Source organism: Campylobacter sp. JH32, assembly GCF_017846535.1.
GTDB classification, from domain to species: Bacteria; Campylobacterota; Campylobacteria; order Campylobacterales; family Campylobacteraceae; genus Campylobacter_D; species Campylobacter_D coli.
The window spans coordinates 1-57,252 of record NZ_JAEQBS010000005.1 but is presented as its reverse complement, the minus strand read 5'-3'; the positions used below and the strand labels follow the sequence as shown (position 1 = coordinate 57,252).

Annotated in this window: 59 protein-coding genes and 2 pseudogenes; 31 read left to right on the top strand and 30 right to left on the bottom strand. The window is 31.7% G+C overall.

Annotated features, from left to right (window positions below; translation table 11 throughout):
- The first annotated feature begins 10 nt into the window (after positions 1 to 10).
- Positions 11 to 868: an SPASM domain-containing protein gene (locus KAR67_RS04855; protein WP_002781398.1), complete on the top strand. Its 858-nt coding sequence runs from the start codon at positions 11 to 13 to the stop codon at positions 866 to 868.
- On the opposite strand, the gene KAR67_RS04850 is transcribed toward KAR67_RS04855, so the two are convergent.
- The 4 genes from KAR67_RS04850 to KAR67_RS04835 are packed head-to-tail and all read right to left on the bottom strand — an operon-like array spanning position 865 to position 5,519.
- Positions 865 to 1,671: an ABC transporter substrate-binding protein gene (locus tag KAR67_RS04850; RefSeq protein WP_002781400.1), complete on the bottom strand. Its 807-nt coding sequence runs from the start codon at positions 1,669 to 1,671 to the stop codon at positions 865 to 867. The genes KAR67_RS04855 and KAR67_RS04850 overlap by 4 nt on opposite strands.
- Positions 1,668 to 2,444, bottom strand: coding sequence for an ABC transporter ATP-binding protein (locus tag KAR67_RS04845; RefSeq protein WP_072216330.1), 777 nt, complete (start codon positions 2,442 to 2,444; stop codon positions 1,668 to 1,670). The genes KAR67_RS04850 and KAR67_RS04845 overlap by 4 nt, the downstream gene beginning before the upstream one ends.
- Positions 2,444 to 3,430, bottom strand: a complete 987-nt coding sequence (locus KAR67_RS04840) for an iron ABC transporter permease (RefSeq protein WP_002779522.1) — start codon at positions 3,428 to 3,430, stop codon at positions 2,444 to 2,446. The genes KAR67_RS04845 and KAR67_RS04840 overlap by 1 nt, the downstream gene beginning before the upstream one ends.
- Positions 3,405 to 5,519, bottom strand: a complete 2,115-nt coding sequence (locus KAR67_RS04835) for a TonB-dependent receptor (RefSeq protein WP_162284581.1) — start codon at positions 5,517 to 5,519, stop codon at positions 3,405 to 3,407. Before KAR67_RS04835 ends, KAR67_RS04840 begins: the two co-directional genes overlap by 26 nt.
- A gap of 203 nt (positions 5,520 to 5,722) precedes the next feature.
- On the opposite strand from KAR67_RS04835, the gene KAR67_RS04830 reads away from it, so the two are divergent.
- Positions 5,723 to 6,478, top strand: a complete 756-nt coding sequence (locus KAR67_RS04830) for a HugZ family heme oxygenase (protein ID WP_002779524.1) — start codon at positions 5,723 to 5,725, stop codon at positions 6,476 to 6,478.
- Positions 6,479 to 6,508: 30 nt separating this feature from the next.
- Here KAR67_RS04830 and prfA read toward each other — a convergent pair whose 3' ends face one another.
- The 6 genes from prfA to KAR67_RS04800 all read right to left on the bottom strand — a co-directional run bounded on the left by prfA (position 6,509) and on the right by KAR67_RS04800 (position 11,580).
- Complete coding sequence (gene prfA, locus KAR67_RS04825) at positions 6,509 to 7,576, bottom strand: peptide chain release factor 1 (RefSeq protein WP_170876399.1); 1,068 nt, start codon at positions 7,574 to 7,576, stop codon at positions 6,509 to 6,511.
- Positions 7,577 to 7,592: 16 nt separating this feature from the next.
- Complete coding sequence (rpsT, locus tag KAR67_RS04820; protein ID WP_002779526.1) at positions 7,593 to 7,856, bottom strand: 30S ribosomal protein S20; 264 nt, start codon at positions 7,854 to 7,856, stop codon at positions 7,593 to 7,595.
- A 76-nt stretch (positions 7,857 to 7,932) separates the two neighbouring features.
- Positions 7,933 to 8,433, bottom strand: a complete 501-nt coding sequence (locus KAR67_RS04815) for a phosphatidylglycerophosphatase A (protein WP_002788587.1) — start codon at positions 8,431 to 8,433, stop codon at positions 7,933 to 7,935.
- Positions 8,434 to 8,442: 9 nt separating this feature from the next.
- Complete coding sequence (locus tag KAR67_RS04810) at positions 8,443 to 9,603, bottom strand: sulfate adenylyltransferase (RefSeq protein ID WP_002781410.1); 1,161 nt, start codon at positions 9,601 to 9,603, stop codon at positions 8,443 to 8,445.
- Positions 9,581 to 10,468 (bottom strand): response regulator, encoded by an 888-nt coding sequence (locus tag KAR67_RS04805; RefSeq protein WP_002779529.1) that lies wholly within the window; start codon positions 10,466 to 10,468, stop codon positions 9,581 to 9,583. Before KAR67_RS04805 ends, KAR67_RS04810 begins: the two co-directional genes overlap by 23 nt.
- Positions 10,465 to 11,580: a bifunctional 2-C-methyl-D-erythritol 4-phosphate cytidylyltransferase/2-C-methyl-D-erythritol 2,4-cyclodiphosphate synthase gene (locus KAR67_RS04800; protein WP_002779530.1), complete on the bottom strand. Its 1,116-nt coding sequence runs from the start codon at positions 11,578 to 11,580 to the stop codon at positions 10,465 to 10,467. Before KAR67_RS04800 ends, KAR67_RS04805 begins: the two co-directional genes overlap by 4 nt.
- 119 nt (positions 11,581 to 11,699) lie before the next feature.
- Here KAR67_RS04800 and KAR67_RS04795 point away from each other — a divergent pair, with 119 nt between their 5' ends.
- Complete coding sequence (locus KAR67_RS04795; RefSeq protein WP_002779531.1) at positions 11,700 to 12,806, top strand: Mrp/NBP35 family ATP-binding protein; 1,107 nt, start codon at positions 11,700 to 11,702, stop codon at positions 12,804 to 12,806.
- 21 nt (positions 12,807 to 12,827) lie between these two features.
- On the top strand, positions 12,828 to 13,988 hold the full coding sequence (locus tag KAR67_RS04790) for a 2,3,4,5-tetrahydropyridine-2,6-carboxylate N-succinyltransferase (RefSeq protein WP_025443272.1): 1,161 nt from the start codon (positions 12,828 to 12,830) through the stop codon (positions 13,986 to 13,988).
- Positions 13,989 to 14,045: 57 nt separating this feature from the next.
- Here KAR67_RS04790 and KAR67_RS04785 read toward each other — a convergent pair whose 3' ends face one another.
- From KAR67_RS04785 to KAR67_RS09635, 16 genes and pseudogenes are all read right to left on the bottom strand, one after another.
- The gene (locus tag KAR67_RS04785; protein WP_002789753.1) at positions 14,046 to 14,612 is read right to left on the bottom strand and encodes a hypothetical protein; all 567 of its coding nucleotides are present in this window, start codon (positions 14,610 to 14,612) and stop codon (positions 14,046 to 14,048) included.
- A 1-nt stretch (position 14,613) separates the two neighbouring features.
- On the bottom strand, positions 14,614 to 15,237 hold the full coding sequence (gene hisIE / locus KAR67_RS04780) for a bifunctional phosphoribosyl-AMP cyclohydrolase/phosphoribosyl-ATP diphosphatase HisIE (protein ID WP_002779534.1): 624 nt from the start codon (positions 15,235 to 15,237) through the stop codon (positions 14,614 to 14,616).
- 2 nt (positions 15,238 to 15,239) lie between these two features.
- Positions 15,240 to 16,007 carry an imidazole glycerol phosphate synthase subunit HisF gene (hisF, locus tag KAR67_RS04775; protein WP_002779535.1) on the bottom strand — a complete coding sequence of 256 codons (768 nt, stop codon included), beginning with the start codon at positions 16,005 to 16,007 and terminating at the stop codon, positions 15,240 to 15,242.
- Positions 15,989 to 16,717 carry a 1-(5-phosphoribosyl)-5-[(5-phosphoribosylamino)methylideneamino]imidazole-4-carboxamide isomerase gene (gene hisA, locus KAR67_RS04770; protein WP_002779536.1) on the bottom strand — a complete coding sequence of 243 codons (729 nt, stop codon included), beginning with the start codon at positions 16,715 to 16,717 and terminating at the stop codon, positions 15,989 to 15,991. Before hisA ends, hisF begins: the two co-directional genes overlap by 19 nt.
- Positions 16,714 to 17,301 carry an imidazole glycerol phosphate synthase subunit HisH gene (gene hisH / locus KAR67_RS04765; RefSeq protein ID WP_002830994.1) on the bottom strand — a complete coding sequence of 196 codons (588 nt, stop codon included), beginning with the start codon at positions 17,299 to 17,301 and terminating at the stop codon, positions 16,714 to 16,716. Before hisH ends, hisA begins: the two co-directional genes overlap by 4 nt.
- The gene (gene hisB, locus KAR67_RS04760) at positions 17,298 to 18,359 is read right to left on the bottom strand and encodes a bifunctional histidinol-phosphatase/imidazoleglycerol-phosphate dehydratase HisB (RefSeq protein WP_002781423.1); all 1,062 of its coding nucleotides are present in this window, start codon (positions 18,357 to 18,359) and stop codon (positions 17,298 to 17,300) included. Before hisB ends, hisH begins: the two co-directional genes overlap by 4 nt.
- Positions 18,356 to 19,642: a histidinol dehydrogenase gene (gene hisD, locus KAR67_RS04755; protein ID WP_002779539.1), complete on the bottom strand. Its 1,287-nt coding sequence runs from the start codon at positions 19,640 to 19,642 to the stop codon at positions 18,356 to 18,358. The genes hisB and hisD overlap by 4 nt, the downstream gene beginning before the upstream one ends.
- A 7-nt stretch (positions 19,643 to 19,649) precedes the next feature.
- A complete protein-coding gene (gene hisG, locus KAR67_RS04750; protein ID WP_002779540.1) occupies positions 19,650 to 20,549 on the bottom strand; it encodes an ATP phosphoribosyltransferase in 900 nt (299 codons plus the stop codon).
- Positions 20,550 to 20,766: 217 nt separating this feature from the next.
- Entirely contained in the window at positions 20,767 to 21,120 is a 354-nt protein-coding gene (gene rplQ, locus KAR67_RS04745) for a 50S ribosomal protein L17 (RefSeq protein ID WP_002789748.1), read from the bottom strand.
- A 3-nt stretch (positions 21,121 to 21,123) separates the two neighbouring features.
- Entirely contained in the window at positions 21,124 to 22,137 is a 1,014-nt protein-coding gene (locus KAR67_RS04740) for a DNA-directed RNA polymerase subunit alpha (RefSeq protein WP_002781428.1), read from the bottom strand.
- A gap of 13 nt (positions 22,138 to 22,150) precedes the next feature.
- Positions 22,151 to 22,777 carry a 30S ribosomal protein S4 gene (gene rpsD, locus KAR67_RS04735; protein WP_002779543.1) on the bottom strand — a complete coding sequence of 209 codons (627 nt, stop codon included), beginning with the start codon at positions 22,775 to 22,777 and terminating at the stop codon, positions 22,151 to 22,153.
- Positions 22,778 to 22,804: 27 nt separating this feature from the next.
- Positions 22,805 to 23,197: a 30S ribosomal protein S11 gene (gene rpsK, locus KAR67_RS04730; protein ID WP_002779544.1), complete on the bottom strand. Its 393-nt coding sequence runs from the start codon at positions 23,195 to 23,197 to the stop codon at positions 22,805 to 22,807.
- A gap of 9 nt (positions 23,198 to 23,206) precedes the next feature.
- A complete protein-coding gene (gene rpsM, locus KAR67_RS04725) occupies positions 23,207 to 23,572 on the bottom strand; it encodes a 30S ribosomal protein S13 (protein WP_002800121.1) in 366 nt (121 codons plus the stop codon).
- A 2-nt stretch (positions 23,573 to 23,574) separates the two neighbouring features.
- Complete coding sequence (gene rpmJ, locus KAR67_RS04720) at positions 23,575 to 23,688, bottom strand: 50S ribosomal protein L36 (RefSeq protein WP_002781429.1); 114 nt, start codon at positions 23,686 to 23,688, stop codon at positions 23,575 to 23,577.
- 171 nt (positions 23,689 to 23,859) lie between these two features.
- Positions 23,860 to 24,078, bottom strand: coding sequence for a translation initiation factor IF-1 (gene infA / locus KAR67_RS04715; protein WP_002781436.1), 219 nt, complete (start codon positions 24,076 to 24,078; stop codon positions 23,860 to 23,862).
- Between the two features lie 87 nt (positions 24,079 to 24,165).
- Positions 24,166 to 24,962: pseudogene (locus KAR67_RS09635) on the bottom strand (MBL fold metallo-hydrolase).
- A 396-nt stretch (positions 24,963 to 25,358) separates the two neighbouring features.
- Between KAR67_RS09635 and istB the strand changes: the two are divergent.
- The 3 genes from istB (at position 25,359) to KAR67_RS04685 (ending at position 27,380) form a co-directional block, all read left to right on the top strand.
- A complete protein-coding gene (istB, locus tag KAR67_RS04700) occupies positions 25,359 to 26,117 on the top strand; it encodes an IS21-like element helper ATPase IstB (RefSeq protein ID WP_032491274.1) in 759 nt (252 codons plus the stop codon).
- 121 nt (positions 26,118 to 26,238) lie between these two features.
- Complete coding sequence (locus KAR67_RS04695; RefSeq protein WP_057030684.1) at positions 26,239 to 26,640, top strand: pyridoxamine 5'-phosphate oxidase family protein; 402 nt, start codon at positions 26,239 to 26,241, stop codon at positions 26,638 to 26,640.
- 377 nt (positions 26,641 to 27,017) lie between these two features.
- Entirely contained in the window at positions 27,018 to 27,380 is a 363-nt protein-coding gene (locus KAR67_RS04685; protein ID WP_057030683.1) for a hypothetical protein, read from the top strand.
- Positions 27,381 to 27,464: 84 nt separating this feature from the next.
- Here the strand turns inward: KAR67_RS04685 and KAR67_RS04680 are convergent, their stop codons facing one another.
- Both KAR67_RS04680 and KAR67_RS04675 read right to left on the bottom strand, forming a co-directional pair.
- Positions 27,465 to 27,893: a DUF4829 domain-containing protein gene (locus KAR67_RS04680; RefSeq protein WP_079354410.1), complete on the bottom strand. Its 429-nt coding sequence runs from the start codon at positions 27,891 to 27,893 to the stop codon at positions 27,465 to 27,467.
- 97 nt (positions 27,894 to 27,990) lie between these two features.
- Positions 27,991 to 29,025 carry an IS1595-like element ISCaje6 family transposase gene (locus KAR67_RS04675; RefSeq protein WP_032592430.1) on the bottom strand — a complete coding sequence of 345 codons (1,035 nt, stop codon included), beginning with the start codon at positions 29,023 to 29,025 and terminating at the stop codon, positions 27,991 to 27,993.
- A 50-nt stretch (positions 29,026 to 29,075) separates the two neighbouring features.
- Here KAR67_RS04675 and KAR67_RS04670 point away from each other — a divergent pair, with 50 nt between their 5' ends.
- Genes KAR67_RS04670 through KAR67_RS04660 form a run of 3 tightly spaced genes read left to right on the top strand, consistent with a single transcriptional unit; the run spans position 29,076 to position 32,493 of the window.
- The gene (locus KAR67_RS04670; protein ID WP_225899386.1) at positions 29,076 to 30,338 is read left to right on the top strand and encodes an MFS transporter; all 1,263 of its coding nucleotides are present in this window, start codon (positions 29,076 to 29,078) and stop codon (positions 30,336 to 30,338) included.
- Between the two features lie 46 nt (positions 30,339 to 30,384).
- A complete protein-coding gene (locus KAR67_RS04665) occupies positions 30,385 to 32,010 on the top strand; it encodes a multidrug ABC transporter permease/ATP-binding protein (RefSeq protein ID WP_162284580.1) in 1,626 nt (541 codons plus the stop codon).
- A gap of 9 nt (positions 32,011 to 32,019) precedes the next feature.
- Entirely contained in the window at positions 32,020 to 32,493 is a 474-nt protein-coding gene (locus KAR67_RS04660; RefSeq protein WP_002783438.1) for a DUF336 domain-containing protein, read from the top strand.
- A 23-nt stretch (positions 32,494 to 32,516) separates the two neighbouring features.
- On the opposite strand, the gene cgb is transcribed toward KAR67_RS04660, so the two are convergent.
- Positions 32,517 to 32,945 (bottom strand): single-domain globin Cgb, encoded by a 429-nt coding sequence (gene cgb / locus KAR67_RS04655; RefSeq protein WP_002794417.1) that lies wholly within the window; start codon positions 32,943 to 32,945, stop codon positions 32,517 to 32,519.
- A gap of 163 nt (positions 32,946 to 33,108) precedes the next feature.
- Between cgb and KAR67_RS04650 the strand changes: the two genes are divergently transcribed.
- The 21 genes from KAR67_RS04650 (at position 33,109) to KAR67_RS04550 (ending at position 56,500) form a co-directional block, all read left to right on the top strand.
- Complete coding sequence (locus KAR67_RS04650; protein ID WP_002844560.1) at positions 33,109 to 35,886, top strand: FAD-binding and (Fe-S)-binding domain-containing protein; 2,778 nt, start codon at positions 33,109 to 33,111, stop codon at positions 35,884 to 35,886.
- Between the two features lie 103 nt (positions 35,887 to 35,989).
- A complete protein-coding gene (locus tag KAR67_RS04645) occupies positions 35,990 to 37,528 on the top strand; it encodes an ABC transporter substrate-binding protein (protein ID WP_002806917.1) in 1,539 nt (512 codons plus the stop codon).
- Positions 37,529 to 38,473: an ABC transporter permease gene (locus KAR67_RS04640; protein ID WP_002783424.1), complete on the top strand. Its 945-nt coding sequence runs from the start codon at positions 37,529 to 37,531 to the stop codon at positions 38,471 to 38,473.
- 25 nt (positions 38,474 to 38,498) lie between these two features.
- On the top strand, positions 38,499 to 39,254 hold the full coding sequence (locus tag KAR67_RS04635; RefSeq protein ID WP_072213563.1) for an ABC transporter permease: 756 nt from the start codon (positions 38,499 to 38,501) through the stop codon (positions 39,252 to 39,254).
- On the top strand, positions 39,251 to 39,961 hold the full coding sequence (locus KAR67_RS04630; protein ID WP_002781477.1) for an ATP-binding cassette domain-containing protein: 711 nt from the start codon (positions 39,251 to 39,253) through the stop codon (positions 39,959 to 39,961). The genes KAR67_RS04635 and KAR67_RS04630 overlap by 4 nt, the downstream gene beginning before the upstream one ends.
- Entirely contained in the window at positions 39,954 to 40,619 is a 666-nt protein-coding gene (locus KAR67_RS04625; RefSeq protein ID WP_002781479.1) for an ATP-binding cassette domain-containing protein, read from the top strand. The genes KAR67_RS04630 and KAR67_RS04625 overlap by 8 nt, the downstream gene beginning before the upstream one ends.
- 117 nt (positions 40,620 to 40,736) lie before the next feature.
- Positions 40,737 to 41,126, top strand: a complete 390-nt coding sequence (locus KAR67_RS04620; protein WP_002777882.1) for an NAD(P)H-quinone oxidoreductase subunit 3 — start codon at positions 40,737 to 40,739, stop codon at positions 41,124 to 41,126.
- Positions 41,108 to 41,611 carry an NADH-quinone oxidoreductase subunit B gene (locus KAR67_RS04615; protein WP_002777888.1) on the top strand — a complete coding sequence of 168 codons (504 nt, stop codon included), beginning with the start codon at positions 41,108 to 41,110 and terminating at the stop codon, positions 41,609 to 41,611. Before KAR67_RS04620 ends, KAR67_RS04615 begins: the two co-directional genes overlap by 19 nt.
- Positions 41,608 to 42,402 carry an NADH-quinone oxidoreductase subunit C gene (locus KAR67_RS04610; RefSeq protein WP_072212047.1) on the top strand — a complete coding sequence of 265 codons (795 nt, stop codon included), beginning with the start codon at positions 41,608 to 41,610 and terminating at the stop codon, positions 42,400 to 42,402. The genes KAR67_RS04615 and KAR67_RS04610 overlap by 4 nt, the downstream gene beginning before the upstream one ends.
- 1 nt (position 42,403) lies before the next feature.
- The gene (nuoD, locus tag KAR67_RS04605; protein ID WP_002783417.1) at positions 42,404 to 43,630 is read left to right on the top strand and encodes an NADH dehydrogenase (quinone) subunit D; all 1,227 of its coding nucleotides are present in this window, start codon (positions 42,404 to 42,406) and stop codon (positions 43,628 to 43,630) included.
- Entirely contained in the window at positions 43,627 to 43,854 is a 228-nt protein-coding gene (locus KAR67_RS04600) for an NADH-ubiquinone oxidoreductase subunit E family protein (RefSeq protein ID WP_002777895.1), read from the top strand. The genes nuoD and KAR67_RS04600 overlap by 4 nt, the downstream gene beginning before the upstream one ends.
- Entirely contained in the window at positions 43,851 to 44,543 is a 693-nt protein-coding gene (locus tag KAR67_RS04595) for a hypothetical protein (protein WP_002777897.1), read from the top strand. The genes KAR67_RS04600 and KAR67_RS04595 overlap by 4 nt, the downstream gene beginning before the upstream one ends.
- Complete coding sequence (locus tag KAR67_RS04590) at positions 44,540 to 47,002, top strand: NADH-quinone oxidoreductase subunit G (RefSeq protein WP_070263219.1); 2,463 nt, start codon at positions 44,540 to 44,542, stop codon at positions 47,000 to 47,002. Before KAR67_RS04595 ends, KAR67_RS04590 begins: the two co-directional genes overlap by 4 nt.
- Positions 46,995 to 47,993 (top strand): NADH-quinone oxidoreductase subunit NuoH, encoded by a 999-nt coding sequence (gene nuoH / locus KAR67_RS04585; protein WP_002777899.1) that lies wholly within the window; start codon positions 46,995 to 46,997, stop codon positions 47,991 to 47,993. The genes KAR67_RS04590 and nuoH overlap by 8 nt, the downstream gene beginning before the upstream one ends.
- Before the next feature lie 9 nt (positions 47,994 to 48,002).
- The gene (gene nuoI / locus KAR67_RS04580) at positions 48,003 to 48,668 is read left to right on the top strand and encodes an NADH-quinone oxidoreductase subunit NuoI (RefSeq protein WP_002777900.1); all 666 of its coding nucleotides are present in this window, start codon (positions 48,003 to 48,005) and stop codon (positions 48,666 to 48,668) included.
- Positions 48,665 to 49,180 carry an NADH-quinone oxidoreductase subunit J gene (locus KAR67_RS04575; protein ID WP_002799155.1) on the top strand — a complete coding sequence of 172 codons (516 nt, stop codon included), beginning with the start codon at positions 48,665 to 48,667 and terminating at the stop codon, positions 49,178 to 49,180. The genes nuoI and KAR67_RS04575 overlap by 4 nt, the downstream gene beginning before the upstream one ends.
- Complete coding sequence (gene nuoK, locus KAR67_RS04570; protein WP_002777902.1) at positions 49,180 to 49,473, top strand: NADH-quinone oxidoreductase subunit NuoK; 294 nt, start codon at positions 49,180 to 49,182, stop codon at positions 49,471 to 49,473. The genes KAR67_RS04575 and nuoK overlap by 1 nt, the downstream gene beginning before the upstream one ends.
- 2 nt (positions 49,474 to 49,475) lie before the next feature.
- A complete protein-coding gene (nuoL, locus tag KAR67_RS04565) occupies positions 49,476 to 51,266 on the top strand; it encodes an NADH-quinone oxidoreductase subunit L (RefSeq protein WP_002777903.1) in 1,791 nt (596 codons plus the stop codon).
- 1 nt (position 51,267) lies between these two features.
- Entirely contained in the window at positions 51,268 to 52,758 is a 1,491-nt protein-coding gene (locus KAR67_RS04560; RefSeq protein ID WP_002781489.1) for an NADH-quinone oxidoreductase subunit M, read from the top strand.
- Complete coding sequence (locus KAR67_RS04555; RefSeq protein ID WP_002792083.1) at positions 52,748 to 54,121, top strand: NADH-quinone oxidoreductase subunit N; 1,374 nt, start codon at positions 52,748 to 52,750, stop codon at positions 54,119 to 54,121. The genes KAR67_RS04560 and KAR67_RS04555 overlap by 11 nt, the downstream gene beginning before the upstream one ends.
- Before the next feature lie 12 nt (positions 54,122 to 54,133).
- On the top strand, positions 54,134 to 56,500 hold the full coding sequence (locus KAR67_RS04550; RefSeq protein WP_170876402.1) for a flagellar protein: 2,367 nt from the start codon (positions 54,134 to 54,136) through the stop codon (positions 56,498 to 56,500).
- Between the two features lie 549 nt (positions 56,501 to 57,049).
- Here KAR67_RS04550 and KAR67_RS04545 read toward each other — a convergent pair.
- Positions 57,050 to 57,252, bottom strand: a pseudogene (locus KAR67_RS04545) (methyl-accepting chemotaxis protein); the annotation flags it as partial.

Below are 57,252 nucleotides of genomic sequence, written 5' to 3'. Positions count from 1 at the left end.
TGGATACATAATGAAATTTAAAAAATTATACATAGAATTAAGCGATATTTGCGGTTTAAAATGTGATTTTTGTCCCTCAAAAAAAGCCTTGCGTGGAGTGATGAGTGTAGAAAATTTTTCCAAACTTGCAAGGCAAATTTGGGATAAAAGCGAAATTTTTACCTTTCATCTTTTGGGAGATCCTTTGCTTTTAAATAATTTAGAAGAATATCTACAAATTGCTAAAAATCATCAAATGAAATTAGAAATTACCACAAGTGGTTTTTATTTTAGTCCTAAAAATTCTAAATTGTTATTAAAATACGACAATATCCATCAAATCAATATCTCTTTAATGGCCTTTTTAAGTCAAAGCAAACTTTCTTTAGAGCAATATTTTAAGCCTATTTTAGAGTTTTGCAAAGAGCATTTAGAGTATAAAAAATCAAGCTTTATCAATCTTAGACTTTGGAATTTAGATACTAACTTTAAAGCCCCTAGCGAAAATTTGCCCATTTATGAATTTTTAAGTAAAGAATTTGGGGTTCGAATTCTTACACACTTGGCTAAAAATCGTCTTCAAAGGCATATTTTGCTTCATCAAAACAAGCTTTTTAAATGGCCAAGTTTAAAAGATAAGCCCCTTTATACTCAAGGAAAATGCCATGCTTTAAAAGAGCAAATAGGCATTTTAAGTGATGGCACGCTCGTGCCTTGTTGTTTGGATACTAAAGGCGATATATCTTTGGGTAATGTTTTTAATGCTGAATTTAAGAGCCTTCTTGAGTCCAAACGCATTCAAGAAATCAAAAAGGCCTTTGAAGAAAATAAGCGTATAGAAAAGCTTTGTCAAAGCTGTGAATTTTTTAAAACAAGATTGAGCGATTAAAAATTTTGATTTTCTAATCTTGTTTTAAATTCTTTAATTCTATCTATGATTTTTGGGCTTAAGCGTAACAATATATGAGTGTTTTCATTGTGATAAATTTGTCCCATTTGAGCTGCCTTTGTATTTTTTAACAAAGCATTAGCATTTAAAATGTTGCCATCTGCATTAATGCCTAAGATCAACAAATCAGGATTTTGTTTTAGGATGTATTCTGCTGAGATTATAGGGCGTGCTATTTCACTTTGAGGACTTAGGTTTTTAATGCCTATGAGTCTTAATATATCCGCTATTAAAGAATTATCATTAAAGGCCATGAGTGGATTACTAGAATAAAGGTAAATTCCGCTTTTATTTAAGGGATTTTTTTGCAATTCTTGTAATCCTTGTTCAAATTCTTCTAAAAGTTTTTTGCCTTGCTCTTCTTTGTCTGTGAGTTTTGCAAGAATTTGGATATTGCTTTTGATTTCATCAAGGCGTTGGGCTTTTAAATTGATACTTTTGATTCCAAAGTTTTTAAGCCCTTCTTCTAAATTTAAAGAATACGAGCTTAATATCACTAAGCTTGGCTTTAGGGCAACTATTTTTTCAAGAGAAGGGTGTGAAAAAGTTCCTACGCTAGTTATTTTTGAAGTTTTTTCTTCAGGGTAGATATTTGAGTGTTGCAAATTTGCAATACCTACGATTTGATCTTGTGCATTTAGCATAAAAAGTGTTTCTATACTTGCAGGATCAAGCACTACAATGCGTTCTTTGGCATTAAGTAGGGTTAAAAATAAACTCATAATGATTAAAATTTTTTTCATATTTTTTCCTTTAAGGCTAAGATATAAGGTTTTAAGTCTTTATAGACAATCTCGCAATTTAAATTATAAATTTCTTTTAGAATTTCTTTGGTAAAAAGCTCTTTTGTACTTCCAAAATACTTTATTTCTCCTTCTTTTAAAAACAATACCTTATCACAAAACATAGAGGCTAAATTTAAATCATGCAAAATCGCTACAACTGCGATATTGTTCTGCTTTATCAATCTTTCGCAAAGGCTTAAAAGCTCGATAGCATGGTTTAAATCAAGTGCTGAAGTGGGTTCATCTAAAAAAAGAATTTTGGGTTTTTTAAGCAAGGCTCTTGCTAAAAGCACTCTTTGAAATTCTCCACCACTTAAAGAAAGCATATTTCTTTCTAAAAAGTTTTCCAATTTTAAAGTTTTTGCAAATTTTTCAACTTCTAAAATATCTTCTTTAGAATAATCACAAAAAGCATGTTTTAAATTTGTAAATTTGCTCATTAAAAGCACATCAATAACTTTTAAGGGCGTATTTAAACCCGAATTTTGAGGCACAAAACCGCAAAGTTGTGCAAATTCTTTAAGGGCAAAGTTTTTTATATTGGTATTAAAAAGCGATATTTCGCCCTTACTTATATTTAAATTTTTTAGTATAAGCTTTAAAAGTGTGCTTTTACCCGAGCCATTAGGCCCTAAAATACCTATAAAAGCTTTATTTTGAAGCTCTAAATTGATATTTTTTAACAATTCTTTTTTATGATAGCTAAAACTTAAATTTTGTATCTTTAATATCATAAAAATCTCCTAGCACTTAAAGCCAAATATAAAAATACAGGAGCTCCAAAGAATGCGGTTAAAACCCCTATAGGAATTTGCACAGGGGCTATTAGAGTCCTTGCTAGAGTATCACAAATGAGTAAAAAAAGCCCTCCAAAAGCGGTACAAAAAGGAATAACCAAAGCATTGTCATAATTTCTAAGCAAGAGTCTTACGGTATGAGGGATTATAAGTCCTACAAAGGCTATGAGTCCTGTAAAAGCTACCGCAAAAGAAACTGCCAAAGAAGAAACTATCAAAAGATTGATTTTTAATTTTTGGGCATCAACTCCTAAATTTCTTGCCTCATCATCCCCGCTTAAAATGATATTTAATTCATTTTTATGCGCGTAAAAATACATAAGACAAAAAATCAAAGGCAAAATCAAAATTCCTATACGAAACCAAGAAGCTGAACCTATATTTCCCATAAGCCAAGCAACTATTTTAAAAGAATCTTCCCCTATAAGATAGGTAAAAAACGAGGTAAAAGCTCCTAGAAAAGATGAGGCAGCAATGCCTATGATGAGTAAAGTAGCTATGGAAGCTTTTGAAGATACTTTAAAGATCGCTAATGAAAAAATAGCAGAACAAATAAAGCCTAAAATTCCATAATAATAATCAGGCAGTTTTAACAAATACGCTAAAACAGATCCAAAGGTTGCTGCTGAAGCTATACCTATGATATAAGGATCTGCTATGGGGTTTGAAAATACATTTTGCGTTACTGCTCCACTGCTAGCTAAAAGCATACCGATTAAAATAGCCATTATAATACGAGGCAAACGCCCATCGATGATGATTTGACGCAAAATTTCATTTTCACCAAAAGCATAGGAGAGAAGTTCTTTAGGGCTTAAATTTTCATCTCCTAAGCAAAGTGCGATGATACAGGTGATTATATAGGCTAAAAAAAGCCCTATAATCACTAGATTTTTAGAACGCATATTTAAATTCAACATAGTAATTTCTACCATTTCCGGCTAGATATTGATCATTTGTGCTGTCTTGATAAGTGTAATATTGCTTATCAAAAAGATTGCGAATGCCTGCTAGAATTTGTAAATTTCTATAATTATAATTTACACCAATATCAGTTAAAAAATAATCCTTAATCCAAGAATTTCTAGACATCTTTCCTGTATTTTCGTCAACAACCCCGCCATCTTTTGCTCTTGAAAAATAGCTTAGATCTATATAGCTTGATAAATTTTTATTCCAAGCGTATTCTACTCCGGCTGTGGCTTTGATTTTTGAAACATAAGGAATTCTAAGTCCGTCATTAACACCTTTAGAAATTTGAGCATCAAGATAGCTTAGGCTTTCTTTGAGGATTAAGCTATCATTGAATAAAAATTGATGAAGGTTTAATTCCGCTCCTAAACGACGCGTTTGGTCGATATTATAATATTTCCAAAATGCTCCTCCTGTGGAGTGTGGATTTCCAAGATAAGAAATTTCATCCTTGCTTAGAGTGTAAAATAAAGTCAAATTAAAGCCATAAAAATCCCACCAAAAATCATTAATCCCAAGTTCGAAAGTATCAAAAATTTCAGGATCTAAATTGGCAGTGTAATATTTTTGAGTTGCTTGATCTTTGTTAACAAGTTGTGCAGGAGTTGGAGAGATGAAACCTCTTTCGTATTTAGCATATATATTTCCAGTATCAGAATATTTGAAATTTGGAGTGATTTCAAAGGCAAAGTTATTGCTTGTATCATCAGCGTCAAAAAGCTCTGGATTACTTGGTCGTTGTGTACCGCCCATTATCATTTTACTTGTGTAACTTCTGTGGGTATCATAAAGACTGTATTCGTATCTTGCACCACCTGAAATACTAAAAATATCATTAAATTGATGAGAGTCTAGAGCAAAAACAGAATGGCTTTGTTTATTCATATCCATTAGAGTTGTCATGGTATGACTCATTTGAAATGTTGGAGTGTTTACATTATAATGAACTATGCTTGTTCTTTTGGCATCATGATTTGCAAACTCATAGCCAAAGATAAAATAAGAATCATCTTTGTAATTGATTTTATTTTTTAAATTTATACCCGTAAGCGTATCTTCAAAACCGCTACCGGTTTGATAAGCTATGGTGCCCATCATTGGAATTTCATCTTTTAGATATCTTATTTTTTGATTTTGCCAAAATGCTCCGAGTTGAATTTCGTATAAATCACTAAAATAATGATGATAATCTAAAGCAATTTCAGGTCTATTGATTTGAGTGATATTATCACCACTTCCTTTTTGGGTCGGATCACTTTGAATTTGTGCTTTTGTAAGATAGCCACTGCTTGTATTTTTGCTTTCAAAATAATTATAATTTAGGGATAAATCACTATTATCGCTAGTATTTAGATAGGCTTTTGTATTGACAAAATAGCCTTTTTCATTATAACCCTCTTGATAGCCATCGCGGTTAAAGCCTTGTATATCAAAACCAAATGTTAGATAATTATTGATTTTTTTAGCCCCATAAACGCCTAAATTTCCACCTAAATTTCCATGATCGTAACTACTGCCTTTAAGACTTAGAGCAAAAGCATCGGATTTTTCTTTTTTTGTAATGATATTAATCACACCCCCTCTAGTGCCACTTCCATAAAGCACAGAGCCTCCCCCTGGTATGATTTCTATGCGTTCTATATTGTTTAAATTGACACTTTCTAAAGGAGTTACGCCATGAGAATTATCAAGCACATTAATAGCATTTCCATTTACCATAACTTTCACAGCTATATTGGACTTGCTTCCTTGTCCACGCATATCGATATTGCGTCCTAGTCCAAAATTTACAAAACTAATGCCTGAAATTCTTTCTAAGGCTTGTTCTAAGGTATTAAATCCTCTTTTTTCTAAGTCTTTACCATCGATAACAATTACATTACGCAAGTTATTGTCTGCATCTTGTTCAAATCCTGTTGCACTTACAACAACTTTTTGCATTTGAATGGCTTTATCATTCAATTCTTGTGCATTGATACCAGTGCTTAGTAAAAATACTAGTAAAGATAGCTTTAAAACTCTTTTGCTTGGATTCAAATTTTTACTCCTTTTAAATAAAATAAATAATGATAATATATATCATAATATTTGAAGAGAAAATTTATCTTTTATAAGCTTAAATTAGAATAAATTTTTGAAAATTAAACGATTTTAATCTTTTTAAGTAATTTTTAATTTGATAATTGATACCATTTTTAACTTATATTTTGTTCTATAAATTTAAAGAAAGGATAAAGATAATGAGTTTTGAAAGTATTATTTCTCATATGAACGATCATCATCAATCCAATTTGATCGATCTTTGTAAAAAATTTGGGGCAGTGAAGGATCCTAAGGGAGTAAGATTGGTCGGAGTTGATTTTGAGGGCTTGGATATAGCTTATAATGATAAAGAAAATTTACGCATAGAATTTCCTAAAAAAGCAAACGAAGAAACCCTTAAAGATGCTATTATCGAACTTTGTATGAGTGCAAAGACTAAAAAAGATCTTAGCGGAGTGGCAAGAGAAGCAAAAGAGTTTATGTTGAGTTTTAATTCGGTTTCTTTAGCGACTTTAAGTGCAGATAAAGAGGTGGTTTGTTCTTATGCACCGTTTGTAAATACTCCATGGGGAAATTATATTTATATCAGTGAAGTAAGCGAGCATTTTAATAATATCAAAGAAAATCCAAACAATATAGAAATAATGTTTTTAGAGGATGAAAGCAAGGCAGCTTCTGTTATACTTCGTAAAAGATTGCGTTATAAGGTTAAGGCTAGTTTTATCGAGCGTGGGGAAGTGTTTGATAAAATTTATGATGAATTTGAAAAACAAACAGGCGGCGAAGGCGGAATAAAAACCATACGCAATATGCTTGATTTCCATCTTGTAAAACTTGAATTTCAAAAGGGTCGTTTTGTAAAAGGTTTTGGACAAGCTTATGATATAGAAAATGAAAATGTAACCCATGTTGGTGCAAATAGCAGCCCGCACAAATTCCCGCATAAACACTAATCATTAGTCTTGTTTTCAAGACTAATGAAACTATAAATTTTGCTCTTGTAATGATTCTGCTTGATAATGTGCTATCAAAGGTTCGATAACTTCATCAAAAAGCCCATCTTGTAAAATAGCATCTAAACGATATAGGGTAAGATTGATGCGATGGTCGCTGATACGATTTTGTGGAAAATTATAAGTGCGTACGCGCTCACTTCTATCGCCGCTTCCTACTTGGGATTTTCTTGCTTCGCTTTCTTGAGCCAAACGCTCGCTTTCTTGCATTTCGTAAAGTCTTGCTTTTAAGACTTTCATAGCACTTTCTTTATTTTTATGCTGGCTTTTTCCATCTTGATTGACTACAACTATACCTGTAGGAAGGTGAGTGATCCTCACAGCAGAATCTGTAGTATTTACACTTTGCCCCCCGTGTCCTGAAGAGCGCATAACATCTATTTTAAGATCATTGGGATTGATTTCTATCTCTATATCGTCTACTTCAGGCATAACCGCTATAGTTATAGCAGAAGTGTGTATGCGTCCTTGAGATTCGGTTTGTGGAACGCGTTGAACGCGATGTGTTCCACCCTCATATTTAAGTCTTGAGAAAGCTCCTGCACCTTTAACTAGCATGATAATTTCTTTAAAACCGCCCACACTTCCTTCGCTAGAACTAACGATTTCAAGTTTATAGCCACGATTTTCAGCATATCTTGTATAGGCTTTAACAAGATCGCCTACAAATAAAGAAGCTTCATCTCCGCCTGTTCCTGCACGAATTTCAAGAAAAATATTTCTTTCATCATTCGGATCTTTGGGTAATAGCAAAATTTTAAGCTCTTCTTCGAGTTTGGGTTTTAATTCTTCTAAATTTTTTAACTCTTCTTTTGCAAGTTCTCCAAGCTCAGCATCATTAAGCAAAGTTTTGTTTTCTTCTATGCTATCTAGAGTTTTTAGGTATTCTTTAGCTTTTAAGACGATGGGTTCTAAATTCTTTTGCTCTTTAGAAAGCGCAGTCATTTTACTGATATCACTGATGATATCAGAACTACTAAGAAGAGAATTTAACTCTTCAAAGCGTTTTAAAAAAGGATCTAGTTTACTAGCTAACATTAAAAATTATGAAAGATTATGCAATTTTATTTACTAGAAGAGCTAGGCGACTTACACGACGAGACGCTGTTTGTTTTTTAAGAAAGCCACGACTTACCATAGCGTGAATGCTTTTGTTTGCAATTTTTAAAGCTTCATTAGCAGCGTTTTTATCGTTTTTAGCAGCAGCTTCTCTTACGGCTTTAGTGATGTTTTTAAGTCTTGTTCTATAAAATCTATTTCTTTCTGTTTTTTTGATAGTTTGTCTTGCTCTTTTTTCAGCAGATTTGTGGTTTGCCATTTATTTTCCTTTTTTGAAATTAAAGACTAAATTATATAAGAATAAAATTTAAAAATATATTAATTTAAGCAAAATTTCAAAATAAATTTATCAAGCCTTTATCCCAAAAGACTAAATCAAATTTAAGCAAAAAACCATAAATCACTGCACTTAAAAGCCCTGCAAACAATCCTGCTAGCATATCATCTAGCATAACACCCAATCCACCTTTGGTTTTTTTATCGATTTTTCCTATGATAGAAGGCTTTGTGATATCAAAGATGCGAAAAAACACGAAGGCCATAAAAAAATTCAGTAAAGAATTAGCGCCGCTTGCAGCGATGGCACACGCTAGAAAAACTCCTGCAACTTCATCAATTACTATATGTTTATCATCGTGAATCCCTGTTTTTCTTTCATAATCATCAATCACTCTTATACTAGCAATAAAAATTAAAATGCTGAGTAAAAATAAGGTAGTGATTCCTAGATATTTTAATATAAAAAAAGCAGGAATTAAAGCTGCTAAAGTTCCAAAAGTCCCCGGTGCTTTTTTTGCACACCCTGAATAAAAAAAAGTTAAAAAAAGTTTTTGCATTGTTTCCTTTCAAACCATATAAGACATTTGATGAGTTTCTAAAAGCTTTTGATAAAATTCTTCATCGCTTTTGTATTCTAAAATTCCATCTGTTGCAAAAAGATCATTATAGATTTTTTGCAAATTCTTAAATCGATTAGGAAAAATAGAAGATAAGATAATACTTGAAACTTCTTTTCGCATAAAAACAGCAGGAGGCACAATACCTGCTCTTAACAATTCTTTTAAGGATTGAGAATTATAATGTAAATGATGATGGCATCCATGAGGGCAAGATCGAGTACTTACTATCATACGACATGCATCGCAAAATACAAATTCAGGCAAAACAATCACTTCTATATCATAATCTTTAGAAAAATCATCCAGTATGGTTTTAGGCTGATTATCATCATAAAACATTCCAAGTCCTGTGTGATTTTGCCCTACGACAAGTTTGGTACATCCAAGACTCTTAGCCAAAATGCTTTCTAAGCTAGGATTTAAATGAGCATGGAAAAGATTGATATCTTTAAGTGGGAAGATAAAAATTCTATCCGGTGGCAAATAATTTTGAATAAATTTTTTCAAATAATTTTGCTTCAAATCAAAATCAAAGCCATTGGCATCAAAAGATTCTACAAGAAAAACAACAACCAAATCCGCCTTATCTATAGTCCAGCGAAACATTCTTTCATGCGCTCTATGCAAAGGATCAAAGCTTGAAACTATAGCGGTAATTTTATGAGCATTAAGATTTTCTTTGGTTTTATGAAATTCTTCTTTGATTTTTTGGATTGTGGAATTATAAATTTCTATCTCTCCACCGATACAAATTTCACCCATATCATCTAAAGAGCAGGTGTGTGGGCTAAAGATATTGGAAAAATTTTTATCATTTTTAAATTTACTTTTAAGCGTGATATTTCCTACTATTTCATCATCAAGAATGAGGTCGATTTTACTTCCTATGCGAATATCTTTAATAAATTCTTCTGAAACTTTTGGAGCAAAGGATAGAGGATAAGGAAAGCTTTCGTTGTTGGATTTGCCCGTTTTAAAAATTTGTTTTGTCTCATGTTCATCCATTAAATGAGTACAACTGCCAAGCAAACCCTCTTTGATAAGAGAAAGAATGCCTAGTTCGTTTTTGTCTATGATAATGCTTTTATTTTTTTTTGCTGATTTCATATTTTTTCCTTTTCTCCCATAAAGACTTACGAGAAATTCCTAATTTCTTTGAAAGATCTGTATCAGGAAAGACATTTTGATAATTTAAAATAATATATTTAACATATTCATCTATGGTTAAAATTTGATTACTATCGATATTTTTTTCATTATCACTAAGATTGATGCACGGAAGCTCTAAATCTTCTATATTTGAATTAGTATGTAAAATAACTGATTTGTTTTTGATAAATTCAAGCAATTTTTCACGCTCTAGTGGTTTTAAAACTTGAAAATTACTCAAGAATAAAAGATTGTTTTCCGTTGGAAGTTTCATCGCTTTTTCTACTGAATTACTCACAGATAGATCAACATAAGAAAGGGTGATATCGTATTCGTTGATATAATTAAATACAAAGGCATCAGCTGAGCTTTGTTTGTTGGATTTTAAAACAACAGGAAGTTTTAGTTTTTTATAGTTGTATTCTGGAATTTTAACTGTTTGAAGTCTTGATTTAATATAGCTTTTATAAGCTTTATTAAGAATGGAGAGCTTTTTAAAATCTTGATAATGTTTGATTTTTCGTATCAATTCTTCTATCATAAAAGGTTTTTGTATATAATCGCACGCACCAAGTTTTAAAGGATTTGAAACTGTGTCTGTGCTGATATAAGAAATAAGTAAAATAATAATGCTATGTTTAAATTCCGTAACCGCTTTTAAAAAATTACTAGTATTAGTAGAAAGTAAAACAATATCATAATATTTTTCAGGGTTACGCTCATCAAAAGAATTGATAATTTCGCAACTATAACCCACATCACTAAGCTTAATACTTATGCTTTGAGCTAGATAAATTTCATTTTCTATAATTAAAACTTTCATATTTTCGTCCAATCAAAATATTTTAAATTTGCGCTTGCTAAAACAGCCATACCTTCTTTACGCCCTATAAAACCTAGCTTTTCAGTAGTGGTAGCTTTGATATTTACTCTAAATTCATCGACATTAAGAGTATTTGCTATATTTTGAGCTATGGCTTCTTTAAAATCTTTAAGTTTTGGAGTTTGTGCCATCACGCAAATATCTATATTGACAAGTTCAAAGCCAAACTCCTTAACTCTTTTATATGCTTCTTTTAAAAGATTCATAGAATTTGCATTTTTAAATTTTTCATCCGTATCAGGAAAAAGTTCGCCTATATCTCCTAGACAGGCAGCACCCAAAATCGCATCGGTTAAAGAGTGAGCTAAAACATCTCCATCACTGTGTGCTTTTAAGCCCATAGTAGGATGAATTTCAACTCCACCTAAAAGCAAGGGGCGTTCTTCTCCAAATTCATGAACATCAAAACCATTTCCGCAAAAGATTTCATTACTTGGTCGAGGTAAATCAAGCTTTTTAAGATCTTCTTTAAAGGTTATTTTTCTAGTATTTTCCTCACCCTCAACAAACCAAATTTTTCCACCCACTGCAGATATAGCTGTGCTATCATCTGTGAAATCTAAATTTTGATTTAAGGCTTGTTTGAGTAAGCGAGTGCGTGAAATTTGAGGAGTTTGAATGAGTTTGATTTTTTCTCTTTGCAAGGCTTCATTTTCAAAAAGCGTGGTATCTGCGACTTTTAAAGCCGGAGTGATACAATCAGCTTTATCTAAATTTTCAATCAAACGATCAAACAAGCTTTTACTTACTAAAACTCTTGCTACATCACTTACCATTACAAATTCACTGTCTATGATTTCTAGGGCTTTTTTTAAGGATTCTGCCCTAGTGGCACCACCTTCAACAAATTCATAATTTCTAGCAAATTTTTTCATATAAGAAGTATTACTAGAAGTAACAACTATTTTTTTAAAAGGATAAAAAGTGCTTAAATTTCGCGTAGCATAAAGCCATAAAGGATCGTCGCCAAGGCGTAGAAATTGTTTTTTTACCCCCATATCAAAGCGAGTAGAATTTCCAGCTGCTAGCATAATCAAGCTAAGATTAGCCATTTTTTCCCTTTGCTATAATATTAATTTTATATATAATGTTACCATATTATACACTTATAAAAAGCTAAATTTTATCATTTTATTAGTAAAATTGATTTTTTAAAAATTAAGGAAAAGAGATGAAAGAGCAAATTTTAGAGAAATTAAAAAGTGTAAAATATCCAGGTTTTGATAAGGATATAGTGAGTTTTAATTTTGTAAAAGATATAAAAACCGAAAATGAGAATGTTATCGTTGAGCTTGAAATTGTTTCATCAAATCCGCAAGTAAGCGAAGAATTACGCAAAAATATTGATGAGGCTTTAGCTTCTTTAAATTTAAAGAATTTACAAATTCATATCATTACTCCAAAAATTCCTGAAGAAAAAAGCAATTCAAGAAGTGGTAAAAATATCGCACCTCAAGTAAAAAATTTCATCATGGTTTCAAGCGGAAAGGGCGGAGTAGGTAAGTCTACAACCACTGTAAATTTAGCTATTTCTATGGCTAAAATGGGAAAAAGAGTAGGGATTTTAGATGCAGATATTTATGGGCCAAATATCCCAAGGATGTTAGGTGAAACTAAAACTCAACCTGAAGTAGTAGGACAAAGATTAAAGCCGATTTTAAGTCATGGTGTTTATATGATGAGTATGGGGGTTTTAATCGAAGAGGGTCAAGGGCTTATGTGGCGTGGAGCTATGATCATGAAAGCTATCGAGCAATTACTTGCAGATGTGATTTGGCCTGAACTTGATGTATTGTTTTTAGATATGCCTCCAGGAACAGGAGATGCGCAAATTACTTCAGCACAAAGCATTCCAATTACTGCGGGTGTTTGTGTAAGTACCCCACAAACCGTTTCTTTAGATGATAGCAAAAGAGCTTTAGATATGTTTAACAAACTTCACATTCCAATCGCTGGCGTGATAGAAAATATGAGTGGCTTTTTATGTCCTGATAATGGCAAAGAGTATGATATTTTTGGTAAAGGAACAGCTGAAGATATGGCAAAAGCTTATAAGAGTGAAGTTTTAGCACAAATTCCTATAGAGATGATAGTAAGAGAGGGTGGAGATGAAGGAAAACCTGTGAGTTTTTATCATCCTGAAAGTGTAAGTGCAAAGCGTTATTTAATGGCAGCTGAAAAAATTTGGCAATTTATAGAAAAAATCAATAATGAAGGCGGTGCGGATAATTCTGCAATCCAACCTGTGATGAATGGAAAAAGTGCTTGTTCGCATTAAAATTTTGAAGGAGAAAAAATGATTATTAATACTAAAGAAGATTTTTTACTTTTAATCAAACAAATTGAACAAAAAAATGGATATAGAAAACCTAAAGCTTTTGGTATAGCAAGACTTGATCGTGGTCAGCTTAATAAAAATAAAATTTTACAAGCCAGTTTTGCTTTGGTAAATTATGAGCAAAATTTTGGTTCTGCGGCGATTATGCTTGAAGCTTTTATGCAAAGGGGTGTTGAGATTGATTTTGAAGCAAGCGAATTTGTACAAATTCTTAAGCTTGAGGATATCGATTATGCGCTTGCTTGCTTTAAACCTTTTTTAGAAGAAGAGGGACATAAAAATATCGATATTTTAAAGATTATCAAAGATAAATTTAAAGATGACGAATTTGCTTTTGTATGTCTTTTTGAAGATAAAGAGCCTTTGAGTGTGGAAAGTGTTTATTTGAAACTTTATTTGCTTTCTACTAAAAAAGTTCCTTTAAGAAGTTTAAATTTAAATGGAGCTTTTGGACTTTTAAGCAATGTAGCTTGGAGTGATGATAAGCCTATCGAGCTTGAGTATTTAAGAGAAAATGAAATGCGTTTAAAAATGAGCAATCAATATCCAAAAATTGATTTTGTAGATAAATTCCCAAGATTTTTAGCACATATCATTCCTGAAGATAATACAAGAATTCTAGAAAGCTCTAAAGTAAGAATGGGTGCATCTTTGGCTGCAGGTACTACAATCATGCCAGGTGCAAGCTATGTGAATTTTAACGCAGGAACAACAGGGGCTTGTATGGTTGAAGGGCGTATAAGTTCAAGTGCTATCGTAGGTGAAGGCTCTGATGTGGGCGGTGGTGCTTCTATTTTAGGTGTTTTAAGCGGAACAAGTGGAAATGCTATAAGTGTAGGTAAAGCTTGTCTTTTAGGAGCAAATTCAGTAACAGGAATTCCTTTGGGTGATAATTGTATCGTAGATGCGGGAATTGCAGTGCTTGAAGGAACGAAATTTTTACTTAAAGATCGTGAGGAGCTTGCTAAACTTAATCCTTATTTTGATTTTAGCAAAGAGATTTATAAGGGCATCGAGCTTAAAGGCTTAAATGGGCTTCATTTCCGTCAAGATTCTATCAGCGGAGCGATGATAGTAAGTTTAAATAAAAAAGCGATCAAGCTTAACGAAGCTTTGCATTAATTTACCCTAGATTATCGACAAAAGCCTAATTTTAGGCTTTTTTGTCCATATTTTTCATTAAAATATAAAATTCAAAGGCCTTTTATAAGAAGGGATATTATAAAATTTACCTAAAAAATCGTAATTGTCAAAAATATAAAGTTGATAATAAAGGCAAAAAAAGATATAAGCTAAACCTGCACAAATACCTAGTAATGTAGTTATTATAAAAATAAGTTTTTTCCAAGTAAAATAAGAAATTTTCTTAAAACAAAAATAAATAAATTTAAAAACAAAGACAAAACTAAACAACACGCATAGCAAAGGCACTAAAGCTAAATGCCCATCTAAAGGCAAGGTAAGCAAGAAAAACACACAAAGGCTAAAAGCAATCCCAAAATAAAAAGTATTTATAAAATCTAAACTTTCTATCCTTGAAATAACTTTTTTCCACACTAAAAATAAAGGGATATGAATTACTAAAAGATAAAAATAATAAATACCTGCTCGTTTAAAAATTTCCATGTTTGTATGAAAACCTAACATTGGCACTTCAGATATATATTTTCTATGCATTAAGATGAAAAACATCATTAATGCAGGGTAGATAAAAAAGATCAAAAAGCCTAAAATGATATTTTTCAATTTATTCTTTATGTCTTTCTTTAAGCTTAGCGATGACATCTGAAAAACTTAAATTTGCATCTGCGAGTAAAACACTTAAATGATACATCAAATCAGCCGCCTCGCAAATAAGCTCATCTTTATCTTTAACAGTCGCTGCTAAGGCAGTTTCCACACCTTCTTCGCCGACTTTTTGTGCGATGCGTTTTGTTCCTTTTTTAAAAAGCTTTGCAGTATAGGAAGTGTTTTCATCCGCATTTTTACGTGAATTTATAAGTTTTTCTAATCTTGCTAAAAAGACAAAATCTGCATTTTTTGATACATTTTCAAAGCAAGAGATATTGCCTATATGGCAAGTAGCTCCTATAGGATCAACCAAAATCAAAAGTGTATCATTATCACAATCAAGGCTTAAATCAACGATATTTAAAAAATTTCCACTTTCTTCACCCTTCATCCAAAGGCGATTTTTAGTACGCGAAAAAAATACGACTTTTTTACTTTCTAAGCTTTTTTCTAAAGCTTTTTCATCCATAAAACCTAGCATTAAAACTTCACAGCTTTTTGCATCTTGTATTATGACAGGGATAAGCCCATTTACTTTTTGCCAATTGATTTTTTCATTTAAATTTTGGAAATTTTGCATTTTTATATCCTTATACTTACACCTCGGGTTTTTAAGTAGTTTTTTAATTCTTTAATATCAATGATTTGTTGATGAAAAACAGAAGCTGCTAAAGCCCCATCCACTCCTATTTCAAAGGCTTCTAAAAAGTGTTCCATCTTACCAGCTCCACCGCTTGCGATCAAAGGTACTTTGCATTCTTTTTTTACAAGGCTTAATTGTTCTAAATCATATCCATTTTTAACACCATCTTGATTCATCATATTTAGCACTATCTCTCCAGCGCCCAAATCCTGTACTTCCTTAATCCACTCGATCGTATTTTTCCCGCTATGTTTACTCGTGTTTTCATCACCTGTGTATTTGAAAACCTTTAAATTTCCATTTTCATCTTTAAAGCTATCAATGCCCACTACAACACATTGTACCCCAAAACTTTTGGCCAAACGAGTGATAAGATTTGGATCGTTTAAAGCAGGGGAGTTGATAGAAATTTTATCCGCTCCATTGGCTAAGAGTTCGGCTGCATCTTCTTCACTTTTAATGCCGCCTGCTACACAAAAAGGGATATTGATATTTTTAGCCACTTCGCTTACCCATTCTCTTGAAATGCGTTCTTTTCTAGCACTTGCAGCAATATCATAAAACACAAGCTCATCGATCCCACTTTGAGAATAACGCTTTGCAAGCTCTACGATATCTCCCATATCTTTATGATTTTTAAACTGTGTTCCTTTTACTACTCTACCATCTTTTACATCTAAACATGCAATTATGCGTTTTGTAAGCATTTTATCCCTTCTTCTACGCTAAAAACTCCATCTAATAAAGCTTTTCCTACGATAACCCCACTACAAATACCCTTTAGTTTTTTAAGATCTTCTAAACTCGCTACACCTCCACTTGCTTGAGTGTGAATTTTAGGAAAGTTTTTATGGATGAGTGCGTAAAGTTCAGCATTGCTTCCTTGCATGGTGCCATCTCTTGAAATATCGGTGCAAAGTATGTGTTTTAGGCCTTTGATATTATAAAATTCCAAAACCTCTAAAAGTCTTTTATCGCTCGTATCTTGCCAAGCGTTAATAGCTATCATATAATCTTCTTTTAAAATCGTATCAAGCGCTAAAACGATAGCTTCGCTTCCAAAATGTTGCAAAATTTCAACACAAAGCGTAGGATTTGTAATTGCCAAAGAGCCGATCACTACACGCTTTACTCCACAATCAAGCAAAGCTTGTATCTCTTCTTTGGTGCGAATTCCACCGCCTACTTGCAAATTAACACTGACTTCATTTGTTAATTTTTCTATTAAAGCAAGTTGTCTTTTATTTGGATCTTTAGCTCCGCTTAAATCCACTAAATGAAGCCAAGTTGCTCCCGCGTTTTCATATTCTCTAAATTTTTCTAAAGGATCGTATTTGTATACTTTTTTTTGTTCATAATCACCTTTAACAAGGCGCACTACTTGTCCATCGATCAAATCAAGTGCAGGGATTATCATGCTATATCCTTAATGAAATTTGATATTAAAATTTCCCCCGCTTCTCCGCTTCTTTCAGGGTGAAATTGTACGCCATAAAAATTATCTTTTGCTAAACTTGCGCTAAATTTTACCCCATAATCACTTGTAGCTATGGTATCGTCATTTAATGCTACATGATAACTGTGTACAAAATAAAAATAAGCCCCATTTAAACCCTTAAAAAGTGGGTGTGAGCTTGCAACTTCATTCCACCCCATGTGCGGTAAAGAATACTCTTTTGGAAGTTCAAATTTTTGAGTTTTAAAAGGTATAATGCCTAGAGTTTCTTGATCTAGTTCTTCTGAAAAATCCCCTAAAATTTGCATTCCTAGGCAAATTCCAAGTAAGGGTTTTTTGGTATTTTTGATAAAATTTGTTAGATTAAAGCTTTCTAAATTGCTCATTGCTTTTGCTGCTGTTCCAACTCCTGGTAAAAAAAGCTTATCCGCATTTTCTAAATCTTTTAAATCTCTACTGATTTTAGCATTAAAGCCTAGTCTATCAAGACAAAATTTCAAAGATGCCAAATTTGCACATGCTGTATCGATGATGATCAGTTTCATATTACCCCTTTAGAGCTGGCTAAATTTTCACTTTCAATTTTTACAGCCATTTTTAAGGCTTTTGCAAAAGCTTTAAAAAGCCCTTCGGCTTTGTGATGATCGTTTTTACCTTTAACCTTTAAGTGTAAACTCACTCCCATTGAGTAGCTTAGCGAGTAAAAAAAGTGTTCTATCATTTCAGTACTTAATTCGCCTAATTTTTCCTTTTTAAATTTGGCTTTATAAACCAAATGCGGACGGTTGCAAAAATCGATCGCACAACTTGCCAAACACTCATCCATAGGCAAGACAAAGCCATATCTTGTGATGCCTATCTTATCTCCTAAAGCTTGTTTTATGGCACTTCCTAAAGCTAAAGCAACATCTTCAACGCTATGATGCTCATCAATTTCTAAATCGCCCTTGCAAGAAATTTCAAGTCCTATGCCCCCATGTACTGCGATTTGCTCAAGCATATGATCGAAAAAAGGAACTCCTGTATTAATAGCAATCTTTCCGCCATTTAAACATACTTTTACATGGATATTGGTTTCTTTAGTGATACGCGAAATGCTTGCGGTGCGAAAGGAATTTAAGATCTCTTCTTCTATCTCTTTCCAAGTCAAATTCTCGCTGTATTTTAACCCACGAACACCCAAATTTGAAGCTAGGATCATATCAGTATCTCGATCACCGATCACAAAGCTTTGTTCTTTATTGTAAAGATTGTGCTTGATATACTCATCTAAAAGGGCGGTTTTTGGCTTTCTACACTCGCAATTTTCATTTTCAAAATGTGGACAAATGAAAATGTCTTTAAATTCTATACCACAGCTTTGTAAAATATCCAACATTTTTTGATGTGCTATTTCAAAATCTTCTTTAGGAAAGCTTTGAGTTCCAAGGCCATCTTGATTAGAAACAAGCACAAATTTAAAGCCAAAATTTTTAAGTTTTAAAAGAGTAGGGATAGCACCTTTTTCAAAACGAAGTTTTTCAAGGCTATCGATTTGAAAATCGCTCTTTGGTTCTTCTATGATGGTGCCATCTCTATCGATAAAAAGGATTTTTTCACTCATTTTAGACTTTCTAAGCGAAAAGTTACTGCATTTTTATGTGCGTCTAAATGTTCATTTGCAGCTAAAATTTCAACACTTTTTCCTAAATTTAAAAAGCCTTCTTTGCTAAGTTCTTGTACGCTCATTCTTTTACTAAAATCAGCTAAACCCAAGCTAGAATGCGTTTTAGTAAGTCCATAAGTTGGCAAGACATGATTTGTTCCGCTTGCGTAATCACCCATGGATTCTGGACTTAACTCACCTAAAAATACAGATCCAGCGTGTTTGACTTTATCTAAAAGTTCGCGAGGATTTTGTGTTTGTATGATTAAGTGCTCAGGTGCGTAAAGATTTGAGATTAAAAGAGCTTCATCTAAGTTTTTTGCAATGATGATTTTAGAATTTGCAATGCTTTTAGACGCTAATTCTTTTCTTGGTAAATTTTCAAGTTGGCGGCTTACTTCATCACTCGCACCTTGTGCAAATTCTTTGCTTAAGCATACTAAAATCACTTGAGAATCTGCGCCGTGTTCAGCTTGTGAAAGCAAGTCGCTTGCTACAAATTTAACATTTGCTTTCTCATCTGCTATGACTAAAACTTCACTAGGTCCAGCTTGCATATCTATAGCAGCTCCGTTTATATCACTACTTACTTGGCGTTTAGCTTCGGTAACAAAGGCATTGCCTGGCCCAAAGATTTTATCTACTTTTAAAACGCTTTTGGTTCCATAAGCTAGTGCTGCTATGGCTCCTGCACCACCCATTTGATAAATTTCATCTACTCCGCAAAGCTTGGCGCAAAAAAGTGTGGCATCGTTTATTTTAGCAGGGCTTGCCAAAACGATTTTTTCACATTGAGCTATTTTTGCAGGAATTGCTAGCATTAAAACCGTTGAAAATAAAGGCGCCAAACCCCCTGGTATATAAAGTCCTACTTTTTCAATAGGGCGTGTTAAAACTTCGCATTTTACACCCTTGGTGGTTTCAATGGCTATTTCTTTTGGAATTTGTGCTTCGTGGAATTTTTTGATATTTTCATAAGCGATTAAAATCGCTTCTTTTAAGTCTTTATCCAAGCGTAAGCTTGCGTTTTCAAGCTCTTCTTCACTTACTTTAATGCTTGAAATTTGGGCTTTGTCAAATTTTAAAGCTTGTTCTATCAAAGCTTCATCGCCTTTTTCTCTAACTTCTTTGATGATAGAGCTCACTATCTGTGAAATTTCATCTTTTGCTGCTATTGCAGGGCGTTTTAATACTTCTTGTTTTTGTTTTTCGTCTAATTCGTTAAAATTTATTATTTGCATTTTTTACTCACTTTAACATTTTTTCAATAGGTAAAACCAAAATCGAACTCGCACCTTCTTCTTTTAAGGCCTCCATAGTTTCCCAAAAAAGATTTTCTTTACTTACCATATGCAAGGCTACATTTTTTTCATCGTGTGCTAAAGGCAAGATAGTAGGCTTTTCTACGCCTGGAAGTAGGGATTGAATTTTATCAAGTTTTTCTTTTGGAGCATGAAGCATGATGTATTTGCTTTCCCTTGCTTGCATTACTCCTGCAACGCGAAGCATGATTTTATCAACCAAAGCTTGTTTTTCATCGCTTAGAGTATTTTGCTTTTGTATCAAACAAGCACGAGATTGGTAAATAACTTTAACTTCTTTAAGATTGTTTGCTTGTAGTGTTGCACCGCTTGAAACAAGATCACAAATCGCATCGGCTAAATTTGCTCTTGGAGCTACTTCAACTGAACCTGTAAGCATACAATTTTTATAATGAATGTTGTTTTCTTTCATAAAGCGTTTTAAAAGCTGTGGATAAGAAGTGGCGATTCTTAAATTTTCAAAATCTTTCAAATTATCAAATTTTTTCTCTTGAGGCAAGGCAAGTGAAAGTCTACAATAACCAAAATCAAGCTTTGTTAAAAGCTTGTAATTTGCTTCCTCGCCTAAGCTTTTTCTTTCGAGTTCATTTTCTTCCAAAACATTTTCGCCTATAATGCCAAGATCTACGACTCCATCAAAGATAAGACCAGGTATGTCATCATCTCTAACTCTTAAAATATCTATAGGTAGGTTGGTTGAAAAAGCTATGAGACTTTGCTCATGTATATGCATTTTAATTCCGCATTTGTTTAAAAGTTCTACGGATTCTTTAGAGAGTCTGCCTGATTTTTGTATAGCTATACGCAAACGAGAATTTTCTTGCATATTTTATATCCTTGCATTTATAAAAATAAAAAATTATATTAGCATAAGTAGTTAAAAATTTAGCTAAAAATTATTTTTTAAATAATCATTTAAGAATTTTTATTTTTAGAATTGGATTTAAAAGATGATTTTGAATTTTTAGATTTATAAAAAGTTGGAGTAAATTAGAAAAATATAAGAAAAATGAATTTTAAAATTCCAGCTTAAGCTGGAATTTTTAGGCTACAAATTCAATAAAAGCCATTTCAGCTGCGTCACCGCGGCGAATTCTTGTTTTGATAATTCTTGTATAGCCACCATTTCTTTCTTTGAAATTTGGAGCTATTTCTGTAACAAGTTTATTTGTAGCATTTTTATTTTGTAAAGCAGCAAAAACTGCTCTGTGAGCGTTAAAATCTCCAAGTCTTGCTCTAGTAATCAATCTTTCTACATAGCCTCTTAATTCTTTAGCTTTTGGTAGAGTTGTTTCGATTTTACCGCTATTAACTAAAGCTATAGTTAAATTTTTTAACAAGGCAGCACGATGAGATGAAGTTCTGCCAAGTTTTCTATATCCGTGTTTATGTCTCATTCTTTATCCTTCGTTTTGTGCTTTTAATTCATCGATTTTTTTCTTAAGCAAATCTTTATTATCACTAAGCTTAGAAGTACCCACAGGGAAGCCTATGCTTTCCATAATGCTTTTAATTTCATCTAAAGATTTTTTGCCTAAATTTTTAAGTCCAGCAAGTTCATTAACGCTCATTAAAGCAAGCTCTCCGATGTAAACAATTCCTGCTTTTTCAAGGCAATTGTAACTTCTTGCACTTAAATTTAGATCAGTAATATTTTGCAATAATTTAGTATTTTCTAATTCATTGCTTGTAGCTTGACTTTTTATGATGCTTCTAACATTTGTAATCTTATCAAATACTGATAATTGCTTATACATAGCTTCTAAAGCATTTTGAAAAGCTTCGTTTGGAGTGATTTGTCCATCAGTAGTTACTGTTAAAACTACTTTTTCATAGTCAGGATTGTCTTCAAATAAAACTTTCTCAATATCATAAGTCGCCTCTCTTACAGGAGTGAAAAAAGCATCAAGAGCTATGAATTTTGGATCATTTAAAAGCTCTTTAATCTCTTCGCTTGGTACATAACCAATGCCTTTTTCTATGATAAGAGTAAAGTTAAGTTCAGCATCTTCATTGATCGTTGCTAAATATGCATCTGTATTTACGACTTCAACTTGATCGTTGTTTAGATCTTTACCATAAATTTCTTTAGGGCCTTTGAAACTAAACTCAACGATTTCTTTGTTGGAATCGCTTTTAAGTTTGAATCGTAATTTTTTAAGATTGATGATAAAAAGTGCTACATCTTCAAGCATACCACGCATACTATCAAATTCATGCGCTACACCATCGATATGGATAGCGGTTGGAGCATAACCTATAGTGCTAGTATAAAGTAAACGGCGTAAAGGATGGGCTAGGGTAATACCATAGCCGATCTCAAAAGGCCAAGCACTGATTTTAGCCACAGTATCACTAATATTTTCTATAGTGAATTCTGTCGGCGTATAAGCAGATGTTGTAATGTTTCTCATGATTTAGCCCCTATTACTTAGAGTAAAGCTCAACGATGAATCTTTCCTCTACTGGAATGATAACTTCTTCTCTTTCAGGTTTTCTAGTGAAAATTCCAAATCTTTTATCTTTTTCCACATCTACCCAAGCAACGATACCTGTTTGAGCAGTAAGCTCGATCGCCCTTGTGATTTGAGGATTATTTTTGCTTTTTTCTATTACTTCGATTTTTGCTCCTGCTTCTACTCTAAAGCTAGGGATATCTACTCTTTTTCCATTTACTAAAATGTGTCCATGAGTTACAAGTTGTCTTGCAAAACGACGAGTTGTAGCAAAGCCCATTCTATAAACTACATTGTCAAGTCTTTGCTCTAAAAGTTGGATAAGTAAAACCCCTGTATTGCCATCTCTTCTAGCAGCTTCTGCAAAAAGTCTTCTGAATTGTTTTTCACTTACTCCATACATAAATTTAGCTTTTTGTTTTTCTCTTAATTGGAGTCCGTATTCGCTGATTTTACCTTTTCTTGCTCCGTGTTGTCCTGGTGCATAAGGGCGTTTATCTAATGCGCTTTTTCCGGCTAGTCTTCTTTCTCCTTTTAATGCTAAGCTAACACCAAAGCGTCTTTCTAATTTTTCTACTGGTCCTCTATATCTTGCCATAATATTCTCCTAAATTTTTCTTATATCTTAGACACGACGACGCTTAGGCGGTCTGCAACCATTGTGAGCTAATGGAGTGATATCTTTTAAGAAAGTTACTTTGATTCCTTCCATAGCACCTACACTCTTAACAGCAGTTTCTCTACCGCTTCCTGGTCCTTGTACTTTAATGCCTACTTCTTTAATTCCGTGTTCTTTTGCTTTATTTAAAGCGTCTTCTACTGCTTGTTGTGCTGCATAAGGAGTTGATTTTTTAGAACCTTTAAATCCTAAACCACCTGCACTACTCCAAGCGATAGCATTTCCCATTTCATCAGTCACTGTAACCATAGTATTGTTAAAAGTCGCACTGATATAAACAATACCTTTTGCTATATTTTTTTTAACTACTTTTTTCTTTACGATTTTTCTTTTTGCCATGATTTATCCTTATGATTTTGCACCAACAGTTTTTCTCTTACCTTTTCTAGTTCTTGCGTTTGTTTTTGTTTTTTGTCCGCGAACTGGTAAGCCTTTTCTGTGTCTTAAGCCTCTAAAGCTTCCTAAATCCATAAGTGCTTTAATATCCATAGCAACTTGTTTTCTCAAGTCCCCTTCAACCATATAGTTTTCTTGAATTTCTTTACGGATAGCTGCTGCTTCATCTTCACTTAACTCATGAACTCTTTTATCATAAGAAATTCCTACTTTATCTAGAATTTTTCTTGAAGTGAAAAGTCCTATACCATAAATATAGGTTAGTCCATACTCAATTCTTTTTTTCTTTGGTAAATCCACACCTGCAATACGAGCCATGTTTATCCTTGTCTTTGTTTATGTTTTGGATTTTCGCAAATAATGCGAACCACGCCTTTACGGCGAACTACTTTGCACTTGTCGCACATCTTTTTAACCGATGGTCTCACTTTCATGAGCGTCTCCTTGAATGAATTCCACTTGATTTACGACTACATCAGGTTTTATGAATAACCAACTATTTTCAAAATAAGTGGTGGATTTTAAAAATACTTCTTCATATAGTTCGATGTAATTTGTCGCAAAAACTCTAATTTTATCTAAAATTAGCTTTTAAATAACTTAGATTATTTATATCTAAAAGTTATACGCCCTTTATCAAGGCTATAAGGTGTAAGTTCTACTTTTACTTTATCACCTGGCATTATTCTTATATAATGCATACGCATTTTTCCTGCAATATGACATAAAATTACATGTTTGTTGTCAAGTTCAACCTTGAAATTTGCATTAGGCAATGCTTCAAGCACTGTGCCATCAATTTCAATTACATCATCTTTTGCCAAAATTTTCTCCTTTCATGAAATAAAAAGGCTATAATTTTAGCAAAAATTATTAAAATTTTTACTTAATTTTTAGTAATTTTTAAGTAATTAATCTAAAAATTTAGGTTTGATAAAAGGCACATGAGTCCCTATAACTTTGAGTTTTCTTTCTTTAAATTCTTTAAGTAGTTTTTCCCTTGTTTGTATAGCCTCATTTTGATCTATATCAAATTTTATAGCGATTTTAGGTTTTGGGATTTGTATATCATAAAGATGAAGTAAATCTCCCCAAAAGACTATTTTATCATCAATTATGATAGCATTTTGACCTGGGGTATGCCCGTAAGCAGGTATGGCTTTAATGCCTGAATTTTGAAAGATCAAATCTTTAGAGTGGTTAATAAATTCTATATTTTTAAGTTTAAGCAAGGTGTTTTTAATTTCTTGTCTATCACTTTTGATCCAAAAATCATATTCTTTTTTATCGATTAAAATTTGAGCTTTTGGAAAAAGATTTTCTTCGCTCATTAAAGCTCCTATATGATCAGGATGTGCATGTGTTAAGATAATATGAGTGATATCTTTAAAATCGGTTTTGTGGATATGTAATTTTTCTTTAATGTATCAATAGTATCTAAAAACCCTGTGTCTATTAAAGCATTAAAATTTGGATTTTTTATCAGAGCAATATTATGCTCATTTCTTTTGATTTTTGTGCGAGTTTTTTCTATAAAATTCTTATCTTCATCGTTTTGTGGCACTAAAAAAGAAAATAATAAATTTAAAAATTCATCATCAGATTGTTTAAGCGAGATTATATGGGTTTGATTTGAACTTTTGCTTGTGGTTTTTTCTTCTAAAAAATAAAGATTGGTTTTTAAAAGAGTGGTTATAAAATTAAACATATTTATCCTTAAATTTTTAGATAATATTTTGGAAATGATTATAGTATAATAAAAACAATGTTTTTAAAATTTAAGGTAATTAATCAATGAGAAAATCAAAATTTGGAACAAAGGAAATTAAGATCTTAGGACTTTCTTCACTAGGAGGAACTTTAGAATTTTATGATTTTATTATTTGGCTCTGTTAGACAATAATGTTGATATGTGCATATAATTTACAAATAGTGTTATAATATAGATAATAGCACTATTGGAGGTAATATTTATGGCAACTATTTCAAATATAAAGTCAGATATAACATCACTTAGCAATGATGAGCTTAACTTTTAGAAACTCGGATAAAGAAGATGTTAAAAACTATGCAGCTAAACATTTAGAGGAGATGAAAAAGTTTAATGAACAATTATCAACAGTTACAGAAGAACTTACATGAACTTAAATTAACACAAATCAGCCTACAAATAGATGACTATATTAATAAAATAAATGAGCATAAACTAAGCATTGTAGACGCTTTGTGTGAGTTAACTAGTAAAGAGGTTGAAGTTAAAAATTTTAATGCTGCGCACGCTATGGTTAAAGTAGCAGCATTCCCGCACCTGAAAGAATTGAAGGACTTTGATTTTGAGTTTCAACCTAAAATAAACAAACAACAATTTTTAGATTTCGAAAGCTTACGTTTTTTAGATAATAATAGCAATATTATATTGATAGGCAATAGTGGCGTGGGTAAGACCCACCTTGCCACGTCAATTGGAATTGCTGCAGCAAAGAAAAGAGTAAGTACCTATTTTATAAAATGCCAAGATTTGATAGAGCAATTAAAAAAAGCTTATATTGAAAACAAACTTGATGATAGAATAAAACATTTTAGTAAATACAAGCTTCTTATAATTGATGAAATTGGATATTTGCCAATTGGAGAACAAGAAGCAAAAATGTTTTTTCAACTTATAGATAGACGTTATGAAAAGAAAAGCACAATAGTTACTAGTAATATTAATCTATCCGACTGGAATCAAATATTTTTAGACAATATGCTAGCTAGTGCTATTTTAGACAGACTTGTTCATCATTCTACTATTGTAAATATTCTCGGAAACTCTTACAGGACGGCTACTGCATTATCCAAAATATCTGATAAAAATAATTGAACAATTGTACATAAAAATATTGGCACAATTGTTCAAAATAGTCTTGACATTAATAATTAACGGTTGTATAATTGAACTAGTTCAAATAAATGACCAATAAATAATTAAGGAGATCATAACCATGACAAATGTTGAAAAAATCAGCGAGTTCCTAACACAGGCAAAAGTTTTCACCTTCCTTACCGTTGATAACGGCCAGCCCAAAGGTCGTCCTTTCGGCTTCCATCTTGTAGATGGAGATCGTATTTACTTCGGAACAGGCACCTTCAAGAATTGCTTCAAGCAACTTAGCGCAGATCCCCATGTTGAAGTCATGGCTGTAAACGACGGCAAGTTTATGCGCTATGACGGTCTTGCAAAGATCGTTAAGGATGATGCGCTTCTTGCAAAGGTTCATGAGGCTATGCCTCAGCTCATGGAAACTTACGACAAAAACGGCTGGGAGATCGTGCTTTTCTATCTCGAGAACGGTCATGCTGAAATTCGCGGATTATTTGAAGTAGAGGAAGAGTTTGATGTGTAATGACTGATGAGTTTAAGTTTGACACATCACAGATAACCACGCTGGATGAACGTTTCGGCAAATGTCCTTATGCGACTGCGCAGAGTCTGATATCCGGAAAATGGGCTCCGCCTATCCTGCTTTATCTGTCCGATGGACCGATAAGGTTTAATGAATTGCAAAGGCGGATGCCCAAAATGACTCACGCCACCTTGTCCGTGCAGCTTAAATCTCTTGTAGAGAATGGACTTGTAGAGCGGACACAGTATGAGGATATCCCTCCGCATGTCGAATATTCTCTGACAGAAATAGGTGAGAAATATAAATGCTAAGATAATAATGTACAGAGTTGCTAATATGTCTATGTATAATAGAAGGTAAAATTTAGCACAGTATTAATGGTGATTAATATGATTTATATGATAAACATTAATACTGAAATATTTTTAAGATCAGTAAAAGATTTAAATAAGCTAAAACTTTTAGTCGAGGTTAATAATTTGGATAGACCTAATTTTAGTGCCATAGCTAGAGAATTAGGAGTGGATAGAAGAACAGTTAAAAAGTATTATGATGGAGATATAAAGAAAGTTAGAAAATCTAAAAAATCAAAGATAGATGATTTTTATGATATCATTTCGAGTTTGCTTTCAGCAGAAACGGACCAAATATTTTATTATAAATCTCATCTCTATAGATATTTGGTTAGAGAAAAAGGATTAGATTGTTCAAGAAGTAATTTTAATTATTGGCTCTGTTAGATTAAATTGTTGATTTGATACATAATAAAGGTTGTCCAATAAGACAACCTTTATTTACTTATTATATTATAATAAATTTAATTTTTAATATCCAAAATCATCAATTTTCCAAACATTATTTTTACTATCTCTTATTAATATCCATTGATAATCTGAATATGTTGTATTTGGGTTTAAGACTGGATTATCACCAGAACCATCGACATCAAAATTTGATAATAGAATAATAACATTCTCTTCTTTAACTCCATTTGTTAATCCACGTCCATTTTCTAAGTAACTATCAATTAAATAATTAGACTTTTCCTCATCATACCATATCTTTGTTAAGGTAGCCCCTGGAAAACTAAAATTACTCTTTACATTTTGGATAGCATTTTCTATTTCGTCTTTAGAAAATTTAGTAGATTTGCTAACTTCAATTAAAATATCATTAGATACACTTCCTTTGTTACAAGCCACTAATGAAAATACTGATAAAAGACAACAAAACAATATAATAATTTTTTTCATGTATACATGCCCCCTTTTTATACAAGTTATAAACAATAATAACTCTATATAATATTTTACATAAATTAATATAAATTATCAATTTTTTACATTAACATTATATAATATTAGTTTCTCTTTCCTTATATCCTTTAATCTTTGTGTCAACAAAAGGTATTATACTATGGATAAGCATATTCTTTGTCTTTATAACCTCTTTATCACTACTAAAACTTTGTAGCCATTTATACCAGCTCATATAGTTGTTTAAGAACTTAGTAGACACCCCTTTAAATCTATACATCCAAATCTTGAGATTGCTATGTAATGAATTAACATGATTTATGTGGTATATATCATTTTTATAATGCCCTCTTGCTATCCTCTTATGGTCTAATTGAAGGTCTTTAGCAAATTGTATATATGATTTATGACTATCTGTACAGATTATTGAGGTAGAATCTATACGCCCTTCATAAAGCCTTTCAAGTGCATTATAAGTAACCCTTCCTTTGCATAAGGGTTCTAATATTATATTTCCATTCCTATCTATTGCTGTTGCTATACAAATCTGTTCATTGCTTATACCACGTTTCTTAATTTGTTTACCTCTTTTTCGAGCAGGTCTCGGCATTTTAAACCCACTCTTTTTATGATTTCCCTTAAAAGATTCGGCAACGAACGTTTCGTCCATTTCTACTATGCCATCTACATCCCCAACACCCATAAATGCTCTTATACAATCAAGAACTTTATGCCTCATATAAAATGATGTTTTAACACAGACACCTACATTCTCAGCATTCTTTCTTATAGAAAATCCTATAATCATGCCTTTAACATACTCAATCCATGTTTGTAAAGGTAACTTAGTGCAAGATAATGCAGATTTAGTTAAATCGTTAAAGGACTTTTTGCATGAGTGACATAAATAACGTTGCTTACCTTTTAGTTTACCGTTCTTTACTACAGAAGTAGATTCACAATGAGGACAACATTGACCTTTACTAAATCTTGATTCTCTAAACTCTTTATTAAGACTTCCATTAGATGAACCAAGGGTTAGCATTTCGCCTATATAGTTAAATAATTCTCTTAATTGATATTCGCTAAGTGATGTTATATCTGACTTTATATTTGAAATAGTTGCCATAAATATTACCTCCAATAGTGCTATTATCTATATTATAACACTATTTGTAAATTATATGCACATATCAACATTATTGTCTAACAGAGCCTATTATTTTTGTCTTTTTTGCTGAATATATCGCAAAAGTATTTTTTCCTAAAGATATGAGTGAATTTTGGACTTTGTTAAATACTTATGGAGCTTTTGCTGCAGGTTATTTAGCGCGCCCTTTAGGTGGTATAGTTATGGCACATTTTGGTGATAAATTTGGGCGTAAAAATATGTTTATGTTAAGTATTTTACTTATGGTGCTTCCTACTTTTACATTGGCTTTTATACCTGGTTATGAAACTCTTGGTTTCTTAGCACCGTTTTTACTTATACTTATAAGAATTTTTCAAGGTATTGCTATAGGCGGAGAATTACCTGGTGCTTGGGTTTTTGTAAGAGAACATTGCAAAGAAGATCAAAAGGCTTTTTCTTTGAGTTGTTTAAATTCGGCTATGGCTTTGGGAATTTTACTAGGAAGTATGGTATTTTTACTGATCAATGCTTTTTTTAGCACCGAAGAAATCGCAGCTTATGCATGGCGTATCGCTTTTTTTGTGGGTGGAATTTTTGGGATTATTTCTATTTATTTGCGTAGATTTTTACAAGAAACTCCTATTTTTAAACAAATGCAAAAAGAACGGAGTTTGAGTGCTTTTCCACTTAAGGATTTGTTTAAAGAAAAAAATATTTTCAAAAATATGCTTGCATCTATCTTTATAACTTGGGTTTTAACAGGTTGTGTTGTAGTGCTTATCTTACTGATGCCTAAATTTATGCCAAGTATTTTGGGTTTGAGTGCGATTGAAGGAAGTTATTTACAGATATTAGGAATTTTGGGAATAGCTTTAGGCGGGCTTTTTATGGGTTATCTTGTAGATAAATTTGGTTTATTTAAAATTTGCATTTTCTTTTCTTTAGTTTTTGCATTTTTTTCTTGCTTGTATTTTTATGCTTTATATGATCTTAAAAATCTTGTCTTAACCTGTATTTTATATACAAGTGTTTGTTTTTTAGGTGGGATTAATGTCTTTGCTCCTATTTTAATGAGTGAAGTTTTTAGAGCTAAAATAAGATTTTCAGGAATTTCCTTTTCGTATAATATCGCTTATGCTATCGCAGGAGGGGTTACTCCTCAGCTTATTTTTTGGCTCAATGCTCTTGCTACTAGAGGCGAAAATCCATTTTTATATGGAATGAGTATATATATGATTTTTCTAGCTTTATTGGCTATTTGTGCTGTTTTTCTTGTAAAGGATAAAATAAATTTTGATAATCGCTCTTAAAATGCTATAATTAATTTTTTTAATTATACTTTCGGAGTTTTTATCAATGCCTTTTATTTTAGAATTGCTTAAACAAAATAAATTTAAATTCATCTCTTTTTTGATTTTTTCTTTTATTACAAGCGCTGTAGGGGTTTTAACCCTAGTCTTTATCAATGATTATTTACTTAAAAATACACAAAATATTCCTATTTTATACTTTATCGCTTTGCTTATAGTATTTTTTCTTAGCTCTACCATAGTAGAGTTAGGATTAAGTGTTTTTGGTCAAAATTTCATTTTTAAGATGCAAAGACGCGTGGTAAAACAGATCTTAGATACTCCTTTGTTAAAAGTTGCAAAAGTGGGCAAGGCAAGAATTCTAGCTTCTTTAGGAAGTGATGTGAGAAATATATCTTTTGGACTTTTAAGATTACCTGATTTTTTACAATCAAGTATATTGATTTTATGCACTAGTGTTTATTTGTGTTATCTTTCACCTCAAATTTTTACCCTTTGTGCGATTTGGATTATTGTGGTTTTTACTATTAATAATTTTTTGATGATGAAAGTTTATGCGTATTTTCGTAAAGCAAGAGAAAATGATGATGCCTTGCAAAATAATTATCAAAATATATTAGATGGCCATAAAGAGCTTTTAATCAATCGCTACCGTGCTAAGCTTTATTATGAGGATGAATTTGAAAGCAATGCAAGATCTAAAAAGAAAAATAGTACCCTAGGCAATCTTTTTAATAATCTTTCATCCAATTTTACCAATGTAGCACTTCTAGCTTTAGTAGGGGTGGAATTTTATTTGGCCTTAGAATTTAAATGGGCGAGTGTAGCTGAAGCGACAACGATAGCATTGTCAATTTTATTTTTAAGAACCCCTTTGGTTTCGATGATAGGATCTTTTCCTACTTTGCTTTTGGCAAAAATCGCTCTAGATAAGATAGCAAAACTAGAACTTGATGACTATAAAGAGCATTTTGAAAAAACCAATTTTATCAAGGATTGGCGTCAAATTTCTTTTAAAAATACGAGTTTTTCTTATGATGATAATTTTCATCTAAATCCTGTAAATTTGGATCTTAAAAAGGGAGAATTGATATTTTTAATAGGAAAAAACGGAAGCGGGAAATCTACTTTTTGTATGCTTTTAACAGGTCTTTTTAAGCCAAGCGAGGGTGAAATTTTTGTAGATGATATGAAAATTGATGATGATAATTTAGATGTTTATAGATCTTTAGTATCGGCTGTGTTTAGTGATTTTCATCTCTTTACTAAGACTTTAGCTAAAGAGAAATTTGCAGATGAAGAAAAAATCGCTTCTTGGCTTGAATTTTTAGAGCTTAAGGGTAAAACTAGAGTAGAAGATCACGAACTTGTATTAACCAAGCTTTCTACAGGACAAAAAAAGCGTTTGGCAATGCTCATAGCCTTGCTTGAAGAAAGAGATATTTTAGTGCTTGATGAATGGGCGGCAGATCAAGATCCAGTTTTTAGAAGATTTTTTTATAAAAAACTTTTACCTTTGCTAAAAGAGCAAGGTAAAACAATCTTTGCTATCACACATGATGATGTGTATTTTGATATGGCTGATAGAATTTTACTTGCACAAAATGGTCAAATTTGTGAATTAAAAGGCGATATAAAAGAACTAGCAAAAAATGCGGTAGAAAAATTTTAAAGGAAAAAAATGAAAAAATTACTCATTTTATGTGTATTTTTAGGAGTAAGTTTAATGGCAAAATCTTTTGAGCTTGTAAAAGAGCCTGTGTTAACTACACAAATGGTTGAAGGGATTTTGGAGCTTGCAAAGAAAGAAGCAAGAAAAAATGGCTTTTATGTAAGTATTACTATAGTAGATAAATCTGGCCAAATTTTAGCAGTTTTAAGAGATGATAAGGCGGGCGTGCATACACTTAATGCTAGTTATAAAAAAGCTTATACGGCCACTTCACAAAAAAGAGAAACAGCGGTTATTTTTAAAGGTGTAAAAGATGGTAAAATACCTGAAGATATTCGTTATTTAGATGATAAGTTTTCCATTATGCCTGGTGGGGTGCCGATTTTTATAGATGGAGTTGTTGTTGGTGGTATAGGTGTGGGTGGAGCACACTTAGATGAGGATGTAAAAATAGCTAAAGCAGGGATAGCATTTTTAAAATAGGCTTTGAACATCAAAGCCTATGATTACTTAGCTTTTGCATAAATTTCTTTTTCAATGTCTATGTAAAATTGTGCGATAGCTTTGTAAGCTTCTTCCCAAGCTTTTAGTGTGGTTTCATCTGCATTTAATACTACTTTGATAGCTTTTAAAAGACAAGCCCCCACTATAGGATAGTGCTCTTCTTTAACATTTAATTTTGTATGGGTTATAGCTACTTTATCAACAAAGCTTCTCATATTTTCTAAATTTTCTATATTTTTAGCTGCCATTAAAATTGCCATAGCTAAGGCTTTTGGTTGTTCTCCAGATGCTTGTTTTTCCATATTAAACATAGGTTTTACTTCAGGATAGTCATTAAACATTACTTTGTAAAACTCTTTTGTTAAATCCTCCCCGTTTTTTTGTAAAATTGGTACGCAATCTTTGATAATTTGAATTTGTTCTTGTGTCATAGTTTTCCTTTTAGCTCTTAATTTTTTTAAAATAGAGCGTATTCTAACTTTTAATCTAAATAAAAAAATTGACTTTGGTTAAATTTATGCTCAAAAATATAAATTTAAAATTATCTTTAAATTATTAAATTATATAATTGATAATAAATTAAAAAGAGGGACTATGGCAAATTTTAAAGCTTTTTATAATGAGGCTAAGTATATTTTTAAGGATAGAATCTTTAATGATTATGCTAGATGTTATGCTTATGGCATTGATGCGTCATGTTATTTTTATATTCCAAAAATAGTGATTATTGCTAAAAATGAAGATGAAATTAAGCAAATTATTCAATTAGCAAATACTTATAAAACTCCTATAACATTTAGAGCAGCAGGTACAAGTTTAAGTGGACAAAGCTCTTGCGATGGAGTGCTTGTAGTGATTAAATTTGCCTTTAAAAAAATAAAAATTAACAAAGACGCTAGCGAAATTACTTTAGGATGTGGTGTAGTAGGTATTCATGCTAATGAAAGTCTTGCTTTTTTGAAGAAAAAAATAGGACCTGATCCAGCTACTATAAATTCAGCTTTAATTGGAGGGATTATAAATAACAACTCAAGCGGAATGTGCTGTGGAACTAAGGATAATAGCTATAAAACCTTAAGAAGTATTAGGGTGATTTTGGCAAATGGTAGTATGCTTGATACCAGCGATGCTTTAAGTGTGGCTCGATTTAAAGATGAAAATAAAAAATTAATTAATGAACTTAGAGAGATCAAAGAAGAGATTAATGCTAATAAAGAATTAAAAGATTTAATAATCAAAAAATTTAAAATCAAAAACACCACAGGTTATAGCCTTAATGCCTTTGTTGATTATGATGATGAAATAGACATTTTAGCACACTTACTTGTTGGCTCTGAAGGAACCTTGGGATTTGTAAGCGAAGTTAAGCTTGCTGTTTTGGATGATTTGGAATTTAAGGCCTGTGCTTTATTGTTTTTTGATAATATCAATAATGCTGCAAACACTATAAAAGAATTTGCTAAAGTTGATTTTATAAGTTCTGCTGAAATAATGGACTATGCAAGTTTAAAAGCTGCATCAAATTATGATGAGTTAAGAGATATTTTAGCTGATATTAAAGAGGGTAATACTTGTGTATTGATCCAAAGTGAGCATAGTAATGAGCTTAAGCTTGATGAAAATATAAATAAAATAAAAGAAATTTCCAAACTAGCTTATAAGTCATATTTTAGTAAGAATAAGGCCGAATATGATTTATGGTGGAAGATTAGAAAAGCACTCTTGCCTATAGCAGCTAGTCTTAGAAAGGCAGGCTCAACGGTAATTACTGAAGACGTGTGTTTTAATATCGAGGATTTAGCTGATGGAATTAAAAGCATTCAAGAATTGTTTTATAAATATGGTTTTAGTGATAATGGAATCATTTTTGGCCATGCATTAGCAGGCAATATCCATTTTATTATCACACCGGATTTAAACAATAAGCTTGAATTTGATAATTTTTCAAATTTAGTTAAAGAAATGTCTAATATAGTAGCTTCTTATGGTGGAAGTATAAAAGCTGAACACGGCACAGGGCGTATGGTGGCACCTTTTGTGGAGGTAGAATGGGGTAAGCAAGCTTATTTGATTAATAAAAAAATCAAAAGTATCTTTGATAAGGATAATTTATTTAATCCCGATGTAATCATTAGCGATGATAAAGATATTTATAAGAAAAATATCAAACAAGCCAGTTGGATTGATGAGAAATTAAATACCTGTATGGAATGTGGATTTTGCGAAAGATTTTGTCCATCAAATGAATATACAATTACTCCAAGACAAAGAATTGCGATCTTACGAGAGATCAAACGCCTTGAAAGCTTAAATGATGATGAGTCAAAAGCAAAATTAAAGGATATTAAAAAATATTACAATCATTTAGTAGACAGCTCTTGTGCTGCTTGTGGGGTGTGCTCTTTTTCATGTCCTTTGGGGATTAATTTTGCTGATTTTTCATTAAAATATAGAAAAAATAATATAGGATTTATATCTAAAATTTTAGGAAATCTAGCATATAAAAATCATGAAAAAACTCTAAAAATTGCTAAATTTTCATTAAGTATCGCAAATAAATTTGATAATTTAAGTCTTGATAATAAGCTCGAAAAAGCAAGCAATTTTCTTAGCATTATACCAAGAACTAGGGCGTATTTGCCTAAGGTGAATGATTATGAGTTAAAAAGTCGTAAAAGAGCTTGCAATGTGGTTTATTTTACAAGCTGTCTTAATAAAAGCTTTAAACCAAATGAAAAAATGCATGATAAAAGAAGTTTGCAAGAAGTATTTGAAAGCTTGTGTAAAAAAGCAAATATAGGCATTATTTATGCACCCAATGATTTATGTTGTGGTAAGGCTTATGAGAATTTTCAAGATATTCAAGATAAAAATATACAAAAAATCAATGACTTTTTAAGCAATATAGACTCACCCATAGTGTTAGATCATAGTGCTTGTAGTGCTAAGTTAATTAGTGATCATTCAAAGTATGAAATTTATGATTTAAGCGAGTATTTATTAAAATTTATTGCTCCTAAGTTACGCATTGATAAAATCAATGAGAATGTAGGATTATATATCATGTGTGCTGCTAGAAAGCTTGGTTTAAATGAAAATATAATCAAGCTTGCAAAGCTATGCACGAATGGAAAAGTATTAATAGATAATGATACCTATTGTTGCGGGTTTGCTGGATACAAAGGCTTTTTCAAGCCTCAATTAAATATTAATGCTACAAAGGGCTTTAAAAAATTTTATGCCAAAACAAATATTAAGCGCGGGTTTAGTACATCAAGCACTTGCGAGATAGGATTAAGCGATGCTACGGGTATATCTTGGCAGCATATAGCGTATTTATTGGATGAATGCAGTGAGAAGCAATTTAATTGATAAATAAAATCCATAATTTAAAGCAAATTATCCCCCTATAGGGCTTGTGGCTTCTTATTTTTTATTTTATAATTTTTTTAATTTTAAATTTGAGGAGTTACAAGTGCTTAGATGGTTTATTTTACTATTTTTATTGTTTTTCAATCTTGAGGCTAAAATTCCAAAAGATACTTTAATCGTAGCTGTGGAAAATGAAATTTCAAGGATAAATCCTGCATATAGCGAAGATCATGATGCGGTGATTAATCTTGTATTTTCAGGACTTACGCGTTTTGATGAGCATATGAGCTTAAAGCCTGATTTAGCTGCGTCGTGGAATGTTAGCAAGGATGGACTTAGCTATGATATCTTTTTGCGTGAAGATGTTTTGTGGCACGATGGAGTGAAATTTAGTGCCGATGATGTTAAATTCAGTCTTGAAGCTTTTAAAAATCCTAAAAATAATTCTTCAGTTTATGTGAATTTTGAAGATATTAAAAGTATAGAAATTTTAAATCCTTATCATCTTAAAATCACGCTTTCTAAACCTTTTCCTGCATTTTTAGATGCTTTAAGTATAGGAATGCTTCCTAAACATTTACTTAGTGATAAAGACTTAAATACTGCTTCTTTTAATCAAAATCCCATAGGCACAGGTCCTTATAAATTTGTAAAATGGAAAAAGGGCGAATATGTAGAGTTTAAAGCTAATGAGAATTTTTATCTTACAAAAGTAAAAACCCCAAGACTTATCATCAAACATATTTTTGATCCTTCGGTTGCAAGCGTAGAGCTTAAAAATGGCAAAATTGATGCGGCTTTGATTGATGTTTCTTTATTGAATATTTTTAAAAAGGATGAAAATTTTAAAATTTTGCGTGAAAGATCTGCTGATTATAGAGCTTTAATGTTTAATTTAGAGAATGAATTTTTAAAAGATATTCAAATAAGAAAGGCTTTAAATTATGCTGTTGATAAGCAAAGTATAGTCAAAAATCTTTTGCATGATTATGGTTTTGTAGCCAATCATCCTTTAGAGCGTTCTTGGGCGGATTCTAAAGCTTTTAAAACTTATGAATACAATCCTAAAAAAGCCCAAGATTTGATTTTGGCTTTAGGTTTTAAGAAAAACGATGAGGGTATTTTTGAAAAAGATGGCAAGATTTTAGAATTTGAAATTTGGACTATGAGTAATGATCCTCTAAGGGTGAGTTTGGCAGGAATTTTGCAAAGCGAGTTTAAAAAAATAGGGGTTATAGCTAAGGTTGTAGCAAAGCCTGCGGGCAGTTTTGATTATTCTAAAGTAGATAGTTTTTTAGTGGGTTGGGGAAGTCCTTTAGATCCTGATTTTCATACCTTTAGAGTGTTTGAAAGTTCGCAAGATAGTGCTTTAAATAATGAGGGTTGGAATTTTGGGCATTATCATGATAAAAAGGTAGATATAGCCTTACAAAAAGCTAGAAATACTTTAAATTTGGAAGAACGCAAAAAGTATTATAAAGAATTTATTGATGCTTTGTATGAAAATCCTCCTTTTATTTTTCTAACTTATCTTGATTTTGCCTTAGTTTATAATGCTAAACTTGAGGGTGTTAAAGCAAGAAATTTAGGCCATCATGGAGTAGGTTTTACTTGGAATATTTATGAGTGGAGTAAAAAATAAGTGCTAAAACGCTTAGTTTTTAGTATTTTTATCGCATTTTTTAGCACTTTTTTATGCTTTGTTTTGCTTTATTTTAGTAAAGGTAGTGTAGCGTATGCAAATAAAGTCAATTCTCAAAGCAAGGAATTGGTTCAAAGAATAGAAGCCAATTTAGGGCTGGATAAGCCCTTGCTAGAGCAGTATCAAATTTGGCTTTTTAAGGCTTTAAAAGGGGATTTAAGTGTTTCTTTTTTAAGTGGGGAAAGTGTTTTAAAGCTCATTAAAGAAAGGATGGCAAATACCTTGATTTTAAGTCTAAGCGCCTTAGTGCTTTTGTTTTTACTCAGTGTTTTTTTGGCACTTTTGGGATATTATTATAAAGAAAGTTTTATAGATAAATTGATCACTTTTCTAGCCTTTAACTTTTTTGCTTTACCGCCTTTTGTTTTGGCTTTATTTTTTGTTTTGATTTTTGGAATTTTTTGGCAGGTTTTGCCTATAACAGGGACTAGTGATATAGGCTTTGAAGATGATTTTTTAAATCGTTTAGAGCATTTGATTTTGCCTGTTTTAGTGCTTGTTTTATCTCATTTAGCTTTGTTTTTACGCATAGCTAGAAATTTTATCAATGAAACTTTTTCACAAATTTTTGTTCAAAATTTATACGCTAGAGCCTTAAGGGAAAAAGATATTTATTTTTTGGTTTTAAGATATTCTTTAAGCCCTATTATAGCTTATTTTGGAGGCAGTGCTTTAAGTTTTATGATGGGAACTTATGTGGTTGAGAGTGTTTTTGCTTATGAGGGGCTTGGGAGTTTGCTTTTTGAAAGCATTCTTTTTAAGGATTTTCCTATGGCTTTGGCTTTGATATTTTTTAGTGTTTTACTTGCTGCTTTTTTTACATTTTTAAGCGATGTTTTTGCTTGGATTTTAAATCCAAGATTAAAAAGGTTGAAATTTGTTTAAGATAATACTTTTTCTTACGCCTTTAATGTTTTTGATTTTAAGTGCTTTGTTTGCGCCTTTACTGGCTCCTTTTGATGTTTTAGAAAGTCATTTAAATCATTTGCACCAAGCTCCTAATTTGACTTATTATCTAGGGACTGATTTTTTAGGTAGAGATGTATTTTCGCGTTTGCTTTTTGCTTTGAGAATTTCTTTATTTATAGGAATTTGTAGTTCTTTTTTGTCTATATTTTTTGCTCTTTTTTATTTATTTTTAGCAAGATGTTTTTTTTATACTTTTTGGATGCGAATTTTAGATCTTTTTTTAGCTTTGCCTGCTTTTTTGTTGATGATGTTTTTTCAAAGTTTTGTGGGTGTAAATATATTTTTAATGATTTTTTTAATCGCTTTAGTGCATTGGCCTTTTATAGCAAGGATTGTAGAAAGCGAGTTAAAAAGACTAGAAAATTTAGACTTTTATAAAGCAAGTATAGTGTTAGGAAGGACTAAATTTAGAGCTTTTTTTAAGGATTTATTGCCAGCTTTAAAATCTTTAATATTTGTTCTTTTTATATTTAATATCATTCATGCCATAGCTACTGAAGCGACTTTGAGTTTTTTTGGCTTAGGTCTTGGTTTTAATATACCGACTTTAGGAACCTTGTTAAACGAATCTTCAAAAGCTATTTTTATAGGCGCTTGGTGGATGATACTGTTTCCACTTTTAGCTCTTATGTTTTTATTCTTACCCCTTTTATGGCTTGGAAATTATTTGCAAAAAATCGGTGGAGTAAGATCTTGAAGGTAAGAAATTTAAGCTTAAAATTAAATCAAAAAAAGATCTTTGAAAATATAAGTTTTGATATTAAAATAGCTAAGAGTTTGATGATTGTGGGTGAGAGTGGGGTTGGAAAAAGTCTTTTGGGAAAATCCTTAATCAGACTGCTTGATCCTAAATTTGAAATCAACGCAGATGAATGGAGCTTTAATGAAGTTTCTGTTTTCAATTTAAATCAAAACGAACTTCGTGCATTTCGTTCTAAAGTCGGACTTGTTTTACAAGATGCAGAGCTTAGTCTTTATCCGTATTTGAATATAGGAAATTTATTTCATCTTATTTTAAAAACTCATACAAAATTAAATCAAAAGGACCGTAAAAGATATGCTTTTGATTTGCTTGAAAAATTAGGCTTTGATGATGTAGATTTATTGTGGCATTCTTATGCAAATGAATTAAGTTTGGGTATGGCAAGAAGAGTGAGTTTAGCTCTAGCTTTATTAAGCAAGCCTCAAATTTTAATTTGCGATGAGATTACAGCTTCTTTAGATAAAGAAAATGTGCAAAAAATCATTCAAATATTAAAAAAATTAAAAAATACTTTAGGCTTAGTTTGTATCACACATGATTTAAATTTAGTCAATTCTTTAGCAGATGAGGTGCTTTTTTTAGAAAAAAATCAAGCGCAACTTTTTAGAGTGGATGAATTTTTAAGGATTTATCATGCTTGAAGTTAAAAATTTAGGTAAATTTTATGAGTTTAAAAAGCATTGGTATTTGAAAAAAGAAAAACATTTGATTTTTGAAAATATCAATTTTTCTTTAAAAGAGAATGAAAATTTGATGATTTTAGGGCAAAGTGGCGCAGGAAAAAGCACTTTAGCTAGAATACTTTGTTTTTTAGAAAATCCAAGTTTTGGAGAAATTATATATAAAAATTTAAATCCTCATAGTCTTGATAAAACAAAACAAAGACTTTTAAGAAAAGAAATTCAGTATTGTTTTCAGGATCAAAAAGCAGCCTTAAACCCCTATAAAAAAATCAAAAATCTTATCCAAGATGGTCTAGAAAATTTCAATATAAAAAAAGAGCAAGAAAAGATTTTAGAATTTTTTGATCGCTTTAACTTAAAAAAACAAATTTTAGAGCAAAAACCCTATGAGTTAAGTGGAGGAGAAGCCACTCGCGTGGGACTTATCCGCGCTTTGATCTTAGAGCCAAAAGTGCTTATTTTAGATGAAATTACTTCTAGTCTTGATATGAAAAATTCAAAAGAAATCTTAAAATTTTTATACCATTATCAGCAAGAAAATTTGATTTCTTATATTTTTATCACTCATCAAGATGGGTTTTTTGTTAACTTTAAGTGTAAAAAAATGAAACTTTAAACAATATTTATTCTTATTAAGTTTCAATATAGAAAGTTTAGAGTAAAATAGAACAAAGTGTGTAAATTTTATTTTTTGTTGTGAAGTGATTCAAAGTGTTTAAAAAAAGGAGAAAAAATGTCCCACATTGATGCTTCGCATCCTTATTTCGGTATATTTTTAATGTTAGTGCTAGCTAGTGTTATTTTTTTTGGATTGGTTTTTTTAGCTTCTAAAATTGGCAATAATTTTGCTGCAAAAAATCGTAAAAAACTAGGACTTGGAATTTATGAATGTGGTCCAATTCCGGTAAAACAAGCTAATAAGATTAATTCCCAATTCTTCATCGTAGCTTTGATTTTTATTCTTTTAGATATAGAAGTGGTGTTTTTATTTCCTTGGGCTTTGATTTTTAAAGATTTAGGATGGTTTGGGCTTTTAGAAGTATTTGTTTTTATTTTACTTTTAGGAGTTGGATTTTTATATGCTTATAAAAAAGGAGCGTTTGCATGGCAGAGCATCAAGTAAATTATGCCAGTGGTTTGCCAGTGGTTTTAACAAGCGTAGATAAGCTTGTTCAATGGGGGAGAAGTAATTCTTTGTGGGCTTTATCCTACGGACTCGCCTGTTGCGCGATCGAGATGATGGCAGCAGGGGGATCAAGATATGATTTTGATAGATTTGGAACGATTTTTAGAGCTTCTCCACGCCATAGTGAAGTGATGATTATCGCAGGGACTTTATGTAAGAAGCACGCTGAATTTACAAGAAGGCTATATGATCAAATGCCCGATCCTAAATGGGTGATTTCTATGGGAAGTTGTGCAAATACAGGGGGTATGTTTAATACTTATTCTACCGTTCAAGGTGTAGATAGGATCATTCCAGTTGATATTTATGTACCAGGCTGTGCCCCACGCCCTGAAAGCTTTCAGTTTGCCTTGATGATTTTACAGAAAAAAATTCGAAAAGAAAAAGCTAGTCGCAAAATAGCTCCAAAAAGGTTGGTGTGATGAGAAAATATAGCGATAAAAAAAATGCCCAGCTTCAAAATTATTATAAAGATAGGTTTTATCATGCACCCCATACTCAAAAATTGGATGTCAATGAGAGTGCATTTAAACAAGATTATGAGGTTTTAAAAACAGAAGTTGATATTATAAATTCTTTTATAGAACTTGATTTTTGGGTGATAGAAATCAAAAAAGAAGACAATGTTAAAACCCTGCAAATGCTTCATACCTTAGGATATTTAAATTTTACAGAAGCAAGTGCTATTGATTTTGTAGCTGATAAAAATGGTTTTGAAGTATTTTACCAGCTTTTAAATTTAGAAAAAAGATTAAGAGTGCGTGTTAGAACTTTTGTGGGTGTAAAAGAACGCTTGCAAAGCGTAGCACATGTTTTTAAGGGCGCAAATTGGAGCGAAAGAGAAATTTATGATATGTTTGGAATTTTTATCATAAATCATCCTAATTTAAAGCGTATTTTAATGCCTGATGATTGGTATGGACATCCTCTTTTAAAAACCTATCCTTTGCAAGGAGATGAATTTGCGCAGTGGTATGAGATCGATAAAATTTTTGGTAAAGAATATCGCGAAGTCGTAGGAGTTGAGCAAAGAGATCCAGGTTTTGCAGATGATAAAGATACACTCAATTTTGCAAGATTGTATCATGAAGTACCAAAAGGTGGATCTAGAAAAGAGGTATCTTTTAAACAAGAGTATCAAGAAGATGGAGGCGTTGCTTTTGTAAAAAAAGTCAAACGCGACGAAGCAAAAATTTTAGAGAAAAGGCGTTAAAATGCAAATTCCTAGCAAGTTAAAACCTTATTATGAAAATATAGCTTTTGAGCAAGAAGACTCAAAAATGATTATTAATTTAGGGCCACAGCACCCTTCAGCACATGGAAATTTACGCCTTATTTTAGAACTTGATGGAGAGCAGGTTGTAAAAGCGCGCCCTACCATAGGCTATATGCATCGTGGTATGGAAAAAATGGCTGAAAATATGATATATCAAGAGTTTATCCCGACAACTGATAGGATGGATTATATCGCTGCGTCGGCTAATAATTATGCTTATTGTGCAGCTGTTGAAAAGCTTTGCGGCTTAGAAATTCCACGCCGTGCAGCAGTGATAAGAATGATACTTTTAGAGCTTAATCGCATCGCATCACATTTGCTTTGGCTTGCAACTCACGCACTTGATATTGGGGCGATGAGTGTATTTTTGTATTGCTTTAGAGAACGCGAGTATGTTTTGGATTTGATAGAAAAATATTGTGGAGCAAGACTTACACATTCTTCTATGAGAATAGGTGGAGTTATGCTTGATTTGCCTGAAGGTTTTTTAAATGAGCTTTTGGCATTTTGCGATAAATTTCCTAAAGATATCGCTGATTATGAAGCTTTATTAGATGATAATAGAATTTGGCGCCTAAGAACTGAAAATGTAGGTGTTGTAAGCAAAGAACAAGCAATGAATTGGGGCTGTACAGGGGTGATGTTAAGAGGAAGTGGCGTAAGATATGATATACGCAAGGAAGAGCCTTATTTGCTTTATAATGAAATAGACTTTGGCGTGCCTTATGCAACGCAAGGAGATTCTTATGCTAGATATAAAGTTTATATGCAAGAATTTCGCGAAAGTCTTAAAATACTTAGACAATGTGCCGCGCTTTACAAAGATACTCCACCTGAAATTTTAGCCAACCATCCTGAGTATGTAAGTGCTTCAAAGGAACAAATTTTAACACAGAATTATTCTTTAATGCAGCATTTTGTTTTAATCACCCAAGGTTTAAAACCTCCTAAAGGCGAAGTTTATGTGCCTACTGAAAGTCCAAAAGGTGAGCTTGGCTTTTTTATCCATAGTGATGGTACAGGAAGACCTTATCGTTTAAAGGCTAGAACGCCTAGTTATTGGCATTGTGCATTTTTTGAAGAAATGCTTGTGGGGACTTATTTGGCTGATGTTGTGGCCATTATGGGAAATGTAAATATAGTTTTAGGTGAGATAGATCGATGAGAAGAGTAGATTTAAGAAAAAGCAAAGAGCTTTTTGAAGATTTAGCACAAATCATAAAAGAAGCAAAACAAGGTGAGGTTTTAGTGGTGCTTTTTGAAATCGGCGATTTTTCTCCTGTTGAAAAAAGTTTTTCTTTTGTAAAAGAACAAGGCTGTGAGCTTTTAAATTCCTTGAAATTTAATCAAGTGGATTGGACTATAGTGATTAAAAAGGAAAGCGTATGAGTTATGAAAGAGCGCTTTGTTTTGTGGATATGCTAAGTCTTAAAAATAAAATTTTATGTGAAAAAATTCAAGGTGAAAATATTTATATTTCTTGCCTTGAAGATAAGAATTTAAATGCGAAATTTTATAAATGTGAAATTGCAAGTTTGAGTTATGTTTTAGCTTTGCTTTGTAAGATGAGCGAAATGGATAATTTTCAAGACTTAGATGAGGGATATTTGAGTGCAGAATCTTGTCTTGGTGAAGAAGAGGCGAGTGAAATTTTAGATTTTTTAGAAAATGCAAAATACTTAATTGTAGATGAAAATATTAATTCTTACAAAGATAGTGAAAATATTAAATATTTTCTAAATTTTCTAAGCCAAAAATACAAACTTAAAATTTTAGACAGTAATGAAAAAGAATGTGATTTTAAAAATGCAAAATTGAGTACTTTAAAAGAGCTCGATAGCTATGATGGTTTGGTGCTTTTTAGAGCAAATTTAAAGGATGATAATTTGCATTGTTCTAAGCAGTTTTTACAAATTGCAAAATGCAAAGATAAAAGTGAAGTCGAAGTTTTGGCTAAGGATTTTAGTCTTAAAACCACACTTTGTTTGGATGAAAATTTGCAAGGCACTATAGCCTTTTTAAATTATGATCAACAAGGTTTTGATTTTACTCCAATTCGCATAAAGGAAGCAAAATGACAATTAAAATAAATGGCATAGATTGCGCCTTTGAAGAAGGCGAATATATTTTAAATATAGCAAGAAGAAATGATATTTTTATCCCAGCAATTTGCTATCTTTCAGGCTGTAGCCCGACTTTGGCTTGTCGTATGTGTATGGTAGAGGCTGATGGTAAAAAAGTGTATTCTTGCAATACTAAAGCAAAAGAGGGTATGGTTGTAGAAAGTGATTTACAAAATCTTTGGGATGAAAGAAATGAGATCATGCAAGCTTATTGTATCAACCATCCTTTAGAATGCGGAGTTTGCGATAAATCAGGCGAGTGTGAATTGCAAAATTTCACTCATAAAAGCCGTGTAAATATCCAAAGACATTGGATTAAAGACACACATAAACCGCATAAACATTGGGGAATGATTAATTACGATCCTGCACTTTGTATAGTGTGTGAGCGTTGTATCACAGTTTGTAAGGATAAAATCGGCGAAAGTGCTTTAAAAACAGTGCCTCGCGGAGGTGATAGTGTAGATAATAGCTTTAAAGAAAGTATGGGTAAAGACGCTTATGCGATTTGGACGAAATTTCAAAAGAGTTTGATAGGCCCTGCAAATGGAGATATGCTTGATTGTTCTTTTTGTGGAGAGTGCACTAGTGTATGTCCAACAGGGGCTTTGATAGGTTCTAAATTCCAATATACTTCTAATATTTGGGAGTTAAAAAGAATTCCTGCTTCAAATCCGCATTCAAGTGATTGTGAGCTTATGTATTATGATGTCAAACAAAGCGGTATTAGCAATCAAAAAGCTAAAATTTATCGCGTAAGTAATGATTTTGCTTTTGCGAGTTTAAATAAGGCTGCAAGATTTGCTTTTGATACGCAAAATGAGGCAAGTAAGGATGAAAAAGCTTTTAAAGAGCTTGTAGAACTTTTTGAAAAAAATGAGATTAGAAATATTAAATTCAATAGCTTTATCACAAACGAAGAAGCTTTGATTTTGCAAAATTTCAAAAAGAAATTCGGCTTAAATCTTATCAATAACGAAGCTTTAAAATTTAAAGACTTTTTGGAAGAATTTATAAGTAATGGCGGTGAGTTTTATAATGCTACAACCCAAGATATCACAAAAAGTGATTTTTTAGTCGTTGCAGGAATGCTTTTAAGATACGATGCGCCTACGCTTAGCTATAAAATCAACAATGCCTTAGTGATGAATAAAGGCTCGGGACTTTATTTTCATCCTATAGAAGATGCAGGCATTGCAAAGTATTCTAAAAATTTCATTTCACATACTCACAAAAGCGGAGATGAGGAGCAAATTTTATATTTCTTACTTCAAAAATTCACTCAAGATGAAAATATAAAAGCAAATTTAGCTGAATTTTTTGTAAATGAAAATAAAGAAATAGAAGAAAGTATTAATGAAGAAGTTATAGAGCAAGTTGTAGAAAAAGATGAAGAGGGTAATGAAATTTCTAAAGAAGTGAAAAAAGTCGTGCCTAAAAAAGTGAAAAAAACTATAGAAGTAAAACGCTCGGTTTTTGCTAAAAATTTGGGTATAGATGAGGATAAATTAGAAGATTTATTGCTTAAAAAGGCTAATTTTACTTTGATTATAGGAAGTGATTTTTATTTTCATAAAAATGCTAAAAAATTGGCTAAATTATTAGCTTTGATCCAAAATACAACTCCTTTTAAAGTCTTTTTAAATCCTACACATACAAATACCTTAGGTGTGGCTATGATTTGTGATTTGGATAAAAACACGCAAGAAGGCAAGACTTTAGGCTACAATGAAAAAGGTGATTTTAGTTTTTCTTATGAAGAGCATGCAAATTTAGCTAGTGCGAGTTTAAATCAGCAAGAGGGTACTTTTTTAAATTACGATAAAAAAGTAGTTCCAACCAATGCAGCTTTAGAATTTGATGGATATTTTTTAAATGATTTGGCTAATGCTTTAGGTTTTGATGAGGAATATACTATAAATTATACTAAGAGACTCCCTATAAATAAAGGTTTTTCTCCTTTGGAATTTGATAGTCTTGATAATTTTTATACCAATGGTGGAGAATGCAAAAGAGGATATGATTTAAATTTAGAATGCCATAAAAAAAGTGCTAAAAATGAATTTATAGCTCCCCATTTGCAAAATTTAACATTACAAGAAGATGAAATTTTGCTTTACAGTGCAAATCCTAGTTATCAATTTGGTAGATTTTCAAATCGTGCAAGTGCAACCAATGAAGCGATTTTTTTAGGAGTGAGTCAGAATTTGGCAAAAGAAAAAAACTTGCAAGATAAAGATCTTGTAAAACTTAAGATTAAAGATAAGGAATTAAGTCTTAGCGTGCGTATAGATAAAGACATAAAAAATGGGGCTTTTTTACCTTATTTTGACGAAAAAATCGACACGCTAAGTTTTTTTGATGAAAGATTTATTGTGGCAAATTTAGAAAAATTAGGAGCGAGTCATGAGTGATTTTGCTTTTTTTGCTTTAGAGGCTTTAATTAAGTGTATTATAGTGATTGCAATTTTTGCTACCTTAGCAGGACTTGCAACTTATGCAGAAAGAAAGGTTTTGGCTTATTTTCAAAGACGCATTGGGCCTGATATGGTAGGACCTTTTGGACTTATTCAGCTTGTAGCAGATATGATAAAACTTTTTACTAAAGAAGATATCATACCTTCAAATTCACAAAAATTGATTTTTGCTATAGCGCCTTTGATTGCAGCTATTTGTGCTTTTGTTTCTTTAGCGGCTATTCCTATGCTTCCTGAATTTACATTATTTGGACGCACTATACAGCCTTTGATTGCTGATATTAATGTGGCTTTGCTTTTTGTTATAGGAACTTCGGGGCTTTGTTTTTATGCTATATTTTTAGGTGGCCTTGCAAGTAACAATAAATGGTCAATCATAGGTGCTGCAAGAGGGCTTGTAGCTATCATTTCTTATGAGAGTGTAGGAGCCCTTGCTTTAATAGCTATTGTGATGCTTGTAGGATCTTTTTCTTTGATAGATATTAACAATTATCAAAGCGATGGATTTTTTTCATGGCTTATTTTTAAACAGCCTTTAGCTTTTGCACTTTTTGTGATTGCTTTATTTATCGAAACCAATAGAACTCCACTTTGTTTAACTGAAAATGAAGCCGACATCGTTGCGGGTTATGGTACGGAGTATTCGGGTTTGAGATGGGGTATGTTTTTCATAGGAGAATATGCTTCTATGATAGCAGGAGCGATTTTGATTACGCTTTTATTTTTAGGCGGTTTTAATGACTTTTATTTTATACCTGGCTGGATTATGATGATAGTAAAATCAAGTTTTATCTTCTTTTGGTATTTTTGGGCTAGAGCAGCTTTTCCACAACTTCGTCCTGATCAAGTGATGAGAATGTGTTATTTAATTTTAATTCCTTTGGCGGTTTTAAATCTTTTAATCACTGCCTTTGCAGTACTTATATAGGAGTTTGTGATGAAAAATTATTATTTAATTGATGAAAAAAGAAAGACTCCTACTAGCACTTGGCAGAAGATTTCACAAGCTTTAAAAAGAAGTGTGAAATTAGAGCTTTTTGTGGGATTGTGGGTGGTTATGCGTGAAATGCTAAAAAGAAACAATAGCGCAACCATAAAATATCCCTTTGAAAAGGTAAAGCTTGACAATCGCTACCGCGCTGTACACCGTCTTATGCGTTTTATAGAAAGTGAAAATGAAAGATGCATAGGATGTGGGCTTTGTGAGAAGATTTGCATCAGTAATTGTATCAGGATGGAAACTTCTTTAGATGAAAATGCTCGTAAAAAGGTGGGAAATTATAGTATTAATTTGGGGCGTTGTATTTATTGTGGTTTTTGTGCTGAAGTTTGTCCTGAACTTGCTATAGTTCATGGCACAGAGTATGAAAATGCAGCCGAACAAAGATCTTATTTTGGCTATAAACAAGATTTTTTAACTCCTATTGATAAGCTTAAAAATCAAGTTGAATTTGAGGGTGCGGGTAGCCTTAGAAAGGATGCGGATTTACTTGTGAAAAAAACTCCAAATTATTATGAAGTTTTACAAGAAAGAGAAAAAAATTTATGCACTGATGAAGAATGCACATTGCCAAATTTAGCTCCACAAGGAGAAGTTAAATGATAGAAATTTTAGCTTTTACATTTTTTAGTGTAGTGGTTTTAGGTTTTTTCTTAGTAGCGGTTTTGAGTACAAATATGCTTTATTCTCTTTCTGCTTTAGCCGGTGGAATGGTTTTTTTATCGGGTTTTTATTTTTTACTTGATGCAGAGTTTTTAGGAGTGATACAAATCATAGTTTATAGCGGGGCTGTGCTTGGGCTTTATAGCTTTGCTATGATGTTTTTTGATAGCTCCAAAGAATTTAAAGAAAAATTAAGAGCTAAGAAGAGTTTTTTTCTTTTAGTGATTTTAAGTGCTGTTTTGCTTTTGTTTATGCTTTTAGGCTTTAAGCACCAAAATATCGCGGGTGATTTAGCTTTAAGTGATCCAAATTTATTCGATTATAATAAGCAACTTGCTTTTGCTATTTTTTCAAAATATCTTTTAGCTTTTGAATTTATAGCTATTTTGCTTTTAATCGCTTTAATTTGTGCGATCGTGCTTACACATAAAGAGCTTACAAAGGAAAGATAATGGTAGAAAAGTATTTTTTTATAGCTATTGCAATGTTTATTGTAGGATTAATCGGTATTTTAAAAAGACAAAATCTCATTATGCTTTTTATTTCAAGTGAAATTTTACTCAATGCAGCAAATTTAGCTCTTGTTGCAGCTTCTAAGATGCATCAGGATTTAAATGGACAAGTTTTTGCTCTTTTTGTGATGGGTGTGGCTGCTTGCGAAGTGGCTGTGGGTGTAGCATTTTGCGTACTTTGGTATAGAAGAAAAGGCACTTTAGAATTAAAGAGCCTAAAAGAGGAGGTTTGATAATGCAAAATTTAGCTTTGATTTCTCTTTTTAGCCCTTTTGTAGCTTTTTTATTTGCAAGTTGTTTTGCTTTAAGTGAAAGAAAAATTTTTGTCGCTTATGTATGTTCTTTATTGATTGGTATAAGTGCATTTTGTTCTTTGTATCTACTTTTTAACAATCAAGCTTTTAATGTAAGTTTATTTGAGTGGTTTATAGGTTTAAGCTTTGGATTTAACATAGATGCTATTTCTCTTACTATGATGAGTGTTGTGGGTGTTGTAGCAACTTGTGTGCATTTTTATAGTATTTTTTATATGGCTCATGATAAAGATTTTAATAAATTTTTTGCTTATTTAGGGCTTTTTGTATTTTCAATGCTTTTTTTAGTGATGAGTGATAATTTTTTAGGACTTTTTGTAGGCTGGGAAGGGGTAGGGCTTTGCTCTTGGCTTTTGATCGGTTTTTGGTATAAAAACAATACCTATTCTTTTGCAGCTAATGAAGCTTTTATTATGAATCGTATTGCGGATTTGGGTATGCTTTTGGGAATTTTTTGGCTTTATATCCAAGCAGGCACTTTAAAATACAATGAAGTATTTGCCATAGCACAAAATTTAGATCATAATGCTTTGGTTTTGATTGCAAGTTGTTTATTTATCGGAGCTATGGGAAAATCCGCGCAATTTCCTCTTCATACATGGCTTGCAGATGCAATGGCAGGACCTACGCCTGTTTCAGCCTTAATCCATGCTGCTACCATGGTAACTGCGGGGGTTTATTTGGTTATTCGTGCAGGAGAAATTTACTCTTTAGTGCCTGAGGTTTCTTATTTTATCGCTTTATTAGGAGCATTTGTGGCTATTTTTGCAGCTTCCATGGCTTTGGTGGCTAGGGATTTAAAACGCATTATCGCTTATTCTACTTTATCGCAGCTTGGATATATGTTTGTGGCTGCAGGACTTGGAGCTTATGGTATAGCTTTATTTCACTTAGTAACCCATGCTTTTTTTAAATCTTTACTTTTCTTAGGCGCTGGAAATGTTATGCATGCAATGGATGATCAATTAGATATTAAAAAAATGGGTGGGCTTTTTAAATCTTTAAAAATCACTGCTATTTTTATGACTATAGGTTCTTTGGCTTTGGCAGGAATTTATCCTTTAGCAGGCTTTTTCTCAAAAGATTTGATTTTGGGTTATTCTTTTATCGCTCATTATCATGGAATTTTCTTAATTCTTTTAATTTCAGCCTTTTTAACCGCTTTTTATAGTTTTAGACTTTTAATGTTGGTATTTTTTACTCCTTCTAGACACGATAAACATCCACATGAAGCAAGTAAAATAGCCCTTTTGGCTATGAGTCCTTTGGTGGTTTTAGCTATTATCGCAGGCTTGTTTGAGCATAGTTTTTTCGAATATCTTAGCACTCAACTCATTTTTATCGATGCTCAAAATAAACTTGTAATGATTTGTGCGAGCGTAGCGGCTGTTTTGGGTGTAGTTTTAGCCATTATAGCCTATAAGGCTTCTTGGTTTAAAGATAGCATAGAGCAAAATAAAATCCATAAACTTTTGAGCAATGATTATTTTATCCCTAAGTTTTATCATGAATTTATAGTTTCAAAATACGAAAGCTTGTGTGCAGTTTTAAAACATTGTGACACTTATATTTTTGATGCTATAGTGGACAAAATTGCTTATTATTGTAATCTGATTTCGCAAAAAATAATTATGAGTAATAGTCTTAATTTAATGCTTAGATTTTTGGTGGCAGGATTTGTGATTTTGCTTATTTTGGTATGGGTGGTGTAAAATGTTAAATTATCTAATCTTTTTTCCTTTAATTGCCGCTTTTGTAACTCTTGTTTTGAATCGTGGGGGTATAAAAGTTTTTAGCGTCATAGCGAGTTTAATGGTGCTTGGTTTAAATATCAAGATTTGGCAAGATTATTTAAATGGAATAAACCTTGAATATCAACTTCCTTTCAAGGTAGTCAATTTCATGAGTTATCATATAGGCGCTGATAGCATAGCTTTGATTTTAATGCTTTTAAGCTCCTTGATGATATTTTTAAGTTTTTTATTTTTAAAGATTGAGCAAAAAGCAATGGTATCTTGCATATTCTTTTTAGAATTTGCGATTATGGGATTATTTTCTTCGCTTGATGGCTTACTCTTTTATGTATTTTGGGAATTTTCACTTTTGCCTTTGCTTTATATTATGGGAGTATATGGTAAAGATTATAGAGCAGGGATTAAATTTTTTATTTATGCCTTTGCGGGTTCGATTTTAATGCTTTTAGCTTTAATTTATCAAGCCTATGCGACCTACAAACTTTTAAATATTTTCACTTTTGATATAGAAATTTGGAAAAATAATGCTTCGGCTATGAGTTTTAATGAACAAATTTTACTTTTTGGAGCATTTTTTATCGCCTTTGCTATTAAAGCACCGCTTTTCCCTTTTCATACTTGGGCACCAAAGGTTTATGCAAATTCGCCTATTTTAGTTTCTATGATGCTTGTAGCATTTAAAATGGCTCCTTTTGGATTTTTACGCTTTTGCTTGCCACTTTTTCCTGATGCAAGTGTGTATTTTATGCCTTTAGTGGTAGCTTTGTGTATAGTAAGTATACTTTATAATGCTCTAATTGCTTACCGTGCTTCAAATTTAAAAGAATTGATCGCTTATAGTTCGATTTCTCACCTTGGGGTTATGATTTTAGGTATTTTTTCTTTTAATGCTTTGGGACTTAGTGGAGCAGTATTTTATATGTTTGCACATGGTATTGTTACAGGAGCCTTGTTTTTAATGGCTGAACTTTTATATAAAAAATACGGTACACTTGAAATTTCTTATTATCATTCTTTAGCCAATAAAGCGCCTTTATTTACTATTTTCTTTACTTTGATTTTACTTGCAAGTATATCTTTACCACTGACAATATCTTTTGTTGGAGAATTTTTAATTCTTTTAGGTGTTGCAAAACTTAATTTACTTTATGCTCTTTTGGCAGGACTTGTGATTATTTTAGGTGCTATTTATATGCTTCATGTATTTAGAAAAATGTTTTTTATGCAAAAAGAAAGTCAGCTTGAAACTTGCTCCTTGCACGCAAGAGAAATTCTTTCTTTGATACCTATAGTAGTTTTAATTTTTTATTTGGGTATAGCACCAAAGATTTTTTTAGATCCTTTAAATAAAGATGCGGATTTTATCGTTGAAAAAATGAAAGAAAGAGCTATTGATGATCAAACCATTCGATTTTTAAATCATTTAGAAGGGGAAAATAATGTTAGGTAATATCGATTTAAGCAGCTTAAATATCCCTTTATCCTATCCTTTTGCATTTTTGATTGCTGTGGCTATCGTGCTTTTGCTTTGTTCGGGTTTTTGGAAATTTCATCGAACTTTTTATATGGCTACTAGCTCTTTATCTTTGATTGTGAGTGTTTTTTTAATTTTAAATAATATCGCTGCGCAAGGCTTAGAAGCAAAAGGATTTTTAGGAACTTTAAATAATGATATTGTTTCTTTGTATGCTTCTTTGGTTATTTTATGTTTTTCGTTTTTATATCTTTTGATGCAAAAAGAAGAAAATCAAGGCGAATTTTATAGTTTGTTTTTATTTATGGTAGCGGGGCTTTTACTTATGGTTTCAAGCTCAAATTTGATCTTGATTTTCATAGGACTTGAAAGCTCTTCCTTGGCTCTTTATACACTTATTGCTATGCGCGGAAGTAATAATGCTATTTCAAGTGCTATTAAATATTTTAGCGTTGCGGCAGTAGGCTCGGGCTTTTTTGTTATGGCGTCGGCTTTGATTTATATTAGAACAGGCACTTTGGATTTGGGTTTAAAATTGGCTCTTGATAAAGATCCTATGCTTTTAGGCGCAGGAGTTATGATTTTTGTTTTATGTGCTATCAAACTTTCTTTAGCTCCTTTCCATTTTTGGTTAAAAGATGTGTATTCTTCAGCACATGTAAATTTGGTCGCTTTTATCTCTGTTGTTCCTAAAATAGCAATGTTTGTTGTAGTTATCAGACTTTTTAGCTTTTTAAATCATTTAGGATTTGAAAATATTTTAAATGTATTGGCTGTATTTTCAATGCTTGTTGCAGCTTTAGCCGCATTGAGTCAAAAAGATGTCAAAAAGATGTTTGCTTATAGTTCTATAGTGCATTCTAGTTTTGTTTTAGCAGCATGTATACCTTTGTTAAATGCGGCCGATGATGTTTTAAATTCTATATTTGTTTATTGGGTGCTTTTTGGTTTTGCTAATTATGGTGTGTTTTTGATTCTTAGTACCTTTAAGGGAAGTTCGTTTGAAGAATTTAATGCTTTGTTGTTTAAAAAGCCTTTGATTGCACTATCGCTTAGCTTTTGTATACTTTCATTAGCTGGAATTCCGCCATTTGGAGCTTTTTGGGGTAAGGTGATGGTGTTAAAAACTTTAATTGTCGCTGATTATTGGTATTTAGCTCTTTTTATGGCTTTAGCATCGCTTATTATGCTTTATGCGTATTTAAAGCTAGTCATCCATGCTTTATTTGTAAAAACTCAAGCTAAAGTTTCGGAGCATTTAAATTTTATTCAGAGTTTTATTTTAGCTCTTTGTACTTTGATTAGTGTATTTGCTTTATTTTTGTTACTCAAAATATAATATAATTATTGTATGAAAATTATATTTTTGGTATTGCTGAGTATTTGTACTCTTTTTTCTTTTGAATTAGCCCTAAATACAGGCCGTGAGAACAATCAAGCTTTTGCGGTCTTACATGCTAGTAATGACTTAGATTTTACTTGTCAAAAGATTGTTATTGAAGATAAAATACATTTTGAATGCGAGATTATGGGTGTAGTAGATAATAAATTAAGCGATCAAAGTTTCACTGCTTTTGATCTAAAATTTATTAAAGAACCTCAAAAGATTAAGATGATTATCCTGCCTAAAATGAGTGCAAGAATGTTTGATTTATCGCAAAATATTTATGCAGATAAGGAGTTAAATTCTTCTAGTATGCATAAAAGCAAGAGTTTTACTTTCATTTTTACTCCAGAATTAGAGCATGTAAAAGATTATGATGGACTTGATTTTAATATCAATTTTCCATATGAAAGTTTACCTTATGTCGGAGCTTTGGATTTAAATTCAGATCCTGTCATCATCCCTCAAAGTGCTGATATTAATACCTATTTGCGTATAAAAAATGAGTACGATAAGGCTAATTATACTCAAGTGGTTATAGATGCTCAAAATGCTATCAATCGCTATCGTGGTAGTATTTTTATGAATGAGTTTATACTTTATAAGCTTAGAGCACAAAGCCAAATTTACACTCAAGATCCAAGTATGCGCGATCAGCAAGTTTTGGAAAAAATGATTGATGAGGCTAAAAATTGGAATCGTACTTTTACAAGCGATAAGAATTTTCCAGAAGTCTTGCATATTATGCTAAGAACCTATATTGCTTTATCGCAACGCGCTGATATAGAATATACTATGTCGATTTTAAATAATGAGCAACCCAATAGTTATTTTACTCAGCTAGCAAGACTTGATTATGCTGATTACATCTATCCTTTAAACGAGAAAGAAAGAGCTATAGATATTTATGAGGATATTTATTTTAACACCAAAAATTTAGATTTGGCAGCAAGGGCGGCAATGAGCTTAATCAAAGATTATCTTGCCAATAATCAAATCGATAAAGCTGTGCAATATGTCAATACAATTTTAAAAGCCAATCCCGAATATTTTCCAAAGGATATGTTTAGATCTTTAGAGCTTGCTAAGCTTTTTAATCAGCATAAACAATATGACATAAGTGCAAGTATTTATGAAGATGTTTTTGTAAAAATGCCTAAAATTGATGATAGATATGAGCAGGTTTTAAAGGATCTAGCTTTAACCCTAGCTATGACTTCAAGATCAAGTGATGCTAAAAAATATCTTGATTTATATATGGATAATTATTTAGATGGAAAATATTTAGATGAAATTAGAAAAGCAAATGATGAGGTTTTCTTTGCCTTAGCGGATAATAATGCTACATTTTTGCATCAGCGTTATGCAAATTTGATGAAAGAATATGCACAAAAAGATGAAAATATAGCAAATAAGGCCCTAGATGAGGATGTTGCTCTTTATTATAAAGAGGGCAATTTAAGCGCGGTTTTAGCTTATAAAGATCAGATAGAAAATAAGAAATTAACAAATTCTGCAAAATTATTAGAGCAAGCAGCTATTCAGCTTCTAAACAATGATTTAAAAGCCGATAATTGTATCAATGCTGTTAATATATTTACACAATTTAATGCTTACGAAATTGGACAAAAGATAGAAAATAAAAAACAAATGCTAGCTTGTCTTATGAGAACTTCAAATATGCAACAAGCAATTGATTATATCGATAAAAATCATAATGAAGATTCTATTTTTTATGGTTTGCAAAAAGCATCTATACTTTATGATAATAAGCAATATCCATTAGCTTTAAATATAGCTCGAGAAATAGCAAATTCTAGAATTTTAAAGAGTGATGAGGAGAATTTTAAAGCTTATTATTTGCAATTTTTGTCTTATTTGAAAATGGATGATTATAATATGGCTATTAAAATTTTACAAATTTTAGAGAGCTTTCCTATGAATTTTACTATGGTTGAAGCTTATGATAATTTATTAATTTACGCAAACGATCATAATATGCAAACAACGATTTTAACTTATGCGCCCAAGGCTATCGACTATCAAAATTTAAAAGGAATTAATCTTTTTAGCCCCAATTTAGAATTTATTTATCTTGATACTTTAGCGAAAACCAATCAAAATCAAGAAGCTTTAGCAGTATTAATAGATTTGTTAAAATTAAAGCTTTCAGATGAAGATAGGGCTAGAGCTTTATATATACAAAGTATGACTTATGAAAGAATGCAAAATACTCAGGCGCAAAAAGAAAGTCTAAAGCAGTGTTTGGAGCTTAAAACTACTTCTAATTGGCAAAATTTATGTCGAGATAAAAATCAAATTTTAGCCCAATAAGCTTAATTTGATTTTCTATGCATTGAGATGATTTTTGTTTTGTGATTGCTTAGCTTGGATTTTTTAAATCATCATAATAAAAACTAAAATCATATTTTTATTTTTAAGAAATTTACTATATTTTTCTTTATAAAAATCTTTTTATCTTTAATAGTTCTTTCCATACTAGCTTTCAATTTTGGGTATAAATATGTATAAATTTATAAGCGAACAAAGTTATATAGCGTATATTAATTTTTATAATCTATAAAGTGAGTCATTTTTTCGAGTAGGCAAAACATGAAGTTAAGTAAGGAATTTAATCAAGAAGGTGATTTATTTTAAGTGAAGTGAGAAATAAATTCAATAGATACGCAACTAATCCACAAAAGCAACAATATCAAAAAATATAGAATAAATCATCAAACAAAGAACTCCAACCCAACCTATCTAGGTATTGGTGAATAACGAATTAAAGATATCAATGAGTAATAAATAAAAGTATCAACAAATTAAAATCTTTAGATTGATACTTGCATATCAATCTAAATTTTATATATCAGTCTCTAATCAAAACCTTTTCTTTCTAACATCCTCAAGTATATTATTAGCTATATCACTTACTGTACTAGAAATAATAGCAGACTCATTAGCAATCTCTACATTATCCTTAGTGGTTTGATCAATTTGAGCTACACTCTCATTGATTTGAGTAATACCTGCAGTTTGCTCTTTAATAGATTCTGCCATATCATTGATAGATTGAACCAATA

Excerpts from the sequence above, each read along its gene's own strand:
- KAR67_RS04855 (WP_002781398.1), top strand. The coding sequence starts at position 11 with ATGAAATTTAAAAAATTATACATAGAATTAAGCGATATTTGCGGTTTA.
- KAR67_RS04850 (WP_002781400.1), bottom strand. The coding sequence starts at position 1,671 with ATGAAAAAAATTTTAATCATTATGAGTTTATTTTTAACCCTACTTAAT.
- KAR67_RS04840 (WP_002779522.1), bottom strand. The coding sequence starts at position 3,430 with ATGTTGAATTTAAATATGCGTTCTAAAAATCTAGTGATTATAGGGCTT.
- KAR67_RS04830 (WP_002779524.1), top strand. The coding sequence starts at position 5,723 with ATGAGTTTTGAAAGTATTATTTCTCATATGAACGATCATCATCAATCC.
- prfA (WP_170876399.1), bottom strand. The coding sequence starts at position 7,576 with ATGTTAGCTAGTAAACTAGATCCTTTTTTAAAACGCTTTGAAGAGTTA.
- rpsT (WP_002779526.1), bottom strand. The coding sequence starts at position 7,856 with ATGGCAAACCACAAATCTGCTGAAAAAAGAGCAAGACAAACTATCAAA.
- KAR67_RS04815 (WP_002788587.1), bottom strand. The coding sequence starts at position 8,433 with ATGCAAAAACTTTTTTTAACTTTTTTTTATTCAGGGTGTGCAAAAAAA.
- KAR67_RS04810 (WP_002781410.1), bottom strand. The coding sequence starts at position 9,603 with ATGAAATCAGCAAAAAAAAATAAAAGCATTATCATAGACAAAAACGAA.
- KAR67_RS04805 (WP_002779529.1), bottom strand. The coding sequence starts at position 10,468 with ATGAAAGTTTTAATTATAGAAAATGAAATTTATCTAGCTCAAAGCATA.
- KAR67_RS04800 (WP_002779530.1), bottom strand. The coding sequence starts at position 11,580 with ATGGCTAATCTTAGCTTGATTATGCTAGCAGCTGGAAATTCTACTCGC.
- KAR67_RS04795 (WP_002779531.1), top strand. The coding sequence starts at position 11,700 with ATGAAAGAGCAAATTTTAGAGAAATTAAAAAGTGTAAAATATCCAGGT.
- hisIE (WP_002779534.1), bottom strand. The coding sequence starts at position 15,237 with ATGCAAAATTTCCAAAATTTAAATGAAAAAATCAATTGGCAAAAAGTA.
- hisF (WP_002779535.1), bottom strand. The coding sequence starts at position 16,007 with ATGCTTACAAAACGCATAATTGCATGTTTAGATGTAAAAGATGGTAGA.
- hisA (WP_002779536.1), bottom strand. The coding sequence starts at position 16,717 with ATGATAATCCCTGCACTTGATTTGATCGATGGACAAGTAGTGCGCCTT.
- hisH (WP_002830994.1), bottom strand. The coding sequence starts at position 17,301 with ATGAAACTGATCATCATCGATACAGCATGTGCAAATTTGGCATCTTTG.
- hisB (WP_002781423.1), bottom strand. The coding sequence starts at position 18,359 with ATGAGTGAAAAAATCCTTTTTATCGATAGAGATGGCACCATCATAGAA.
- hisD (WP_002779539.1), bottom strand. The coding sequence starts at position 19,642 with ATGCAAATAATAAATTTTAACGAATTAGACGAAAAACAAAAACAAGAA.
- hisG (WP_002779540.1), bottom strand. The coding sequence starts at position 20,549 with ATGCAAGAAAATTCTCGTTTGCGTATAGCTATACAAAAATCAGGCAGA.
- rplQ (WP_002789748.1), bottom strand. The coding sequence starts at position 21,120 with ATGAGACATAAACACGGATATAGAAAACTTGGCAGAACTTCATCTCAT.
- KAR67_RS04740 (WP_002781428.1), bottom strand. The coding sequence starts at position 22,137 with ATGAGAAACATTACAACATCTGCTTATACGCCGACAGAATTCACTATA.
- rpsD (WP_002779543.1), bottom strand. The coding sequence starts at position 22,777 with ATGGCAAGATATAGAGGACCAGTAGAAAAATTAGAAAGACGCTTTGGT.
- rpsK (WP_002779544.1), bottom strand. The coding sequence starts at position 23,197 with ATGGCAAAAAGAAAAATCGTAAAGAAAAAAGTAGTTAAAAAAAATATA.
- rpsM (WP_002800121.1), bottom strand. The coding sequence starts at position 23,572 with ATGGCTCGTATTGCAGGTGTGGATTTACCAAAGAAAAAAAGAATTGAG.
- rpmJ (WP_002781429.1), bottom strand. The coding sequence starts at position 23,688 with ATGAAAGTGAGACCATCGGTTAAAAAGATGTGCGACAAGTGCAAAGTA.
- istB (WP_032491274.1), top strand. The coding sequence starts at position 25,359 with ATGAACAATTATCAACAGTTACAGAAGAACTTACATGAACTTAAATTA.
- KAR67_RS04695 (WP_057030684.1), top strand. The coding sequence starts at position 26,239 with ATGACAAATGTTGAAAAAATCAGCGAGTTCCTAACACAGGCAAAAGTT.
- KAR67_RS04685 (WP_057030683.1), top strand. The coding sequence starts at position 27,018 with ATGGTGATTAATATGATTTATATGATAAACATTAATACTGAAATATTT.
- KAR67_RS04680 (WP_079354410.1), bottom strand. The coding sequence starts at position 27,893 with ATGAAAAAAATTATTATATTGTTTTGTTGTCTTTTATCAGTATTTTCA.
- KAR67_RS04675 (WP_032592430.1), bottom strand. The coding sequence starts at position 29,025 with ATGGCAACTATTTCAAATATAAAGTCAGATATAACATCACTTAGCGAA.
- KAR67_RS04665 (WP_162284580.1), top strand. The coding sequence starts at position 30,385 with ATGCCTTTTATTTTAGAATTGCTTAAACAAAATAAATTTAAATTCATC.
- KAR67_RS04660 (WP_002783438.1), top strand. The coding sequence starts at position 32,020 with ATGAAAAAATTACTCATTTTATGTGTATTTTTAGGAGTAAGTTTAATG.
- cgb (WP_002794417.1), bottom strand. The coding sequence starts at position 32,945 with ATGACACAAGAACAAATTCAAATTATCAAAGATTGCGTACCAATTTTA.
- KAR67_RS04650 (WP_002844560.1), top strand. The coding sequence starts at position 33,109 with ATGGCAAATTTTAAAGCTTTTTATAATGAGGCTAAGTATATTTTTAAG.
- KAR67_RS04635 (WP_072213563.1), top strand. The coding sequence starts at position 38,499 with ATGTTTTTGATTTTAAGTGCTTTGTTTGCGCCTTTACTGGCTCCTTTT.
- KAR67_RS04625 (WP_002781479.1), top strand. The coding sequence starts at position 39,954 with ATGCTTGAAGTTAAAAATTTAGGTAAATTTTATGAGTTTAAAAAGCAT.
- KAR67_RS04620 (WP_002777882.1), top strand. The coding sequence starts at position 40,737 with ATGTCCCACATTGATGCTTCGCATCCTTATTTCGGTATATTTTTAATG.
- KAR67_RS04615 (WP_002777888.1), top strand. The coding sequence starts at position 41,108 with ATGGCAGAGCATCAAGTAAATTATGCCAGTGGTTTGCCAGTGGTTTTA.
- nuoD (WP_002783417.1), top strand. The coding sequence starts at position 42,404 with ATGCAAATTCCTAGCAAGTTAAAACCTTATTATGAAAATATAGCTTTT.
- KAR67_RS04600 (WP_002777895.1), top strand. The coding sequence starts at position 43,627 with ATGAGAAGAGTAGATTTAAGAAAAAGCAAAGAGCTTTTTGAAGATTTA.
- KAR67_RS04595 (WP_002777897.1), top strand. The coding sequence starts at position 43,851 with ATGAGTTATGAAAGAGCGCTTTGTTTTGTGGATATGCTAAGTCTTAAA.
- KAR67_RS04590 (WP_070263219.1), top strand. The coding sequence starts at position 44,540 with ATGACAATTAAAATAAATGGCATAGATTGCGCCTTTGAAGAAGGCGAA.
- nuoH (WP_002777899.1), top strand. The coding sequence starts at position 46,995 with ATGAGTGATTTTGCTTTTTTTGCTTTAGAGGCTTTAATTAAGTGTATT.
- nuoI (WP_002777900.1), top strand. The coding sequence starts at position 48,003 with ATGAAAAATTATTATTTAATTGATGAAAAAAGAAAGACTCCTACTAGC.
- KAR67_RS04575 (WP_002799155.1), top strand. The coding sequence starts at position 48,665 with ATGATAGAAATTTTAGCTTTTACATTTTTTAGTGTAGTGGTTTTAGGT.
- nuoK (WP_002777902.1), top strand. The coding sequence starts at position 49,180 with ATGGTAGAAAAGTATTTTTTTATAGCTATTGCAATGTTTATTGTAGGA.
- nuoL (WP_002777903.1), top strand. The coding sequence starts at position 49,476 with ATGCAAAATTTAGCTTTGATTTCTCTTTTTAGCCCTTTTGTAGCTTTT.
- KAR67_RS04560 (WP_002781489.1), top strand. The coding sequence starts at position 51,268 with ATGTTAAATTATCTAATCTTTTTTCCTTTAATTGCCGCTTTTGTAACT.
- KAR67_RS04555 (WP_002792083.1), top strand. The coding sequence starts at position 52,748 with ATGTTAGGTAATATCGATTTAAGCAGCTTAAATATCCCTTTATCCTAT.
- KAR67_RS04550 (WP_170876402.1), top strand. The coding sequence starts at position 54,134 with ATGAAAATTATATTTTTGGTATTGCTGAGTATTTGTACTCTTTTTTCT.